This is a genomic window from Amnibacterium endophyticum (assembly GCF_042680685.1).
In the GTDB taxonomy this organism is placed as follows: Bacteria; Actinomycetota; Actinomycetes; order Actinomycetales; family Microbacteriaceae; genus Amnibacterium; species Amnibacterium endophyticum.
On the sequence record NZ_JBHUEA010000023.1, the window covers coordinates 1 to 51477 of the forward strand.

Annotated in this window: 55 protein-coding genes and 1 tRNA gene; 31 read left to right on the forward strand and 25 right to left on the reverse strand. The window is 75.3% G+C overall.

Annotated elements, in window-relative coordinates:
• Positions 1-301, forward strand: a 301-nt coding sequence (locus tag ACFSBI_RS13520) for a hypothetical protein (protein ID WP_377935787.1), incomplete at its 5' end; no start/stop codon positions are given.
• Between the two features lie 3 nt (positions 302-304).
• Here the strand turns inward: ACFSBI_RS13520 and ACFSBI_RS13525 are convergent.
• A complete protein-coding gene (locus ACFSBI_RS13525; protein WP_377935885.1) occupies positions 305-1237 on the reverse strand; it encodes an NYN domain-containing protein in 933 nt (310 codons plus the stop codon).
• 58 nt (positions 1238-1295) lie between these two features.
• Between ACFSBI_RS13525 and ACFSBI_RS13530 the strand changes: the two genes are divergently transcribed.
• Together ACFSBI_RS13530 and ACFSBI_RS13535 are read left to right on the forward strand one after the other, a co-directional pair.
• On the forward strand, positions 1296-2075 hold the full coding sequence (locus ACFSBI_RS13530) for a glycosyltransferase family 2 protein (protein WP_377935788.1): 780 nt from the start codon (positions 1296-1298) through the stop codon (positions 2073-2075).
• 58 nt (positions 2076-2133) lie between these two features.
• Positions 2134-2436, forward strand: coding sequence for a hypothetical protein (locus ACFSBI_RS13535; RefSeq protein ID WP_377935790.1), 303 nt, complete (start codon positions 2134-2136; stop codon positions 2434-2436).
• Between the two features lie 13 nt (positions 2437-2449).
• On the opposite strand, the gene ACFSBI_RS13540 is transcribed toward ACFSBI_RS13535, so the two are convergent.
• Genes ACFSBI_RS13540 through ACFSBI_RS13555 form a run of 4 tightly spaced genes read right to left on the reverse strand, consistent with a single transcriptional unit; the run spans position 2450 to position 6403 of the window.
• Entirely contained in the window at positions 2450-3814 is a 1365-nt protein-coding gene (locus tag ACFSBI_RS13540; RefSeq protein ID WP_377935792.1) for an amidohydrolase family protein, read from the reverse strand.
• 38 nt (positions 3815-3852) lie between these two features.
• Complete coding sequence (locus ACFSBI_RS13545) at positions 3853-4050, reverse strand: hypothetical protein (RefSeq protein ID WP_377935794.1); 198 nt, start codon at positions 4048-4050, stop codon at positions 3853-3855.
• Positions 4051-4084: 34 nt separating this feature from the next.
• Positions 4085-5137 (reverse strand): hypothetical protein, encoded by a 1053-nt coding sequence (locus tag ACFSBI_RS13550; RefSeq protein WP_377935795.1) that lies wholly within the window; start codon positions 5135-5137, stop codon positions 4085-4087.
• A gap of 15 nt (positions 5138-5152) precedes the next feature.
• Positions 5153-6403, reverse strand: coding sequence for a glycoside hydrolase family 25 domain-containing protein (locus tag ACFSBI_RS13555; protein ID WP_377935797.1), 1251 nt, complete (start codon positions 6401-6403; stop codon positions 5153-5155).
• Between the two features lie 99 nt (positions 6404-6502).
• On the opposite strand from ACFSBI_RS13555, the gene ACFSBI_RS13560 reads away from it, so the two are divergent.
• The 3 genes from ACFSBI_RS13560 to ACFSBI_RS13570 are packed head-to-tail and all read left to right on the forward strand — an operon-like array spanning position 6503 to position 8801.
• The gene (locus tag ACFSBI_RS13560) at positions 6503-7681 is read left to right on the forward strand and encodes an inorganic phosphate transporter (RefSeq protein ID WP_377935799.1); all 1179 of its coding nucleotides are present in this window, start codon (positions 6503-6505) and stop codon (positions 7679-7681) included.
• Complete coding sequence (locus ACFSBI_RS13565) at positions 7678-7941, forward strand: hypothetical protein (protein WP_377935801.1); 264 nt, start codon at positions 7678-7680, stop codon at positions 7939-7941. Before ACFSBI_RS13560 ends, ACFSBI_RS13565 begins: the two co-directional genes overlap by 4 nt.
• A gap of 35 nt (positions 7942-7976) precedes the next feature.
• Positions 7977-8801 carry an NAD(P)H-binding protein gene (locus ACFSBI_RS13570; protein ID WP_377935802.1) on the forward strand — a complete coding sequence of 275 codons (825 nt, stop codon included), beginning with the start codon at positions 7977-7979 and terminating at the stop codon, positions 8799-8801.
• An 18-nt stretch (positions 8802-8819) separates the two neighbouring features.
• Here the strand turns inward: ACFSBI_RS13570 and ACFSBI_RS13575 are convergent, their stop codons facing one another.
• The gene (locus ACFSBI_RS13575) at positions 8820-9938 is read right to left on the reverse strand and encodes an acetate/propionate family kinase (protein WP_377935887.1); all 1119 of its coding nucleotides are present in this window, start codon (positions 9936-9938) and stop codon (positions 8820-8822) included.
• A 23-nt stretch (positions 9939-9961) separates the two neighbouring features.
• Positions 9962-12058, reverse strand: a complete 2097-nt coding sequence (gene pta / locus ACFSBI_RS13580) for a phosphate acetyltransferase (protein WP_377935804.1) — start codon at positions 12056-12058, stop codon at positions 9962-9964.
• Positions 12059-12113: 55 nt separating this feature from the next.
• Here pta and ACFSBI_RS13585 point away from each other — a divergent pair, with 55 nt between their 5' ends.
• Together ACFSBI_RS13585 and ACFSBI_RS13590 are read left to right on the forward strand one after the other, a co-directional pair.
• Positions 12114-12590 carry a nucleoside deaminase gene (locus ACFSBI_RS13585; protein ID WP_377935806.1) on the forward strand — a complete coding sequence of 159 codons (477 nt, stop codon included), beginning with the start codon at positions 12114-12116 and terminating at the stop codon, positions 12588-12590.
• Between the two features lie 108 nt (positions 12591-12698).
• A complete protein-coding gene (locus ACFSBI_RS13590; protein ID WP_377935808.1) occupies positions 12699-13616 on the forward strand; it encodes a J domain-containing protein in 918 nt (305 codons plus the stop codon).
• Between the two features lie 5 nt (positions 13617-13621).
• Here ACFSBI_RS13590 and ACFSBI_RS13595 read toward each other — a convergent pair whose 3' ends face one another.
• Together ACFSBI_RS13595 and ACFSBI_RS13600 are read right to left on the reverse strand one after the other, a co-directional pair.
• On the reverse strand, positions 13622-15058 hold the full coding sequence (locus ACFSBI_RS13595) for an AAA family ATPase (RefSeq protein ID WP_377935810.1): 1437 nt from the start codon (positions 15056-15058) through the stop codon (positions 13622-13624).
• A gap of 63 nt (positions 15059-15121) precedes the next feature.
• Complete coding sequence (locus ACFSBI_RS13600) at positions 15122-15394, reverse strand: acylphosphatase (RefSeq protein WP_377935812.1); 273 nt, start codon at positions 15392-15394, stop codon at positions 15122-15124.
• A 39-nt stretch (positions 15395-15433) separates the two neighbouring features.
• On the opposite strand from ACFSBI_RS13600, the gene ACFSBI_RS13605 reads away from it, so the two are divergent.
• From ACFSBI_RS13605 to ACFSBI_RS13615, 3 genes are all read left to right on the forward strand, one after another.
• Positions 15434-15853 (forward strand): DUF1810 domain-containing protein, encoded by a 420-nt coding sequence (locus ACFSBI_RS13605; protein ID WP_377935814.1) that lies wholly within the window; start codon positions 15434-15436, stop codon positions 15851-15853.
• A 120-nt stretch (positions 15854-15973) separates the two neighbouring features.
• Positions 15974-17530, forward strand: coding sequence for an alpha/beta hydrolase (locus ACFSBI_RS13610; RefSeq protein WP_377935816.1), 1557 nt, complete (start codon positions 15974-15976; stop codon positions 17528-17530).
• A gap of 87 nt (positions 17531-17617) precedes the next feature.
• The gene (locus ACFSBI_RS13615) at positions 17618-18748 is read left to right on the forward strand and encodes a baeRF2 domain-containing protein (protein WP_377935818.1); all 1131 of its coding nucleotides are present in this window, start codon (positions 17618-17620) and stop codon (positions 18746-18748) included.
• Between the two features lie 49 nt (positions 18749-18797).
• On the opposite strand, the gene ACFSBI_RS13620 is transcribed toward ACFSBI_RS13615, so the two are convergent.
• Positions 18798-18882, reverse strand: a tRNA-Leu gene (locus ACFSBI_RS13620).
• Between the two features lie 94 nt (positions 18883-18976).
• On the opposite strand from ACFSBI_RS13620, the gene mgrA reads away from it, so the two are divergent.
• From mgrA to ACFSBI_RS13640, 4 genes are all read left to right on the forward strand, one after another.
• Positions 18977-20014, forward strand: a complete 1038-nt coding sequence (gene mgrA, locus ACFSBI_RS13625; protein WP_377935820.1) for an L-glyceraldehyde 3-phosphate reductase — start codon at positions 18977-18979, stop codon at positions 20012-20014.
• 58 nt (positions 20015-20072) lie between these two features.
• The gene (locus tag ACFSBI_RS13630; protein ID WP_377935822.1) at positions 20073-21365 is read left to right on the forward strand and encodes a M20/M25/M40 family metallo-hydrolase; all 1293 of its coding nucleotides are present in this window, start codon (positions 20073-20075) and stop codon (positions 21363-21365) included.
• A gap of 92 nt (positions 21366-21457) precedes the next feature.
• Positions 21458-22312: an undecaprenyl-diphosphate phosphatase gene (locus ACFSBI_RS13635; RefSeq protein WP_377935824.1), complete on the forward strand. Its 855-nt coding sequence runs from the start codon at positions 21458-21460 to the stop codon at positions 22310-22312.
• A gap of 195 nt (positions 22313-22507) precedes the next feature.
• Complete coding sequence (locus tag ACFSBI_RS13640) at positions 22508-23386, forward strand: endonuclease domain-containing protein (RefSeq protein ID WP_377935826.1); 879 nt, start codon at positions 22508-22510, stop codon at positions 23384-23386.
• Between the two features lie 105 nt (positions 23387-23491).
• Here ACFSBI_RS13640 and ACFSBI_RS13645 read toward each other — a convergent pair whose 3' ends face one another.
• Positions 23492-24418: a PAC2 family protein gene (locus ACFSBI_RS13645; protein ID WP_377935889.1), complete on the reverse strand. Its 927-nt coding sequence runs from the start codon at positions 24416-24418 to the stop codon at positions 23492-23494.
• A gap of 112 nt (positions 24419-24530) precedes the next feature.
• On the opposite strand from ACFSBI_RS13645, the gene ACFSBI_RS13650 reads away from it, so the two are divergent.
• The 10 genes from ACFSBI_RS13650 (at position 24531) to ACFSBI_RS13695 (ending at position 35210) form a co-directional block, all read left to right on the forward strand.
• A complete protein-coding gene (locus ACFSBI_RS13650) occupies positions 24531-25208 on the forward strand; it encodes an HAD family hydrolase (protein ID WP_377935827.1) in 678 nt (225 codons plus the stop codon).
• A complete protein-coding gene (locus tag ACFSBI_RS13655; RefSeq protein ID WP_377935829.1) occupies positions 25205-26179 on the forward strand; it encodes a tRNA (adenine-N1)-methyltransferase in 975 nt (324 codons plus the stop codon). Before ACFSBI_RS13650 ends, ACFSBI_RS13655 begins: the two co-directional genes overlap by 4 nt.
• Before the next feature lie 19 nt (positions 26180-26198).
• Positions 26199-27170, forward strand: coding sequence for an FKBP-type peptidyl-prolyl cis-trans isomerase (locus tag ACFSBI_RS13660; protein ID WP_377935831.1), 972 nt, complete (start codon positions 26199-26201; stop codon positions 27168-27170).
• Between the two features lie 8 nt (positions 27171-27178).
• Entirely contained in the window at positions 27179-28174 is a 996-nt protein-coding gene (locus ACFSBI_RS13665) for a helix-turn-helix transcriptional regulator (RefSeq protein ID WP_377935833.1), read from the forward strand.
• The gene (locus tag ACFSBI_RS13670) at positions 28167-29144 is read left to right on the forward strand and encodes a helix-turn-helix transcriptional regulator (RefSeq protein WP_377935835.1); all 978 of its coding nucleotides are present in this window, start codon (positions 28167-28169) and stop codon (positions 29142-29144) included. Before ACFSBI_RS13665 ends, ACFSBI_RS13670 begins: the two co-directional genes overlap by 8 nt.
• A 129-nt stretch (positions 29145-29273) precedes the next feature.
• On the forward strand, positions 29274-29543 hold the full coding sequence (locus tag ACFSBI_RS13675) for a Sec-independent protein translocase subunit TatA/TatB (RefSeq protein WP_377935837.1): 270 nt from the start codon (positions 29274-29276) through the stop codon (positions 29541-29543).
• Between the two features lie 53 nt (positions 29544-29596).
• Positions 29597-30349: a twin-arginine translocase subunit TatC gene (gene tatC / locus ACFSBI_RS13680; RefSeq protein WP_377935838.1), complete on the forward strand. Its 753-nt coding sequence runs from the start codon at positions 29597-29599 to the stop codon at positions 30347-30349.
• Positions 30350-30351: 2 nt separating this feature from the next.
• The gene (locus tag ACFSBI_RS13685; protein WP_377935840.1) at positions 30352-32829 is read left to right on the forward strand and encodes a DEAD/DEAH box helicase; all 2478 of its coding nucleotides are present in this window, start codon (positions 30352-30354) and stop codon (positions 32827-32829) included.
• Positions 32819-34438: an apolipoprotein N-acyltransferase gene (gene lnt, locus ACFSBI_RS13690; RefSeq protein ID WP_377935841.1), complete on the forward strand. Its 1620-nt coding sequence runs from the start codon at positions 32819-32821 to the stop codon at positions 34436-34438. Before ACFSBI_RS13685 ends, lnt begins: the two co-directional genes overlap by 11 nt.
• Positions 34431-35210 carry a DNA-formamidopyrimidine glycosylase family protein gene (locus ACFSBI_RS13695; RefSeq protein WP_377935843.1) on the forward strand — a complete coding sequence of 260 codons (780 nt, stop codon included), beginning with the start codon at positions 34431-34433 and terminating at the stop codon, positions 35208-35210. The genes lnt and ACFSBI_RS13695 overlap by 8 nt, the downstream gene beginning before the upstream one ends.
• An 81-nt stretch (positions 35211-35291) precedes the next feature.
• Here the strand turns inward: ACFSBI_RS13695 and ACFSBI_RS13700 are convergent, their stop codons facing one another.
• The 4 genes from ACFSBI_RS13700 to ACFSBI_RS13715 all read right to left on the reverse strand — a co-directional run bounded on the left by ACFSBI_RS13700 (position 35292) and on the right by ACFSBI_RS13715 (position 38000).
• Positions 35292-35663, reverse strand: a complete 372-nt coding sequence (locus tag ACFSBI_RS13700) for an RNA polymerase-binding protein RbpA (RefSeq protein ID WP_377935845.1) — start codon at positions 35661-35663, stop codon at positions 35292-35294.
• A 134-nt stretch (positions 35664-35797) separates the two neighbouring features.
• Positions 35798-36520, reverse strand: coding sequence for a glycerophosphodiester phosphodiesterase family protein (locus tag ACFSBI_RS13705; protein ID WP_377935847.1), 723 nt, complete (start codon positions 36518-36520; stop codon positions 35798-35800).
• Entirely contained in the window at positions 36517-37491 is a 975-nt protein-coding gene (locus ACFSBI_RS13710; RefSeq protein WP_377935849.1) for an SPFH domain-containing protein, read from the reverse strand. Before ACFSBI_RS13710 ends, ACFSBI_RS13705 begins: the two co-directional genes overlap by 4 nt.
• Positions 37488-38000, reverse strand: a complete 513-nt coding sequence (locus ACFSBI_RS13715) for an NfeD family protein (protein WP_377935851.1) — start codon at positions 37998-38000, stop codon at positions 37488-37490. The genes ACFSBI_RS13710 and ACFSBI_RS13715 overlap by 4 nt, the downstream gene beginning before the upstream one ends.
• A 64-nt stretch (positions 38001-38064) precedes the next feature.
• Here ACFSBI_RS13715 and ACFSBI_RS13720 point away from each other — a divergent pair, with 64 nt between their 5' ends.
• Genes ACFSBI_RS13720 through ACFSBI_RS13730 form a run of 3 tightly spaced genes read left to right on the forward strand, consistent with a single transcriptional unit; the run spans position 38065 to position 40068 of the window.
• Positions 38065-38835, forward strand: a complete 771-nt coding sequence (locus ACFSBI_RS13720) for an SDR family oxidoreductase (protein WP_377935853.1) — start codon at positions 38065-38067, stop codon at positions 38833-38835.
• Positions 38835-39281 (forward strand): NUDIX hydrolase, encoded by a 447-nt coding sequence (locus ACFSBI_RS13725; RefSeq protein ID WP_377935855.1) that lies wholly within the window; start codon positions 38835-38837, stop codon positions 39279-39281. Before ACFSBI_RS13720 ends, ACFSBI_RS13725 begins: the two co-directional genes overlap by 1 nt.
• 43 nt (positions 39282-39324) lie before the next feature.
• Positions 39325-40068 carry an EI24 domain-containing protein gene (locus tag ACFSBI_RS13730; RefSeq protein ID WP_377935857.1) on the forward strand — a complete coding sequence of 248 codons (744 nt, stop codon included), beginning with the start codon at positions 39325-39327 and terminating at the stop codon, positions 40066-40068.
• On the opposite strand, the gene ACFSBI_RS13735 is transcribed toward ACFSBI_RS13730, so the two are convergent.
• The 6 genes from ACFSBI_RS13735 to ACFSBI_RS13760 all read right to left on the reverse strand — a co-directional run bounded on the left by ACFSBI_RS13735 (position 40065) and on the right by ACFSBI_RS13760 (position 46355).
• Positions 40065-40823, reverse strand: a complete 759-nt coding sequence (locus ACFSBI_RS13735; protein WP_377935859.1) for an NUDIX domain-containing protein — start codon at positions 40821-40823, stop codon at positions 40065-40067. The genes ACFSBI_RS13730 and ACFSBI_RS13735 overlap by 4 nt on opposite strands.
• Positions 40824-40885: 62 nt before the next feature.
• Positions 40886-42133, reverse strand: a complete 1248-nt coding sequence (locus ACFSBI_RS13740) for an LCP family protein (RefSeq protein WP_377935861.1) — start codon at positions 42131-42133, stop codon at positions 40886-40888.
• Positions 42134-42228: 95 nt separating this feature from the next.
• A complete protein-coding gene (locus ACFSBI_RS13745; protein ID WP_377935863.1) occupies positions 42229-43119 on the reverse strand; it encodes a cytochrome c oxidase assembly protein in 891 nt (296 codons plus the stop codon).
• Between the two features lie 112 nt (positions 43120-43231).
• A complete protein-coding gene (locus ACFSBI_RS13750; RefSeq protein ID WP_377935865.1) occupies positions 43232-44191 on the reverse strand; it encodes an SMP-30/gluconolactonase/LRE family protein in 960 nt (319 codons plus the stop codon).
• Between the two features lie 2 nt (positions 44192-44193).
• The gene (locus ACFSBI_RS13755) at positions 44194-44997 is read right to left on the reverse strand and encodes an SDR family oxidoreductase (protein ID WP_465252518.1); all 804 of its coding nucleotides are present in this window, start codon (positions 44995-44997) and stop codon (positions 44194-44196) included.
• Positions 44998-45110: 113 nt separating this feature from the next.
• Positions 45111-46355 carry a kynureninase gene (locus tag ACFSBI_RS13760; protein ID WP_377935869.1) on the reverse strand — a complete coding sequence of 415 codons (1245 nt, stop codon included), beginning with the start codon at positions 46353-46355 and terminating at the stop codon, positions 45111-45113.
• A gap of 43 nt (positions 46356-46398) precedes the next feature.
• Between ACFSBI_RS13760 and ACFSBI_RS13765 the strand changes: the two genes are divergently transcribed.
• The gene (locus ACFSBI_RS13765) at positions 46399-46746 is read left to right on the forward strand and encodes a Fe-S oxidoreductase (RefSeq protein WP_377935871.1); all 348 of its coding nucleotides are present in this window, start codon (positions 46399-46401) and stop codon (positions 46744-46746) included.
• A gap of 4 nt (positions 46747-46750) precedes the next feature.
• Here ACFSBI_RS13765 and ACFSBI_RS13770 read toward each other — a convergent pair whose 3' ends face one another.
• On the reverse strand, positions 46751-47428 hold the full coding sequence (locus tag ACFSBI_RS13770; protein WP_377935873.1) for a hypothetical protein: 678 nt from the start codon (positions 47426-47428) through the stop codon (positions 46751-46753).
• 146 nt (positions 47429-47574) lie between these two features.
• On the opposite strand from ACFSBI_RS13770, the gene ACFSBI_RS13775 reads away from it, so the two are divergent.
• Both ACFSBI_RS13775 and ACFSBI_RS13780 read left to right on the forward strand, forming a co-directional pair.
• Positions 47575-48795, forward strand: a complete 1221-nt coding sequence (locus ACFSBI_RS13775) for a YihY/virulence factor BrkB family protein (RefSeq protein WP_377935875.1) — start codon at positions 47575-47577, stop codon at positions 48793-48795.
• Between the two features lie 126 nt (positions 48796-48921).
• A complete protein-coding gene (locus tag ACFSBI_RS13780) occupies positions 48922-50148 on the forward strand; it encodes a YihY/virulence factor BrkB family protein (protein ID WP_377935877.1) in 1227 nt (408 codons plus the stop codon).
• Between the two features lie 132 nt (positions 50149-50280).
• Here ACFSBI_RS13780 and ACFSBI_RS13785 read toward each other — a convergent pair whose 3' ends face one another.
• The 3 genes from ACFSBI_RS13785 to ACFSBI_RS13795 form a co-directional block, all read right to left on the reverse strand.
• Positions 50281-50469, reverse strand: a complete 189-nt coding sequence (locus ACFSBI_RS13785) for a hypothetical protein (protein WP_377935879.1) — start codon at positions 50467-50469, stop codon at positions 50281-50283.
• Positions 50470-50635: 166 nt separating this feature from the next.
• Positions 50636-51289, reverse strand: coding sequence for a dihydroxyacetone kinase phosphoryl donor subunit DhaM (gene dhaM / locus ACFSBI_RS13790; protein ID WP_377935881.1), 654 nt, complete (start codon positions 51287-51289; stop codon positions 50636-50638).
• Between the two features lie 2 nt (positions 51290-51291).
• On the reverse strand, positions 51292-51477 hold a 186-nt coding region (locus ACFSBI_RS13795; RefSeq protein ID WP_377935883.1), incomplete at its 5' end, for a DAK2 domain-containing protein.

Below are 51477 nucleotides of genomic sequence, written 5' to 3' on the forward strand. Positions count from 1 at the left end.
CGCGGTCCGGGCGCAGCCGCGCGCCGCGCGCGTGCTCCGCGCGGAGCAGCTGCGCCGGTACCTGCTCGCCCAGCCCGCCGTGCTCGCCGCCGACGAGGTCGCCGCGCTCGTCCGCGTCCTCGACGACGCGCGCACCTGGCAGCCGACGAGCGAGGCGGGCCCGCAGCTGCTGGTCGCCTTCGCGGGCCTCGCCGGCGACGTCCGGCGCGCGGCGCGCCGCCGCTCCGCCTGGGTGCTCGGCCTGCTCGCCCTCACGCTGACGGGCGTCGCCTCCCTCGTGCTGCCGCTGCTCGGCCTCTGAGGGTCACGCCGACAGGCGCACCAGCCGTGCGGTGCTGCTCTCGTCGAGGTCGACGAAGTCGGAGCGGCTGCGCAGGAAGTCGCTGAAGGAGCGGAACCCGAGGCGGCGCTCGCTGAACGACGGGTCCAGACGCTTCATCTGCTCCTTCACCTGGCTGTTGTGCAGCCAGTCGGCGTCGTCGCCGCGGCCGTGCCCGAGCTGCAGCGCGCGGACCAGCAGCTCCGTGGCGACGACCTGCGGGTCCTCGTCGTCGTCGGCCTCGACGACGTCGTCCGGGTCGTCCACCTCCTCGAACCGCGGGCCCTCGTCGGCGTCGCGGCGACCCCGCCGGCGGCCGCGCGGCGGCTCGTCCTGGCGGGGCGGCGCGGGCTTCACGCCCGGCAGGGCGTCGTAGGTGACGAGTTCGTCGCAGGCCGCCGCGAGGGCGCGGCTCGTCGAGCCGGCGACCCCGACCGCGACGACGACGCGGCCGAGCCGCCGGCAGCGCTGCGCGAGCGCGATGTAGTCGCTGTCGCCCGCGACGATCACGACGTGCGTGAGGTCCGGCAGCCGGAACATGTCCTCCACCGCGTCGACCGCGAGGCGGATGTCGCCGCCGTTCTTGCCGTAGGCGGCGGCGGGGAAGAGCTGGACCAGGTCGACCGCGCGGCCGACCAGCTGGCCCCGGTAGCGCGCGTTCACCGGCGCGGACCAGTCCGCGTAGGCCCGGGTGAGCACGAGGGTGCCGAAGGAGGAGGCGAAGTCGATGATCGCGCCGACGTCCACCGTCGCGGCCTCCAGCCGCTCGGTGAAGGTCTGCTCGGGCAGCGAACCGCTGTGCGCCTTCTGGCGGTCGCGGTGGAAGTCGCCGCGGCCGTGCACCTCGTCGTAGCGCGAGATGAGGACGTTGTCGAAGTCGATGTAGACCGCGACGCGGCCCGGCTGCTGGTCGGGGATGGGGTCCTCCAAGGTGTCGGCCACCCATTGTCCCGGTGGACGCGCTTCAATGGGAGCCGTGACGACCCCCCGGATCTCCGTCGTCGTGCCCGTGCGCGACGGCGCGCCGTACCTCGGGCTGTGCCTCGCCGCCCTGGCGCGGCAGGACGTGCAGCCCGACGAGGTCGTCGTCGTCGGGTCGGGGGAGTCCGAGCTCGTGGCGCAGGCCGCGGGTGCGCGCTTCCTGCCGCGGCAGGGGCCGGGCATCGCCGCGGCGGCCGCGGCGGGCTACGACGCGTGCTCCGGCGACCTGATCGCCCGCCTCGAGGCCGACTCCATGCCGCCGGTGAACTGGCTGCGCGAGATCCGCGGCGCGTTCGCGCTCGACCCCGCGCTGGCCGCGGTCACGGGTCGCGGCGTCTTCGCCGACCTCAGCCCGGCGCGGCGCCTCATCGCGAGCGCCGGGTACCACGGCGCCTACTTCGGCGTGCTCGGCATCGCGCTCGGCCAGGTGCCGCTGTACGGGTCGAACTTCGCGATGCGGCGGGCCGTGTGGCAGGACGTGCGCGGCGCGGTCCACTCCGCCGACCCCGCCGTGCACGACGACCTGGACCTCACGATGCGGCTCGGGCGCAGCCGGCGGGTGCGCTTCGAGCCGCGGCTCGCGGTCGCGATCTCGACCCGCGCCGTGACCTCCGTGCCGCGCCTCACCCGGTCCGGGGTGCGCACCTGGCACACGATCCACCGCAACGGCGACCGCCTCCGCGAGACCCGCATCGGCCGCCTCGTCTCGCCGGGCTTCGGCGTCGGCCCGCTCGGCGCCCTCGCGGCCGCCGTCACCGGCATCGGCCGCGGCTGACGGGCGGCTGCGAGGCCGCTCCCAGCCCGCTGCGGGGTGCGACCGCGACGATGGGGCGATGCCCAGCACGTCGAACCGCGCGGTGAGCACCGTCGTCTACGACCCGCAGGGGCCGCGGCCCAACGGGCTCGCCGTCGCGAGCCTCGTCCTCGGGATCGTCGGCCTGGTCGTCGGGATCATCCCCCTGTTCATCGGCCTGATCCTCAGCGCAGTGCCGACCGTGCTCGCGATCGTGTTCGGCCTGATCGGGCTCGTGCGCACCTCCACGCGCCGCTCCGGCTTCGTGCCCGCGCTGCTCGGCCTCGCGCTCGGCTGCCTCACCGCCTTCCTCTGGACGACGGGCTACGGCGTCATCTGGTGACCGAGGAGCGAGGTCAGACGGGGTAGCCGCCCCGCGCCGCGACCTCCGGCATGCGGCGGTGGACCTCCTCCACCGCCCGGGCCGCGAGCGGGTTCGTCGGGACGCCGTCCTGCGCCGCGAGCACCCCGCCGACGTACACGCGCTTGAGGTTGCGCTGCGACATCGCGAGCACGTAGCTGCGGACGGGGTGCCACAGCGGGCCGACGTCGGGGGAGCGGGGGTCGACGACGACGAGGTCGGCGAGCTTGCCGGGCTCGAGGCTGCCGACGCGGTCCGCGACGCCGAGCACCTCTGCGGAGCCGAGGGTCGCCATCCGCAGCACGTCCTCCGGCAGCATCGACGCCGGGTCGCCGGTGGCGGCGCGCACCGAGTACATCCCCATCCGCATGTTCTGCCACGGGTCGGCGACGTCCGTGCAGGCCTGGTCGTCGAGGCCGAGGCCGACCCGCATGCCGGCCGCGCGGATCGTCGGCAGGTCGGCGGTGCCGCTCGCGAGCCGGCCGTTGGAGGCGGGCTGCCACGACATGCCGGCGCCACCCGCCGCGGCCTCCGCGATGATCTCGGGCGTCGTCTGGATGAAGTGCCCGAACACCAGGTCGGGCCCGAGCGCGCCCGCGTCGCGGTAGCGCGCGAACTTCGAGCGCTGCAGCTCCACCTCCTCGCGCGTCTCGAGGAAGTGCGCCTCGTTGATCACGCCGTACCGACGCATCACCGCGACCTCGAGCTCGGCCGCGTTCGGCCGCGGCGACCACTGGACCGCGCCCATGATCGCGGCGCCGAGGCACAGGTCGGGGTCGACCGACGCGCAGTGGTCGACGACGAGGCCGAAGCGGTCGACCACCTCGTCGTCCGAGCCGATCGCGTCGTCGAGGCTCGCCGCGTTGACGAACCGCAGCCCCGCGTCGGCCTTCGCGTCGATCTGGGCGGCCTGGTGCGCGAACGGCCGCAGCTCGCCGGCGCCCGTCTTCGCCCCGTCGACCATCGGCTCCCACGGGATGCGCGGGTCGGTGAAGTCGAACGCGGTCGTCGTGCCGTTCGCGATGAAGTCGAGCGAGCCGTGGAGGGTGGCCCAGTAGTAGTCCTCCGGGCTCGCGTGCGCCATCAGGCCGAGCATGGAGTCGCACCAGCCGTACAGCGTCGAGTCGACGCCGAGGCCCCGCGCCCCCGAGGTGAACAGGTGGCTGTGCGCGCTGACGAACCCGGGGGCGACGAACGCGCCGGCCACGTCCACGACCTCGGCGTCCGCGATCGCGGGCGGCTCGCCCGAGCCGAGCGCGACGATGCGGCCGTCGGCCGCGTGCAGCCAGCCGTCCTCCGTGTAGCCGAGGTCGTCGCCGACCATGGTGATGAGGCGGGCGCGGACGACGAGCAGCGACATGGCCCCCAGTCAACCGGGGCGCATGTTTCGTCCGGAGGTCAGACCCCGGCGCCGCCCGCGGCCTCGTCCGCGTCGCGCGCGATCCGCTCGTCCAGGGGCGCGTCCTCGACCGGGATCCGCTCGCGCGAGCGCAGCGCGTCGTCCACGGGCTCGCCGCCGGCGGACTCCGCCTGCTCGATCACGTCGGCCGTGTCGGCCTCGACGCCGGGCACGTCCTCGAACTCGGGATCGCTCATGCGCTCAGCCTGCCGTGCCGAGCCGGGAGCGCCCTCAGCGGCGGATCGCGACCGACCGGCTCGTGCGCACCGCGCGGCTCGAGCCGTCGCGCGTGCCGGTGACCACGACCGCGACCCGGTGGCCCGCATCGGCCCTCACGACGCGGTGGGTGGGCGAGGTCGCTCCGGCGATCGGCCTCCCGTCCCGGGTCCAGCGGTAGTGCAGCCGGGTGCCCGCGGCCCAGGTGCCCGCCTTCGCCGTCAGGCGCGCGCCGACGAGGTGCCGGCCCGTCGCCGTCGGCCGCGGCGCGGGCGAGAGGACGCTGCAGGCGAGGTCGAGGTCGAACCGGTCCGTGCCGGCCGTCGTCGTCCACTGGGTCAGCAGCACCCGCCCGCGGGTCAGGGGCGCGGCGCTGCAGCGCCGCGCCGCGGCGGCGGCGGCGTCGGCCGCGCCCGCGAGCCAGGTCGGCAGCCGGGTCAGCGCGCTCGAGGTCGGCACGGGGCCGATCAGGTCGCGGAACTCGTGGTCGAGCGCGTACAGCCCGACCCGCTGCCCCGCGCGCACGAGGCTCCAGGTCATGCCCTCGAGCACGGCCCGGTGCTGCTTCCGGCTGCCGCGCCAGGTGTTCGCGGTCTCGACGTCGAGCCACCAGCGGGCGGCCGTGTTCCTCGGCACGCCCCGGATCTGCAGGTCGTCGAGGGCGAGGGAGGCGCCGTAGACCCAGGAGCACGCGGCGGTGGCGCCGCCGCGGCAGCGCCCGTAGGGGCTGCGGACGGCGACGCCGCGCTTCGTGCGGTCCCGCGTCGGCCACCAGGACGCCTCGTGCGGCGCCGGGTTCGCGGTGTTGACGTAGACGGAGGGGCGCCCGCCGCCCGGGGAGGCGACGGCGAGGGCGAGCTGCTCCGCGAGGCAGGGGTTCGTGCCGGTCGGCAGGCCGTCGTTCACCGCGACCACGGCGAACGCCTGCGCGCCCGCCCACGGGGCTCCGCACTGGTACTTCGACACGTCGGCGCCGATGCGCGGGGCCGCGGCGGCGGCGGGGAGCGCGGGCACGACCGCGACGACGACGGCGGCGGCGAGCGCGGCGGCGACCAGGCGGCGGATCACGGGTGCGTCTCCCGCTCAGGCCTCGTCGGACCCGGCCGCGGGTGACGAGCTCGGCGGCGCCGGGGTGGCCGGGGTCGAGGGCGCGTCGCTCGGCGGGGTGGTCGGCGCCGCGGTGTCCGTGGGCGTCGCGGTCGGGGTCGCGGGCGGTGCCGGGATCGGGGGCGTGCTCGTCGCCGCCGGGCTCGGCAGGGGCGCCGGTGCGACGACCACGGGTGCGCTCGTCAGGGCCAGGGCGGGTGCGTCGGCACGGGTGCCGCGCACCTGCAGGGTCAGCGCCGCGCCCGCGTCCTCCGCGGTCGGCGCGTAGGCGGGCGAGGTGGCGCCCGCGATCGGCACGCCGTCGCGCGACCAGCGGTAGGCGATGCCGACGCCGGCCGGCCCCCAGGCGCCGGGGTCGGCGGTCAGGCGGCCGCCGACGACCGGGTCGCCGTCGATCGAGGGGACGGTGCCGACCACGCCGGGCCGGCAGGCGATGTCGTGGTCCTGGCCGTCCTGGACCCACTGCGACATGACGGTCCGGCCGCCGGGCGTGAACGCCGGCTCGCGGCAGTTCTCGAGCGCGCCGGCCCGCGTGATCGCGCCGGCCGTCCAGGACGGCGCGCCCGCGAGTGCGCTCGACGGCGCCGCGTCGCCCACGATCAGGCCCCATTGGCGGGTCGTCGAGTAGATGCCGACGTCGCCGCCGACGGCGCGGATCGCCGCGGCCATGCCCTCGAGGACCGCGAGGTTCGCCTCCCGGTCCCAGCTCCAGGTGTTCATCGTCTCGACGTCGAGCCACCACGTCCGCTCGCCGGCCCGGGGCACCCCGCGGCGCAGCACGTCATCCGCGCCGATGGACCAGCCGTACACGTAGGCGCAGGCCGCGTCCTCGGCGCCGACGCAGGTGCCCTCGGGGTTCGTCACGGGGATCCCCGTGCGCGTCAGGTCGGCGTAGGGCCACCAGCCGCCCAGGTGGCCCGGGTTCGCGGTGTTGACGTAGACGTCCGCGAGGCGCGGCGTGCCGTCCGCGGCGGGGGCGTCGCCCCACGCGAGCTGCTCGGCGAGGCACGGGTTGGTGGTGACGCCGGTGCCGGCGTTGACCCCGACGACCGCGATGTCGCCGCGGGTCGGCAGCACGCGGCCGCACTGCGGGTAGGAGACGTCGTGCCCGGTCGCCGTGGACGTCCGCTGGAGCACCGGTGCGGCCTCGGCCGCGTCGGCGGGCGCCGCGGCACCCGCTGCGACGGCGATCGCGAGGGCGATCAGCGGAGCGGCGAGGCGGAGCATCGCGTCAGTATGTCCGCCGGGCGCGCCCGCGCCGGGGCGCTCCGCGGCGTGCCGCGTACGATCGCCGACCGTGCCGAAGCAGCCCCAGGCGGTCGCGGGATGACCGCGACGATCACGCTGGTCGTCGTCGTGATCGTGCTGGCCCTCGTCTTCGACTTCACGAACGGCTTCCACGACACCGCGAACGCGATGGCGACGCCGATCGCGACGGGCGCCATGAAGCCGAAGGTCGCGGTCGGCACGGCCGCCGTGCTGAACCTCGTCGGCGCCTTCCTCTCGACGGAGGTCGCCCGCACCGTGTCCGGCGGCCTGCTGACCGCGGAGGGGGAGGGCGGCGGCGGCATCGGGCCCGCCCTGATCCTCGCGGGCCTGATGGGCGCGATCCTCTGGAACCTGACGACCTGGTACTTCGGCCTGCCGTCCTCGTCGAGCCACGCGCTGTTCGGCGGCCTGGTCGGCGCGGCGGTCGCCGGGGCGGGGCTCGGCGCCGTCGACTGGTCGGTGCTCGTCGGCAAGGTCATCATCCCGGCCGTCCTCGCGCCGCTGACCGCCGGGCTCGTCGCCTTCACGGCGACCCGGCTCGCGTACGCGATCACGCGTCGCCGCGACGGGCGGCCCGACGGGCGGCGGGGCTTCCGCGTCGGCCAGGTCTTCTCCTCCTCCCTCGTCGCGCTCGCGCACGGGACGAACGACGCGCAGAAGACGATGGGGGTGATCACCCTCGTGCTGATCGCGGGCGGCCTGCAGCCCGCGGGCAGCGGCCCGGCGCTCTGGGTGATCGCCGCGTGCGCCCTGGCCATCGCGGCGGGCACCTACAGCGGCGGCTGGCGGATCATCCGCACGATGGGCACCGGGCTGACCGCGGTGAAGCCCGCGCAGGGCTTCTCGGCGGAGGTGAGCACGGCGGCGACCGTGCTGGCGTCGAGCCACGTCGGCTTCGCCCTCTCCACCACGCACGTCGCCTCGGGCTCCGTGATCGGCTCCGGGCTCGGCCGCCGCGGCGCCGTCGTGCGGTGGGGCACCGCCCGCCGGATCGTCGCCGGCTGGCTGCTCACCATGCCGGCCGCCGCGGTCGTCGGCGCGCTCGCCGCGCTGCTGGTCGGCCTGGGCACGGTCGGCGTCGTCGTCGTGGTGGCGCTCGGGGTCGCGTTCATGCTCGCCGTCTTCCTCAGGGCGCGGCCCGAGCGGGTCGACGCCTCGAGCCTCGAGGCCGAGGTCAACGCGGCGGGCACGGCCGTGTCCCGCCCGCGGCGCGGCCGGAAGGCGGCCCGCCGATGACCGTCCAGTGGCACCTCTTCGCGCTCGTCGTCCTGGTCGCGCTCGGTTCGGCCGTGGTCGTCACGACGCTGTTCGCGGGCGGCATCCGGCTGCTCGCGACGCCCCGCGACCCGGTGCCGGGCGCCCCCGCCCGCGACGAGGAGGAGGACGTGGTGCCGCGCGGCGCCCGGCCCGCCGGGGTGACGTTCGCCGGCGTGACCCTGTTCGTGCTCGCCGGCGCGGCGGCGCTCGGCGGCGTGCTGCTGATCCTCCTCGGCTGAGGAACAGTGCGGGCGGGCCCCGGCTTGCACCCGGCATGACCCTCGCGCTCACCGGCTCCACCGGTCGCCTCGGCGGCCGCGTCGCCCACCTGCTCGGCCCCGCGGTCGACGTGCTGATCGTCCGCGACCCCGCACGGGCGCCGCGGATCGACGGCGACCCCGAGATCCGGACCGGCACCTACGGCGGGGCGGACGCGGGCCTGTTCGCGGGCGTCGACGTGCTGCTGCTCGTGTCCGGCGCGGAGTCGGCGACCCGGCTCGAGGAGCACCGCACCGCGGTGCGGGCGGCGGCCGAAGCGGGGGTGCGGCACGTCGTCTACACGAGCTTCGACGGCGCCGCGCCGGACGCCGACTTCACGCTCGGCCGGGACCACTGGCACACCGAGCAGGCGGTGCGGGACAGCGGGACGGCCTTCACCTTCCTGCGCGACAGCTTCTACGCCGACGTGCTGCCGCTCTTCGCGGACGAGGCCGGCGTGATCCGCGGCCCGGCGGGCGCCGGCGCCGTCGCCCTGGTGGCGCGGGACGACGTGGCCGACGCCGCGGTCGAGGTGCTGCGCGATCCGGCCGCGCACGCCGGCGCGACCTACGTGCTCACCGGCCCGGAGGCCCTCACCCTCGCCGCCGCGACCGCGCGGATGACGGCGGCGCTCGGCCGACCGTACTCCTACCGCGAGGAGACGGTCGAGGAGGCCTACGCCTCCCGCCGGGCCCTGTCGGACGAGCGGTGGCAGCTGGACGCGTGGGTCAGCACCTACACCGCCATCGCGTCCGGCCGCATGGCCGCGGTGTCCGACGACGTGCCGCGGCTCACCGGGCGCCGGGCGCGGACCCTCGAGCAGGCGCTCGTCGGCGCCTGACCGGCCGCCGCCGCGCGCTCAGGCGAGGACGGCGGCGGTCTGCCGCGCAATCTCCAGCTCCTCGTTCGTCGGCACCACGAGCACGGCGACCGGCGCCCCGTCGGGGGAGATGCGGCGGGCGTCCCTTGATTCGGACGCGTTGCGCTCCGGGTCGACCTCGAGCCCGAGGTGCTTCAGCGGTGCGAGCGTCGTCGCGCGGAGGTCCGCATCGTGCTCGCCGATCCCCGCCGTGAACACCACCGCGTCGAGGCCGCCGAGCACCGCGAGGTAGGCGCCGAGGTACTCCCGCAGCCGGTGCCGCACGACCTCGAGGGCGAGCACCGCCGCGTCGTCCCCGCCCTGCGCGGCCGCGGCGACGTCGCGCATGTCCCCGCTGCCGGTCAGCCCCTTCAGCCCGCTCTCGCGGTTCAGCATCCGCTCCAGCTCGTCGAAGCCGAGCCCCGCGGTGCGGTGCAGGTGGAAGAGGACGGCGGGGTCGAGGTCGCCGGACCGCGTCCCCATCACGAGGCCCTCCAGCGGGGTCAGACCCATCGACGTGTCGACCGAGCGGCCGTCCCGCACCGCGCACGCCGAGGCGCCGTTGCCGAGGTGCAGCACGACGATCCGCGAGCGCTCGAGCGGGATCCCGAGCAGCTCCGCGGCCGCTCGCGAGACGTACTGGTGCGAGGTGCCGTGGAAGCCGTAGCGGCGCACCTGGTGCGCGCGGGCGACGTCCGCCGGGATCGCGTAGGTCGCGGCCGCCGCCGGGATCGTGCGGTGGAACGCGGTGTCGAAGACCGCCACCTGCGGCACGTCGAGCACCGCCCGCGCGGCGCGGATGCCCTGCAGGTTCGCCGGGTTGTGCAGCGGTGCCAGCGCGGACAGCGCGTCGATCGCCTCCTCGACCTCGTCGGTGACGACGGTCGCGGCGTCGAACCGCTCGCCGCCGTGGACCACCCGGTGCCCGCACGCGTCGGGGCGCGGCAGCCCCCGGATCTCCTCCAGCGCCCGCCGCACCGCCGCCTCGTGGTCCGGGACGCCGCCCGGCTCGCCGATCCGCTCGACGCCGCCTGCGGCGTGGACGGCACCGGTGCCCGGGTCGACGAGCTGGTACTTCAGCGAGGACGAGCCCGCGTTCAGGACGAAGACGGTGCCCACCGGCCCCGCCGGCGCGGCGTCCGTCATGCGGGCACGGGCGCGCCCTGCGCCTGGATCGCGGTGATCGCGATCGTGTTCACGATGTCGCGCACGAGCGCTCCTCTCGACAGGTCGTTGATCGGCTTGTTCAACCCCTGCAGCACCGGGCCGATCGCGAGCGCGTTGCTGCTGCGCTGCACCGCCTTGTAGGTGTTGTTGCCGGTGTTGAGGTCCGGGAACACGAACACCGTCGCGCGGCCCGCGACCGGGGAGCCGGGCATCTTCGTCGCCGCGACCGCCGGGTCGGCGGCGGCGTCGTACTGGATCGGGCCCTCGACCAGCAGGTCGGGCGCGCGCTCGGTCACGAGGGCCGTGGCCTCGCGCACCTTCTCGACGTCCGCGCCGCTGCCGGACGAGCCGGTGGAGTAGCTGAGCATCGCGACCCGGGGGTCGATGCCGAAGCGCTCCGCGGTGCCGGCGGCGCTGATCGCGATGTCGGCGAGCTGGGCGGCGGTCGGGTCGGGGATGACGGCGCAGTCGCCGTACACGAGCACGCGGTCGGCGAGCGCCATGAGGAAGACGCTCGAGACGACGGAGACGCCGGGCGCGGTCTTGATCAGCTCGAACGCGGGCCGGATCGTGTGCGCGGTCGTGTGGCTCGCGCCCGAGACCATCCCGTCCGCGAGCCCCTCGTGCACCATCAGCGTGCCGAAGTAGGAGACGTCGGTCACCGTGTCCCGCGCCATCTCGAGCGAGACGCCCTTGTGGGCGCGCTCCCGCGCGTAGGTGGCGGCGAACCGCTCGCGCAGCGGCGACGTCAGCGGGTTCACGACGCGGGCCCGGCCGAGGTCGAGCCCGAGGCCGAGCGCCCGGGAGCGCACCCGCACCTCGTTGCCGAGGATCGTCAGCTCGGCGACGTCGCGGGCGAGCACGATCCCCGCGGCCTCGAGCACGCGGTCGTCGTCGCCCTCCGGCAGCACGACGTGACGCCGCCGCTCGCGGGCCCGGGCGAGCAGCCCGTACTCGAACATCAGCGGCGTGACGACGCTGGAGGCGTGCATGCCGACGCGCGACAGCAGCGCGTCCGCGTCGACGTGCGCCTCGAACAGGCTGAGCGCCTCGGCCGCCTTCTGCGGCGACTCGGCGGCGAGCGTGCTGCGCACCGCCGACACGGCGGTCACCGTCTCGTAGGTGCCGAGCGCCGTGCGGGCGATCGGCAGGTCGACGGTGAGGCCCTCGATCAGGCGGGCGACGGCGGGGGAGGGGTCGATCCCGCCCGTCAGCAGGATCCCGGTCAGCGAGGGGAGCGTCTCGCTCGCGTGGGCGAGCAGCACCCCGACGAGGGTGTCCGTGCGGTCGCCCGGCATCACGACGAGCGCGCCCTCGACGAGGCGGGGCAGCAGGTTCTCGAGGGTCATCGCCGCGACCACGACGCCGGACACCGTCCGCTCGCCGAGGGCGGCGTCGCCGGACAGCCACTCGGCCTCGCCCGCGGCGTAGACCGTGCGGAGCGCGGGCGCGACGAGGGCCGCGTCCTCCGGGATCGTGAACACCGGGGTGCCGGCCGGCAGCAGGGGCGCGAGCGCCGCGCCGAGGGCGCCGAGCTCGGCCGGCTCGGCCCGGTTGACCGCGACGCCGACGAGCTCGGCGTGCTCCGCGCGGAACTCGCCGAGCGCGATCTCCGCGAACCCGGCGACCTCCGCCGCGCTCCTCGCCCCCCGGCCGCCGCTGCGCCGCCCGCCGAGCACGAGCAGCACCGGCGCGCCGAGGTTCGCGGCGACGCGGGCGTTGAAGCTGAGCTCCGTCGGGGTGCCGACGTCCGTGTAGTCGCTGCCGACGACGAGCACCGCGTCGCAGCGGGCCTCCATCGCCCGGAACCGCTCGACGATGGTGCCGAGCGCGGCCTCCGGGTCGTGGTGGACGACGTCGTAGGTGGTGCCGACCGCGTCGGCGGCGCTCACGTCGGCCGTCGCCCGGTCGAGCAGCAGGTCGAGCACGTAGTCGCCGTCGGCGGACCGCGAGACCGGCCGGAAGACGCCGACGCGCCCCACGCGCCGGGTCAGCGCCTCCATCAGTCCGAGCGCGACCGCCGACTTGCCGGTGTGCCCCTCCGCCGAGGCCACGTAGATGGTCTGGGACATGCCCGCGAGCGTAGGGAGGGCGCCTGGACGCCACCGCCGCCGGTACGGTGCGGGCATGGACCACGAGGCGCTGCTGCGGCGGGCGATCGGCATCGCGGATCGGGCGCGGGCCGCCGGCAACCACCCGTTCGGCGCGCTGCTGGTCACGGCCGACGGGCGGGTGGCCGCCGAGGCGGAGAACACCGTCGTCACGGGCCACGACGTGACCGGCCACGCGGAGACGAACCTCGTGTCGATCGCGTCGCAGCGCTTCGAGCCGGAGGAGCTCGCCGCGATGACGCTCGTCACCAGCTGCGAGCCGTGCGCGATGTGCTCGGGCGCGATCCACTGGGCCGGCATCGGCGCGGTCGTCTACGGGCTGAGCGAGGAGGGCCTGCTCGCCATGACCGGCGACGACCCCGCGAACCCGACGCTCGCGCTGCCGTGCCGCACGGTGCTCGCCGCCGGTCGACGGGGCGTCGAGGTGACCGGGCCGCTGCTCGAGGACGAGGCCCGCGCCTCGCACGAGGGCTTCTGGCACCCGCCCGCCTGACCGCCGGCCCGCCGGTCGAGCCCGTCGAGACCACCCCCACCACCCCGCTTGGCGGACTCATAGGGCGCGGTGGCAGGCTGTCCGGCCGTCGTGCAGGAGGGAGGCCATGTGAGCGACAGCCCGATGTCGGCGTCGCCGTACGAGGTGCTCGGCGTGCCGGCCTCCGCCAGCGACGACGACCTGCGGCGGGCGTACCGGCGGCTGCTCCGCGAGACGCACCCCGACACCGGCGGCGACACGCAGCGCTTCATCGCCGTGCAGACGGCCTGGGAGCGCATCGGCAGCCCCGATGCCCGGGCCCGCTACGACGGCGGCCGGACGCCGACGGGGACTCAGGAGGCCTGGGCGGCGCCGCCCGCGCGCGGCGAGCGCGTCCCGCACTCCCGCCCGACCGCCCGCACGTACGGGCACCCGGGCGGCTGGCGGCGGGAGCGCTACCTGGCCCTCGTGAAGGAGTGGGTCGGCATCGGCGAGCCGGTTCCGGACCCCTACGACCCCGTCCTCGTGCGCCGCGCGCCCCGCGAGATCAAGCGGCTGCTCGCCGACGCGCTCGCGGAGGAGGCGACCGCGCGGCGCCTCGCGACGCTCGGCATCGGCTACACGGTCTGGCACGACGTGGCCACCGGGGTCCCGGACGAGAAGATCGACCACCTCGTGCTCGGCCCCACCGGCCTGTTCGCGATCCAGTCGGAGGACTACGGCGCCCCCGTGCAGGTGCGCCGCGGCGAGCTGCACGGCGACGCGATCCTCGGCGAGCGGCCCGTCCACGACCTCGCGGTGCGCGCGAAGGCGGTCGCCCGCGCCGCTCGCGTCCGGTTTACCGGCCTGCTGCTGGTGCTGCCCGACGAGCACCTGGAGGACCCCGCCGAGGCGGTCGGCACCTCCCGCGGCGCCGAGCAGGTGGTGCTGCGCGCCTCGCTGCTGCTCACCGCGCTGCGCGACGGCCTGCCCGACGGCCGCGTCGTCGGCGGCAGCGAGATCTTCGACGTCCGCACCCGTCTGCAGGCCGCCGTCCGCTTCGCCTGACCGGCCTACTCGTCGAAGCGGGCGGAGCGGCCGGGCAGCGGCGCGTCGGCGCTCCAGCCGGCGCCCCGGACGGCGGGCTCGGACTCGGACTCCTCCCGCTCGACGCCGAGGAGGCTCCGGGTCAGCTCGGCCCCGGCCGCCAGCATCTCGTCGAGCGCGGTCGCCAGGTCGGCGTCCTCCGCGGGGCGGGCCTCGATCGCCGCGGCGAGCACCACTCGGCGCATCAGCTCCTTCGCGAAGGACGCGGTCGTGCCGGCAGCCCGGTCCGCGGCGCGCTCCACCGCGTGCGGCGAGAGCGGCAGCCGCGCCGCGTACAGCGCGAACAGCCGCCGCCGCGCCGCAGCGTCCGGACGCGGGATCTCGACGGCCAGGTCGACGCGGCCGGGTCGCTGCGCGAGCGCCTCCTCGAGCACGTCGACCCGGTTCGTCGTCATCAGGAAGGTGACGTCGGCGTCCCCGTCGATGCCGTCGAGGGCATCGAGCACGGCGAACAGCAGCGGCTGCGGCCCGAAGTGCCCGCGATCCATCGCGACGAGGTCGATGTCCTCCAGCACGACCATCGCGGGCTGCAGGCCGCGGGCGAGGTCGGTCGCCTCGCCGATGTAGCGGATCGCGGGACCGGTGAGCAGCACGACGGTCACCCCCTCCGCGGCACCGATGAGATGCCGCACGGTCAGCGTCTTGCCGGTACCGGGCGGCCCGTAGAGCAGGACGCCCCGCTTCAGGTGCTGCCCGGCCCCCAGCAGGGCGTCGCGGTGCTCCGCGATCCCGAGCACGTGCCGGCGCACCGTGGGGAGCACGCCCGGCGCGAGCACCACGTCGTCCTCGGCGACGGGCTCGCGCTCCACGAACACCGACTCGCCGTCCTCGCCGAACCCGCCCGAGGCGACGAGCGTCAGCACCTGCCCGCGGAGGACGCTGCGCTCGTGCATGAGGCGGCGGGCCGCGGCGAGCAGGCGCTCGCCGACGCCGTCGGCCGCCAGCACCTCGACGAGCGCCTGCTCGCGCCCGACCTGCCGGTTCGCGACACGCTGGAGCACGGCGACCGGTTCTCCCTCGAACACGAGGAGGCGCAGACCGAAGGCGACGACGCGACGGCGCTCGTGCGGCCCGGAGGGGACGAGCGCGTGGTCGACCGCACCCGGCTCGTACCGTGCCCAGCCGTTCGCGAGCATCGCGGCGAACTCCTCGTGCTGCCGGTTGCCGCCCCGCACGCCGAGCAGCGCGCCCCCGGCGCCGAGCTCGGTCAGCGCGAGGTCGAGGTCGACGATCCGGTGCTGCGGGACCGGCTCGGCGACGACGGGGAGGGTGATCGGATCCACCCCCAGGTGCGCCCGCACGCGCTCGCCGAGCGGCGTGAGCGGCCCCTGCTGCTCCTCGTACCGGTTCGCGACGTCGACGATCCGCTTCAGCGCGGCGAGCAGCTCCGGGTCCCCGTCCACCTGCTCATCCTGGTCCGCTCGCCGCGGCTCCGCGAGATCTCCGTGGACCGACGAACCCAGCGCTCAGCGGGTGATCTCGAAGGAGTCCGCGTCGATCGGGTCGACCGGCTCGGCGTCGACGTCCGCGACCCGGGCGGCGCGCGGGCCCTGCTCCAGCCAGTGCGCGAAGTCGTCCATGCGCGCCCGCTCGCCCTGGGCGACGATCTCGACCGCGCCGTCGGTGCGGTTCCGCACGCGGCCGACCAGCCCGAGCCGCTCCGCCTCGCCCTGCGCCGCCCAGCGGAAGCCGACCCCCTGCACCTCGCCCGTCACCGTGTAGCGCCTCGCGATCGTCATGCCCGCACGGTACCGAGGCGACCCGGTTACGGTGCCGGGATGGCGGAGGGGCTGGAGCGGTTCGAGGCGGCGCAGGACGAGGGCGGCACGTACGAGCGGGCGATGGCGGAGGTGGCGGCGGGCGCCAAGCGCGGCCACTGGATGTGGTTCGTCTACCCGCAGCTCGCCGGGCTCGGGCAGAGCCCGACGGCGCGCTTCTACGCGATCCGCGACGAGGCGGAGGCGCGCGCCCTCCTCGCGCACCCGGTGCTCGGCCCGCGCCTCAGGCGTGCGATGCGGACGGCGGCCGACGCCCCGGCGCGGAGCGCTGAGGCGCTGCTCGGCGGCATCGACGCCGTGAAGCTGCGGTCCTCCGCGACCCTCTTCGGCCGGGTCGCGCCCGAGGAGCCCGTCTTCGGCGAGGTGCTGGACCGCTGGTACGGCGGCGAGGAGGACCGGGCGACGCTCGCGCTGCTCTGACGCCGGCGCCGCTGTCGCGCCGACGTGTTCCCGGATCGTGACCGGGTCCGCACCCCGGCGTCCGGGGAGCCCCGTACGCTCCGGCACGCCGCCCGTCACGGGCCGGCGGGGGAGGAGCGCATGCGCAGGCCGGTCGTCGTCGTGGTCGCCGCCGTCACCGCGGTCGCCCTGGTCGCCGCGGCCGCGATCGCGTCCGGCGTGCTGCTCGCCGCCAGGGCGCCCGGGGCCGCGCCGTCCGCCTCGGTCGCCGCGCCGTCGGCCTGGCCGGCGCCGGCCGCGATCGACTGGGGCCGCTGCGACGACCAGGACCTCCGCGCCGCCGGGGCCGAGTGCGCCTCGGTGCGCGTGCCGCTCGACTGGTCGTCGCCGCGGGACGGCCGCACCATCCGGCTCGCCGTCTCCCGCGTCCGGCACACGCGCACGCCGTACGAGGGCGTGATGCTCGCGAACCCGGGCGGCCCCGGCGGCAGCGGGCTCGGGCTCGCGACGCGCGGTGCCGCCGTGCCGCGGGGCGTGGGCGACCGGTACGACTGGATCGGGTTCGACCCGCGCGGGGTCGGCGCGTCCGAGCCGCGCCTCAGCTGCGTCCCCGACTACGCCGACGGGCCGCGCCCCGCGTACGACCCCGACCTCGGCGACCGGGTGATCGCGCAGTGGCGGAAGCGGTCGGAGGACTACGCGTCGGCGTGCGGGCGCCGCGGCGGCGACCTGCTGCAGCACATGACGACCGAGGACTCCGCGAACGACATGGAGTACCTGCGGATCGCGCTCCGCGTCCCGGCCATCAGCTTCTACGGGTACTCGTACGGGACCTACCTCGGCCAGGTCTACGCGACGCTGTTCCCGGACCGGGTGAAGCGGATGGTGCTCGACTCGAACGTCGATCCGTCGGAGGTCTGGTACCGGGCGAACCTGTCGCAGGACCTCGCGTTCCAGACGGCCCTCGAGGCGTGGTTCGACTGGCTCGCGCGGTACGACTCCCGCTACGGGCTCGGCGGCACCCGCGCGGCGGTCGAGTCGAGCTACCGCGACCTGCAGCGGCGTCTGGCGGCCGATCCGGCCGACGGCGTCTTCGGCTCCGCGGAGCTCGCCGACACGCTGCTCTACGCCGGCTACTCGCAGAGCCTCTGGCCCGACCTCGGCACGGCGTTCGCGCAGGCCGCCCGGGGCGACACCGGGCTCGCGCAGCGCTACTGGCGGGCGCTGAACGAGACGACCGACGACAACGGCTACGCCGTCTACCTCGCCGTCGAGTGCACCGACGCGTCCTGGCCGGGCGACTGGTCGACCTGGGAGCGGGACACCCGGCGGGTCGACGAGAAGGCGCCGTTCGGCACCTGGCTGAACACCTGGTTCAACCTGCCGTGCCGCACCTGGCCGGTGAAGGCCGGGACCCCCGTGGAGGTCGACGGGAAGGACGTGCCCCCGATCCTGCTGATCGGCGAGACGCTCGACGCCGCGACGCCCTTCAGCGGCAGCCTCGCGGTGCGCGCCCGCTTCCCCGCCGCCCGGCTGCTCGCGGAGCCCGGCGGCACCTCGCACGCCGAGTCCCTGAACGGCAACGCCTGCGTCGACGGCGCCGTGGCCGACTACCTCGCCGACGGCTCGCTCCCGGACCGGGCCGCGGGCGACGGGCCCGACCTCACCTGCGCCCCGCTCCCGGTGCCGACGCCCTGATCCCGGCGACTCCCGGACAGCGTCAGGCTGCGGCTCCTACGGTGCCGGGAAGGGCGGGTGAGTGCCCGCCCGCGAGGGGAGTCGACGATGACGGACACGCTGCGCGCACGCCTCACCGATGCCGTGAGGCGGCAGGGCGGCTGGAGCACGCTGTACCTGGACCTGTCCGGGGACCGCGAGAACCCGGAGGGGCTGGCGGAGTCCCGCCGCCGCTCGGCCCTCGACCGGCTGAGAGCGGCGGGCGCCGACGAGGCGACGCTGCGGGCGCTCGACGGCGCGCTCGGGGAGCCGACCGGGCTGCCGAGCCCGTTCACGCGCTACCTGATCGCCCGCGAGGGCGCGGTCGTGGTCGACGAGCCGATCCCCGGGCCCGCCGCGGGTCCCGAGACCCTCGACGTCGGCGAGCTGCCGAGCGTCGCGCCGCTGATCCGGGCGGGCGTGGACGAGTTCGCGTACCTGGTGGTGCAGGTGACGCGCGACGGCGGCGACATCGCCGTGCACCGGACCGGCGCCTTCTTCCCCGAGCTGGAGACGACGCTGACCGGCCGCACCGACACGCTGCACAAGGCGGCGTCGGGCGGGTGGTCGCAGCAGAACCACCACGAGCACGTCGAGGAGCTCTGGAAGCAGACGCAGGGCGAGCTGTCCGCCGAGGTCGACCGGCTCGTGCAGGAGGTGCGGCCGCGCCTCGTCGTGGTGGCCGGCGACGTCCGGGCGCGCGGGCTGCTGCTCGACGCGCTGGGGGAGCGGAGCCGGGCCCTCGCGGTGGAGCTGAAGAAGGACACGCGCTCCGACGGCGCGGACGCCGCGGTGCTGTCGGCGTTCGTCGCCGAGCAGGTCGCGGCCGTCGAGCAGCGCGACCGGCACGACGCGGTCGACCTGCTGCGGACCCGTCTCGGCCGCGAGCGCCCCGCGGCGACCCGCGGCCTGGCCGCGGTCGTGGAGGCCCTCCGGCAGGCGCAGGCGGACACGGTCTTCGTCGACGTGGGCGCGCTGGCGGACGAGCGCCTGCTCGCCCTCGGCGACGTGCCGTGGCTGGCGGCCGAGCCGGGGGACGCGGGCACCGCGCCGGTGATCGGCGAGGTCGGCGCGCTCGACGCCGTGGTGCGCGCGGCGCTGCTGACGGACGCCCGCATCCTGCTCGCCCCCGCGGGCGAGCTCGGCGCACCCGCCGCGGCGCTGCTGCGCTGGCCGGCGGACCAGCCCGCGCCGGTCTGACGCCTTCGACGACGAAGGGGCCGCGCTGCTGCGCGGCCCCTTCGATCCGTGTCCGAGGGGGGACTTGAACCCCCACGCCCGATAAAGGGCACTAGCACCTCAAGCTAGCGCGTCTGCCATTCCGCCACCCGGACCGGTGCGACGCCGTGAGGCGCCGGACGGAGACGTTACCAGTCGCGCGGCCTCCTCGTCGGCCGACGCTCGGGCGCGACGCGGAAGACTCCTGCCGTGCCCCGCGAACAGACCCCCTACGCCGCCGACGCCGACCGCTACGGCCCGATGCCCTACCGCCGGACGGGCCGGTCCGGGCTGCTGCTGCCCGCGATCTCGCTGGGCCTCTGGCACAACTTCGGCGACGTGGACCCGCTGGAGCGGCAGCGCGCGGTGCTCCGCCGCGCCTTCGACTCCGGCGTCACCCACTTCGACCTCGCGAACAACTACGGGCCGCCCTACGGCAGCGCGGAGACCAACTTCGGCCGGATCTTCGCCGAGGACTTCCGGCCGTACCGGGACGAGCTCGTCATCTCGACGAAGGCCGGCTACGACATGTGGCCCGGCCCCTACGGCGACCACGGCAGCCGCAAGTACCTGCTGGCGAGCCTCGACCAGTCGCTGGAGCGGATGGGCCTCGACTACGTCGACGTCTTCTACTCCCACCGGGCGGACCCCGACACGCCGCTCGAGGAGACCATGGGCGCGCTCGCGACCGCCGTGCAGTCCGGCCGGGCGCTCTACGCCGGGATCTCGAGCTACTCGCCGGACCGCACGCGGCAGGCGAAGGCGATCCTCGCCGACCTCGGCGTCCCGCTGCTGATCCACCAGCCCTCCTACTCGATGCTGAACCGCTGGATCGAGGACGGGCTGCTCGACACGGCGGGCGAGCTCGGCGTGGGCGTGATCGCGTTCTCGCCGCTCGCGCAGGGGCTGCTCACGGACCGCTACCTGCGCGGCGTGCCCGATGAGTCGCGGGCGGCGCGCGACGCCGACATGGCCTCGACGGTGACCGAGGAGGCGCTCGTCCACGTCCGGGCGCTCAACGCCATCGCGGCGGACCGCGGGCAGTCGCTCGCCCAGATGGCGCTGTCGTGGGTGCTGCGCGACGAGCGGGTCACGAGCGCGCTGATCGGCGCCTCGAGCGTCCGGCAGCTGGACGACAACCTCGCGGCGGTGCGGAACCTCGCCTTCTCCGACGACGAGCTGCAGGCGATCGACGAGCACGCGATCGCGGACGGGATCGACCGCTGGCAGCGCTCGAGCGCGGTCTGAGCGCAGAGGCTCCGTCGCCACCCGTGCCGGGGTCGCAGCCGCGGGCTAGCGTGGGCGGGTGACGGAGCTCAGCCGCACGGCGGCGATCGCGCAGGACCTGATCCGCTTCCCCTCGGTGAACTGGGGCGAGGGGAGGAGCGACGGGGAGGCGGAGGCCGCCGGCTACGTCGAGGCGGTGCTGCAGCGCATGGGCCTCGAGCCGCGCCTGTTCGAGGCGGCGCCGGGGCGCGTCTCGGTCGTCGCCCGGGTCGAGGGGGAGTCCCGCGGGCCGGGCCTCGTCGTGCACGGCCACCTCGACGTCGTCCCGGCGGACGCGACGAGCTGGAGCGTCGACCCGTTCGCGGGCGAGGTCCGCGACGGGCTGCTCTGGGGCCGCGGCGCGGTCGACATGAAGGACATGGACGCGATGGTGCTCGCGTCGCTCGAGTCGATCCTCGGCGCGGGCCGCCGGCCCGCCCGGGACCTCGTCGTCGCGTTCTTCGCCGACGAGGAGGCCGGCGGCGACTTCGGCTCCCACCACGTGGTCGACCACCACCCGGAGCTGTTCGAGGGGGCGACGGAGGCGATCAGCGAGGTCGGCGGGTACTCCGTCAGCCTCGGCGGCCGGCGCGCCTACCTGCTGCAGACGGGGGAGAAGGCGCTGGTCTGGGTCCGGCTCACCGCCCGCGGGCCGGCCGCGCACGGCTCCCGGCTGATCCGCGACAACGCGGTCGTGCGGCTCGCGGAGGCGGTCGCCGCGCTCGGGCGCGAGGACTGGCCGGTCCGCATGACGACGACGACCGAGAGCCTGATCGGGCGGCTCGGCCGGATGCTCGGCGTCGACCCCCGGGCCGCGGGCCCCGACGCAGTCGCGCTCGCGACCGGCTCGGCCGCGGGGTTCCTGCTCGCGACGCTCCGCACGACGACGAACCCGACGGTGCTGCAGGCCGGCTACAAGCACAACGTGATCCCGGACACGGCGACCGCGCTCGTCGACATCCGGACCCTGCCCGGCGAGGAGGAGGCGGTGCTCGCCCGGGTGCGCGAGCTGATCGGCCCCGACATCGAGCTCGAGACCGTGCACGCCGACATCGGCCTCGAGAACCCGTTCGACGGCGCGCTCGTGGACAAGGTGGTCGCGCTGCTCGGGGAGCACGACCCCGGGGCCCCCGTGCTGCCGTACCTGCTGTCCGGCGGCACCGACAACAAGGCGCTGTCCAAGCTCGGGATCACGGGCTACGGCTTCGCCCCGCTGCAGCTGCCGCCCGAGCTGGACTTCCCCGCCATGTTCCACGGGGTGGACGAGCGCGTGCCGCTGTCCTCACTCGACTTCGGCACCCGGGTGCTGACCGACCTGCTGCGCACGTACTGAGGCGACCCGCGGCGCGGCCCCCGATCGGGGGACGGGTGCGCCGCTAGCCTTCCGCGGGCAGGTGACGACCCCCTGCCCGGCTGGAGCGGTGCATGGGGATGATCGAGGCGATCGTGCTGGGGCTGATCCAGGGGCTCACCGAGTTCCTCCCCGTCAGCTCGAGCGCGCACCTCCGGATCGCCGGCATCTTCCTCGAGGGCGGACGGGACCCGGGCGCGGCCTTCACCGCGATCATCCAGCTCGGCACCGAGACGGCGGTGCTCGTCTACTTCTGGAAGGACATCGTCCGCATCGTGCGGGCGTTCTTCCTGGGCCTGTCCAAGAAGGCGGGCCCGGACGGGCAGCCGCTCGTGCCGCGCATGGACCAGGACTACCGGATGGGCTGGCTGATCATCATCGGCTCGCTGCCGATCGTGATCCTCGGCCTGCTGCTCCAGAACCTGATCGAGACCTCGTTCCGCTCCCTCTGGATCGTCGCGACGACCCTGATCGTGTTCGGCATCCTGCTCGGCATCGCGGACCGCATCGGCGCGAAGCGGAAGACGATCGAGTCCCTGACCACGCGCGACGGCATCATCTTCGGCTTCGCGCAGGCCCTCGCGCTGATCCCGGGCGTCTCCCGGTCCGGCGGCACGATCGGGGCGGGGCTCGTGCTCGGCTACACGCGCGCCGCGGCCGCCCGCTACTCGTTCCTGCTCGCGGTGCCCGCCGTGTTCGGCTCGGGGCTGTTCGAGCTGGTGAAGGTGGTCCGCGAGCCGGGCCCGGAGGTGTTCACCGGCCTCGAGACCCTCGCGGCGACGGTGGTCGCGTTCGGCGTCGGCCTCGTCGTCATCGCGTTCTTCCTGCGCTACCTGAACCGCGGCTCGTTCCTGCCCTTCGTGGCCTACCGAATCCTCCTCGGCGTCCTGCTCTACGGCCTCCTGCTCTCGGGCCTCGTCCAGCCGTAGGCGCGTGGGATCCGGTGCCCGCCCGTCGGATCCGGTGATCTCAGGCCGCCGATGAGGGCACCGGACCCGACCGAGCGGCACCGAAGCCGACCCGAGCGGCGCATCCGCTCCTCCCCAGGGGCGGAGGACGGTGGTGCGACGCACAGGAGGCCGATGCGCCGGTCGCCCGGGCTGCCCCCGAGCCATGCTCGCGCCGTGCAGCGCTTCTGGACCACCGCTCAGCTCCTGGCGCTCGGACGGACCGAGCGCCAGCTGCGCGCCGCCGTGGAGGCCGGTGCGGTCAGACCGGTCCGCAAGGGCCTCGTCACCCTGCCCGACACCCCGGAGCAGGTCGTCCGCGCCGCGCGCGTCGGCGGCGTCCTCACCGGCCCGTCGGCGACCAGGGCCCTCGGGATCTGGACCCCGCCGGATGCTGCCGGCACCGAGCGTCTGCCGCGGGACGCTGATGCGAACGAGGCTGCCCGGCTGCACGTGGCGGCGGCACGACGGGACCACCGTCTCCGCGACCCCGACGACGCGACGCGCCTGCTCCGCGGGCGGACCGACGTCGTGGTGCACCGCGAGCCGGGAGAGTCCCTCGCAGCCGCGAGGCGCACGGGAATCGCGCCGATCCTGATGGTGCTGCGGCACGTCCTCCTCGCGCTCGAGCCGGCGTGGGCGGTGGCCGTCCTCGACTCGGCGCTGCAGCAGCGGCACCTGCGCGAGCGGGACCTCCCGGCGCTGATGGCCTCGCTGCCGCCGCGGCTGGGCGTGGTCGTCGCGGCAGTCGACGGCAGGGCCGAGTCCGGCCTCGAGAGCATCGTCCGGGTGCTGCTCCGCGCTGCGGGGCTGCGCGTGGACGTCCTCGTGCACCTGCCCGGCATCGGCGTCGTCGACCTGCTCGTGGAGGGACGGCTCGTCATCGAGCTCGACGGGCGGGCGTGGCACGACGATCCGCAGGCGTTCGCCCGCGACCGGAGGCGCGACCTCGTCGCGGCCGCCGAGCGCTACCGCGTCCTCCGCTTCACCTGGTCGCAGGTGCTCTTCCAGTGGCCCGAGGTCGAGCGGGCGGTGTTCGCCGCGCTCGCCGACTGATCCCGTCGGATTCGGCGCCGTCTCGTCGGATCCGGTGCATCAGAAGGTGCTTCGAGGTACACCGCACCCGACGCACGGAGGCCATATCCGACGTGCAGGCCGCGATCAGTCGCCGGGGCGCCAGGGCGGGGGCTGCTCGCCGCGGCCCGGGCCGTCGCCGCGGCGCAGGTAGCGCTCGAACTCGCGCGCGATCGACTCGCCGGAGGCCTCGGGGGAGTCGATCGTGTCCCGCGCCTTCTCGAGCTGCTCGATGTAGGCGGCCATGTCCTCGTCCTCGCCGGCCAGCTGGTCGATGCCGGTCTCCCAGGCCTCGGCCTCGGTCTCGAGGTCGCCGCGCGGCACGTCGACGCCGAGCACGGCCTCCAGGCGCTCGACGAGGGCGAGGGTCGCCTTCGGCGAGGGCGCGTTGTGCACGTAGTGGGGGACGGACGCCCAGATGGAGACCGTAGGGATGCCGACGCGGGCGGCCGCGTCCGAGATGACGGAGAGGATGCCGACCGGCCCCTCGTAGGAGCTGCGCTCGAGGTCGAGCTCGGACCGCACCTCCGCGTCCTCGCTCGAGGCGAAGGTGGAGATCGGCCGGGTGTGCGGCACGTCCGCGAGCATCGCGCCGAGCATCACGATGCCCTCGACGTCGGCGACCAGCGCGCTGTCGATGATCTCGCCGACGAAGGCCTTCCAGCTGCGGGACGGCTCGACGCCGAGCAGCACGTACAGGTCGTCGCGGTCGATCCGCGGCGAGGGCTCCTCGCCCTCCGGCACGATCCCGCGGCCGCGGCGGTGCGACACCGGGCCGTACATCGTCGCGCCCGGCCAGGTCAGCGACTTCTCGCCGTGCTCGTCGACCCCGACCGTCGGCCGGTTGAACTGGTAGTCCATGTACAGCTCGGGGTCGATCTCGAGCACGGGGGTCAGCGGCAGCGCGTCCCGCACCATCCGGACCGCGTTCGTCGCCGCCTCGCCGGCGTCGTTCCAGCCCTCGAAGGCCACGACCATGACGCGCCCGCGCTGGAACCGCTTCGACTCTGCCAACCGCACCGCTTCCGTCTCGTCAGGACCGGCGTCCGGCCGGTCCGATCCACCCTAGGCGGCGGCGGGTCGGGCCCGCGGGGGTGTTCGCTGTGCGCGTGGCTAGGCTCGGCCGGTGCCCGTTCCGAAGCTGCCCGCCGCCGTGCTCTGGGACATGGACGGCACCCTCGTCGACACCGAGCCCTTCTGGTTCGAGGCCGAGACCGAGCTGATGCGCCGGTTCGGCCGCACCTGGACGCACGACCAGGCGCGCGCGCTCGTCGGCATGGGGCTCGGCGACGGGGCGCGCGTGCTGCAGGAGCACGGCGTCGCGATGCCGGTCGACGAGATCGTGCAGTGGCAGACCGACCACGTCAGCGCGCACCTCGAGCACGAGATCCCGTGGCGGCCGGGTGCGCTCGCGCTGCTCGCCGCGGTCCGCGACGCCGGGGTGCCGACCGCGCTCGTCACGATGTCGGTGCGCCGGATGGCGCAGGCCGTCGTCGCCGCGGTCCCGTTCGGCGGGTTCGACGCGCTCGTCGCCGGCGACGACGTCGAGCGGCCGAAGCCGGCGCCCGACCCCTACCTGCGCGCGGCGGAGCTGCTGGGGGTGCGGATCGAGGAGTGCGTGGCGATCGAGGACAGTCCGCCCGGGCTCGCCTCCGCGGTCGCCGCGGGTGCGGCGGCGATCGGCGTGCCGCACATGGCGTCGCTGCCCGACGGCGACGCCTGGCGGCTCTGGCCGACGCTCGAGGGCCGCGGCGTCGAGGACCTCGCCGAGGTCGCCGCCCAGCTGCGAGGCGCGCCAGCGTGACCGGCGTCTTCGCGCCCGGCGACCGCGTCCAGCTGACCGGGCACAAGGGCCGCCGCAACACGATCACGCTCGCGCCCGACGGCGTCTTCCACACCCACCGCGGCACGCTGCCCCACGCCGCGCTGATCGGCCTGCCCGACGGCTCCGTGGTCGAGGGCTCGGACGGCACGCGCTACCTCGCGCTGAAGCCGCTGCTCACCGACTACGTCATGTCGATGCCGCGCGGCGCCGCGATCGTCTACCCGAAGGACGCGGGCCAGATCCTGCAGGCCGCGGACGTGAGCCTCGGCCAGCGCGTCGTCGAGGCGGGGGTCGGCAGCGGCGCCCTCACGCTCTGGCTGCTGCGCGCGGTCGGGCCCGCGGGCTCCGTGCACTCGGTCGAGCGGCGGCAGGAGTTCGCGGACGTCGCCGCGGACAACGTCGCCGGCTTCTTCGGCGCCCGTCCCGAGCGCTGGTCGCTCACCGTCGGCGACCTCGCCGAGGTGCTCGACGCGGGCCGGCCCGGCGCCTACGACCGCGTGGTGCTCGACATGCTCGCGCCCTGGGAGACGGTGCCCGCGGTGACGCGCGCCCTCGAGCCGGGCGGCGTCGTCGTCGCCTACATCGCGACCGTCCCGCAGGTCTCGCGCACCGTCGAGGCGCTGCGCGACGCGGACGTGTTCACCGAGCCGCTGACCACCGAGACGCTGATCCGCGGCTGGCACGTCGACGGCCTCGCGGTGCGACCGGACCACCGGATGGTCGCCCACACCGGCTTCCTCGTCACGGCGCGACGGCTGGCGGACGGCGTCGTCGCCCCGCGCACGTCCCGCCGCGCGCCGAAGGAGTTCAGCGACGAGGACGTCGAGCTGTGGACGCCGGGCGCGGTGGGGGACCGGGAGCAGAGCCCGAAGCGGCTGCGGAAGACCGCCCGGCGCGCGGCCGAGATCGCGGCCGCGCGCGGGGTCGGGCCGGACGGCACGGGGGCCTGATCTGGCAGGATCGTCAGCCGTGCGCCCGACCCCGTCCCGCCTCGTCGCGTCCGCCGCGGCGGTCCTCATGACCGCGGTCGCGCTGACGGGCTGCTCCGCGGGCTCCGACGACGGCTGCCGCCCGCTCGCGGCCTCCGGGCCCGCGTCGGACTCCGTGACGGTGCAGGGCGCGTTCGGCGCGAAGCCGACGGTCTCCTTCCCGAGCCCGATGCACGTGGACCGCACGCAGGTCACCACGAACATCGCCGGCCGGGGAGAGCCGATCGACCCGCAGCAGCAGGTCGTCGCCGACGTCACGTTCCTCGACGGGACGACCGGGCAGGCGGTGACCGCGACCGAGTACACGGGCGACGCCGCGGCGGCCCGCTTCGTGGTCGGCTCCGTCGGCGTCCCCGGCCTCCGGAAGGCGCTCGTCTGCGCCCGCGAGGGCGAGCGCCTCACCGCCGTCATGCCGCCCGGGCAGGGCATCCCCGCCGCGTCGCGCCCGGAGGGGCTCACCGCCTCCGACTCGCTCGTCGCGGTGGTCGACGTGCGCCGCGCCTACCTCGCGCGGGCGGACGGGACGCCGCAGGTCATGGCCGGCGGCCTGCCCGCCGTCGTGCTGGCCGCCGACGGGCGCCCCGGCGTGACGCTCCCGCAGGGGGCGCCGCCGAAGTCGCTGCAGGTCGCGCTGCTGCGCGCGGGCGACGGCCCGGTGGTCCGCCGCGGCGAGGACGCGGTCGTGCAGTACACGGGCGTGGTCTGGAAGCCGGGCGACCCGGCCGACGGGGAGGTGTTCGACTCCAGCTGGGCGAACGGCGCCCCCGTCACGCTGCCGGTCTCGGACGGGCAGATCATCCCGGGCCTCGCGAAGGCGCTCGCGGGCCAGCGGGTGGGCAGCCAGGTGCTCGCCGTCATCCCGCCGGCGCAGGGGTACGGGGACCAGGCGACCGGGAAGATCCCCGCGGGCGCCACCCTCGTCTTCGTCGTCGACCTGCTGGGGAAGGCCTGACCCCGCCCGTGGCCCAGCCCGTCTCGAACGAGGAGCGCCTCTTCAGCCTGGTGCTCGCCCTGCTCACCACCGAGCAGGGGCTGACGAAGGCGGAGATCCTGGAGTCGGTGCAGGGCTACCGCCAGCGCTACCGGCGAGGCGGTGACAACGCGAGCCTCGAGCGGCAGTTCGAGCGCGACAAGGAGGACGTGCGCGACCTCGGCGTGCCGCTCGAGTCGATCGAGCTGCCGCAGGAGAAGGGCGCCGTCCAGTTCACCCGGTACCGGATCCCGAAGGGCGAGTACGACCTGCCGGCGGACGTCGCGTTCACGCCGAAGGAGCTCGCGCTGCTGCAGCTCGCCGCGCTCGCGTGGCGGGAGGGCTCGCTGTCGGGGGAGTCGCGCCGGGCGCTGCTGAAGCTCCGGTCGCTCGGGATCGACACGGAGGCGCCGCTGATCGGCTTCGCGCCGCGCCTCCGCGCCCGCGACGCCGCCTTCGACCCGCTGCGCTCCGCGATCGAGCGGCGGCGCGAGGTGCGGTTCGGCTACCTGAAGCCGGGGGAGCAGCGGGTACGGGAGCGACGGCTGCGGCCCGCCGCCCTCGTGCAGTTCGGCGGCCGGTGGCACGTCCACGGCGAGGACGTCGGCGCGGGCGCCCGGCGCACCTTCCTGCTCAGCCGCGTCGTCGGCGCGGTGGCGGAGACCGGGGAGGGCTTCGACCCGTTCCCCGGCGACCCGGCCGAGGAGGCGCGGCAGGCCCTGCGCGACGTGCTCGCGGCGAACCGGGCGGTGCTCGAGGTCGAGGACGGCACGGACGCCGCCGCCCGGCTCGGCAGCCGCGGCGAGCAGGACGGGGACGGGCGCACCGTCCTGCACTACACGGACGAGGCGCTGTTCGCCGACGAGCTCGCGGCCTTCGGGCCGGAGGTGCGGGTGCTCGAGCCCGCGACGCTCCGCGACGCGGTGCGCGAGCGGCTGCGACGCACGGCGGCCGACCACGGCGGGGCGGAGGACGGCGATGGCTGACGCGCAGCCGATGCGGGTGCAGGACCGCCTCACCTTCCTGCTGGCGCTCGTGCCCTACCTGCTCGACAACGACGGCGTGCCGGTCGCGCAGGCCGCGGCGCACTTCGGCGTGGGAGAGCAGCGGATCCGCGACGCGGTCGCCCTGATCGCCGTGTCCGGGGTGCCCGGCGAGACGAAGACGTACCAGCCGAACGACCTGTTCGACATCGACTGGGACCGCTTCCTGCAGGACGACGAGATCGCGATCACGCAGCAGATCGCGATCGACGACTCGCCGCGGTTCTCCGCCCGCGAGGCCGCCGCGCTGATCGCGGGCCTGCAGTACGTCTCGGCGCTGCCGGAGAACGCCGACCGGGAGGCCGTCGCGACGCTCACCGCCAAGCTGCAGCGCGCGGCGAGCGGGGCCCCGGCGCCGGTCGCCGTCGAGGGCGAGGCGGACCGGCGGCTCGGCACCGTGCGCGACGCCACCGCCGCGGGCGCGGTGCTCGTGTTCGACTACGTGAGCGGCCGCGGCGCCCGCGAGGAGCGCTCCGTCGAGCCGCTGCGCGTCGAGTCCGTCGACGAGTCCTGGTACCTGCGCGGCTGGGACCGCTCGCGGCGCGCGCTCCGCACCTTCCGGCTCGACCGCATGGGCGACGTGCGGGTCGACGCGGACGCGACGACCGAGCGCCCGGACGACCTGACGCTGCCCGACCGCATCTTCCAGCCCTCCAAGCAGGACCTGCAGGTCCTCATCGAGGTCGCCGACGGCGCCCTGCCGCTGCTCGCCGACTACCTGGGGGACCGGCCGCAGACGGAGCCGGGCTCGCGCCGCGGCCGCGTGCGCACCCGGCTCCGCATCGCCCACCTCGAGGGGCTGCAGCGACTCGTCGCCCAGCGCGCCGGCCTCGTGGAGGTCGTCGGCCCACCCGAGGCGCGCCGCGCCGTGCGGGACTGGGCGCGGGCCGGGCTGGACCGCTACGGGGCCTGACCCGCATCACGAGCAGGCCACGAAGTGCGGCGCGGGACCCACGCAGCGCCCGATCCCTGCCTACACTGCCTGCACAGGATGATCGGATCCTCCGATCTGAACGGCGATGTCGCCGGAACGGAGTAGCTCATGGGTGGTCTCTTCCAGGGTCTGACCGGCTTTCACCTCATCATCGTGGTCGCCGTCGTGCTCGTCCTCTTCGGTGCGTCCAAGCTGCCGATCTTCGCCAAGGGCCTCGGCCAGTCGATCAAGATCTTCCGCAAGGAGATCAACGACGTGAAGGACGACATGAAGGACGAGCGCCGTGACGCCGGCAAGGCGGAGACCGAGCGCGAGGTCGTCTACACGAACGAGCCGCCGGCGGGGACGCAGACGCGTCGTTCGCCCGACGAGCGCTGACCGCCACCGCGCCCCGCTCAGCGCGGGGCAAGGACCGCAACGACGAACGGCGGATGCCGCTGATCGAGCACCTGCTCGAGCTGCGGCGCCGGCTGATGTGGGCGGCGCTCGCCGTGCTGGTGGGTGCGGTCGCGGGCTGGTTCGTGTCCGAGTGGGTCCTGAACCTGCTCGCGCTCCCGCTGCGGAGCGTGGGCGACGGCGAGGGCCGGCTCGCGTCGCTGAACTTCCCGAGCATCACGAGCGCCTTCGACGTGCGGCTCGAGATCGCGATCGTCACCGGGATCGTGCTGACGAGCCCGGTGTGGCTCTACCAGATCTTCGCCTTCCTGACGCCCGCGTTCACGCGCCAAGAGAAGAAGTACGTCTTCGGCTTCTTCTTCAGCGCCGTCCCGCTGTTCCTCGCGGGCTGCGCCGCGGGCTTCCTCGTGATCCCGCACATCGTGTCGCTGATGGTCAGCCTCGCCGTCGGAGGCGCCTCGCTGATCGACGCGAAGAGCTACCTCGACTTCGCGCTGCGGCTGATGCTCGCGATCGGCGTCGCGTTCGTGCTGCCGGTGTTCCTCGTGCTGCTCAACTTCGCGGGGGTGCTGACGGGCAAGGCGATCCTGAAGGCGTGGCGGGTCGCGGTGCTCGTGATCACGCTCTTCACCGCGATCGCGACGCCGTCCGCCGACGTCGTCTCGATGATCCTGCTCGCGATCCCGATGATCGCGCTCTACTTCGCGGCGGTGGGCGTGACGCTCACGCACGACCGTCGACTGGCGAAGCGGAACGCAGCGACCCTCGAGGACGCGGGTAGCCTGTAGGGGTGGTGCCCGGGCCGGTGGATCCGTCGGCCGGGGCGGCGGTGCTGTCGCCCGCGGAGCGGTACGCCGCGTCCCGGCGGCGCACCGCCCATCCCGCGGTCGAGGCCTTCCGACGGACCCTCGCCTTCGAGCTCGACCCGTTTCAGGTCGAGGGCTGCATCGCGCTGGAGGACGGCGACAGCGTCCTGGTGGCGGCGCCGACCGGCGCGGGCAAGACGATCGTCGCGGAGTTCGCCGTCTGGCTCGCGATGGCGAGCCCGCGGGACAAGGTCTTCTACACGGCGCCGATGAAGGCGCTGTCGAACCAGAAGTACGGCGAGCTGGTCGAGCTGTACGGCTCGGAGCAGGTGGGCCTGCTCACGGGCGACACCGCGGTCAACCCCCGCGCCCGCGTGGTCGTGATGACGACCGAGGTGCTGCGGAACATGCTCTACGCGGGCAGCGACCTGCTCGACGACCTGGCGTACGTCGTGATGGACGAGGTGCACTACCTCGCCGACCGCTTCCGCGGCGCGGTCTGGGAGGAGGTGATCATCCACCTGTCCCAGCAGGTGCGACTGGTCAGCCTGTCCGCGACCGTGTCCAACGCGGAGGAGTTCGGCGCCTGGCTGCAGGCGGTCCGCGGCGAGACGCGGGTCGTCGTCTCCGAGGAGCGCCCGGTGCCGCTCGAGCAGCACGTGCTGATGCGCTCGAAGCTCGTGGACCTGTTCGACGCGACGCAGGCCGCCAGCGGCGGCGCCGCCCGGGTGAACCCCGAGCTGGCGCAGATGGCGCGCTCGGGCGGCCGCACCCTGTCGACGCGCCAGCTGCAGGACGTGGGCCGTCGCCACTCGCGGGGCGGGAACCCCCGGGGCTACGGCATGCCGCGCAGCGAGATCGTGGGGATGCTCGACGAGCACCACCTGCTGCCGGCGATCTTCTTCGTGTTCAGCCGCGCCGGGTGCGACGCCGCCGTGCGGCAGGCGATGCGGGACGGCGTCCGGCTGACGGAGTCGTGGGAGCGCGAGGAGATCCGGGCCGTCGTGGACGACCGCTGCCGCACGCTGCTCGACGAGGACCTCGGGGTGCTCGGCTACTGGGACTGGCTCGAGGGCCTGGAGCGGGGCGTCGCCGCGCACCACGCGGGGCTGCTGCCCGCGTTCAAGGAGGTCGTGGAGGAGCTGTTCCAGCGCAAGCTGGTGAAGGTCGTCTTCGCGACCGAGACGCTGGCGCTCGGCATCAACATGCCCGCGCGCACGGTCGTGCTCGAGAAGCTCGAGAAGTTCAACGGCGAGGCCCGGGTGCCGATCACACCGGGGGAGTACACGCAGCTGACCGGCCGGGCGGGCCGTCGCGGCATCGACGTCGAGGGCCACAGCGTCATCTGCTGGCAGGAGGGCCTCGATCCGCAGGCGATCGCCTCCCTCGCCTCCCGCCGCTCCTACCCCCTGAACTCCTCGTTCCGGCCGACCTACAACATGGCGGTCAACCTGATCGAGCGGTTCGGCCGCGACCGGACGCGCTCGATCCTCGAGTCGTCGTTCGCGCAGTTCCAGGCCGACCGCGCCGTCGTCGATCTGACGCGGAAGGTGCGGCAGCAGGAGGAGTCGCTCGCCGGCTACGAGCGGGCGATGCGCGACGACACGGGCCGCTCTGGCGACGTCGTCGAGTACGCGACGATCCGGCGCGAGATCAGCGACCTCGAGAAGGCGGGCAAGCGCCCGGGCGACCGGTCGGCGAAGGCGCGCGAGCGGCAGCAGCAGGACCTCGCCGACCTGCGCCGCCGCATGCGCGCGCACCCCGCGCACACCTCGCCGCGGCGCGAGGAGCTGTCGCGCTGGGCGGAGCGCTGGTGGCGGCTGAAGCGACAGACCGAGTCGGTGCAGCACCAGATCGCGACCCGCACCGGCGCTGTCGCGCGCGTCTTCGACCGCGTGGTCGAGGTGCTGCTCGCGGAGGACTACCTGCGCGTCGGGGAGGACGGCACGCCCGCGCTGACCGTGCACGGGCGGGCGCTCGCCCGCATCTACGGCGAGCGCGACCTGCTGCTCGCCGAGAGCCTGCGACGGCGGGTGTGGGACGGCCTCGACGTGCCGGCCTTCGCCGCGCTGGCGACCGTGTTCGTGTTCGAGGCGCGGCGGGAGGAGGGACCGGCGGACGAGCGGTTCCTCCCGCGCGGCCCGTTCCGCGACGCCTGGCACCGGCTCGAGGGGCTGTGGGAGCGCCTCGACGACCTGGAGCGGCGCCACCGCCTGCCGGGCTCCACGCCGCCGTCGACCGGTCTCGTCGGCGGGATGCACCGGTGGGCGCGCGGCGGCGGCCTCGACGCGGTGCTCCGCGAGGCCGACCTGCAGGCCGGCGACTTCGTGCGCTGGACGAAGCAGGTGATCGACCTGCTCGACCAGATCGTGCAGGTGTCCGAGGGCCGCACGGCCCGCACCGCCCAGCAGGCGATCGACGCGATCCGCCGCGGCATCGTGAGCTACTCCAGTGTCGGCTGACCTGCTGGTGCGGCCCGCGCCCACCGGCCGGCGCCCGCGCCGCTCCGCCCGGCCGCACCTCGCGCTGCCGCTGCCGGTCGCGCTGCTCGTCGCGGCCGCCGCCGGGCTCGTCTACCGCTGGGCGTTCCCCGCGCCGAACGTCTGGGTCCTCGCCTTCGTCGGCGTGGGCGGCGTGCTGGTCGCGCTGCGGGGGAGGGGGTTCTGGAGCGGGGCGCTGACCGGCTTCGTCTTCGGCCTCGCCTTCTGGCTGACGCTGATCGACTGGCTCACCCTCTTCCTCGGGCCGATCCCGCTCCTCGCCCTCGGCGTCCTCCAGGCGCTGCTCGTGGCCGCCGGCGCGGGCCTCATCGCGCTCGCGTACCGGGCGGTCCCGCTGCTCTGGCCGGACCGCTGGGGCCGGCTCGTGCTCGTCCCGCTCGTCGTCGCGGCGGCGTGGACGTCGCGCGAGGTCGTCGCCGGCACCTGGCCCTACGGCGGCTTCGCGTGGGGCCGCTTCTCCCTCAGCCAGTCGACGAGCCCCTTCGCGCCGCTCGCCGCCTGGTTCGGGCTGTCCGGGCTGTCCTTCCTGCTCGTGTGGCTCACCGCGGTCGGCGTCGCCCTGATCACCGAGCCGCGGCGCGACTTCGCGGCGCTCAAGCCGGACCGCGCCGCCTCGGTGCTGCCGCGCCTGCTGGTCGCCGCGCTGCTGCCCGCGGTGGTGCTGCTCGGCATCCCGTCGTTCCCGATCAGCGTCACGGGCTTCATGCGGATCGCCGCGGTGCAGCCGGACACGCACGCCGGCTACTTCGATCCGAAGAACGATCCGCAGCAGAACCTGGAGGCGACGGTCCGCGCGACCGGCGCCGCGGTCGGGCAGGGCGTCGACCTCGTGGTGTGGCCGGAGGGCGCGGCGATGTTCGACCCGTTCCGCGACCCCGGGGTGCAGCAGCAGCTCGAGGTCGTGGCGCGCGGGGTCGGCGCCCCGCTGCTGACCGGTGCGATCACCGAGCGGGACGGCGTCGACTACAACACCAGCCTGCTCTGGGTCGCCGGCGCCGGCATCGTCGAGTGGTACGACAAGGTGCACCCGGTCCCGTTCGCGGAGTACGTGCCCGATCGCGCGTTCTGGACGCCGTTCGCGCCGTCGCTGCTCGCGATGATCGGCCGCGACTACGCGATCGGGCAGCGCTCGCCGGTGATCGACGTCGGGCGGGCGAAGGTCGGGGTGGACATCTGCTTCGACATCGTGGACGACGGGCTGATCCTCGGCTCCGTGCAGGACGGGGCGCAGCTGCTCGTCGGCCAGACGAACAACGCGGACTTCGGCGAGACCGACGAGCACGACCAGCAGCTCGCGATCGCGCGGCTGCGGGCGATCGAGACGGGCCGGGCGATGGTGACCGCCTCCACGGTCGCCTCGACGACGGCGATCGCTCCGGACGGGTCGACCATCGCCGCCTCGAAGCCCTTCACCCCGCAGACGGTGATCGCCGAGGTGCCGCTCGCGAACGGGATCACGCCGGCGGTCGCGTTCGGCGTCGCCCTCGGCGCGACGATCGCCCTGCTCGGCGCGCTGCTGCCGCTCATCGCGTCGCTGCTCGCCCGGCCGCTCGCCCGCCGCGGTGCCTGAGGGCGACTCCGTCTTCCGGCTCGCCGCCCGGCTCCGCGCCGCGCTCGACGGCGGGGTGCTCGCCGCGGGGGAGCTGCGGGTGCCGCAGCACGCCCGCGCCGACCTCTCGGGCCGCACGCTCACCGCCCACGAGACGCACGGCAAGCACCTGCTGCAGCGCTTCTCGGGCGGCCTGACGCTCCACACCCACCTGCGGCTCGACGGGTCGTGGACCGTGACGCGTCCGGGCCGCGCGGTGCCGGCGCGGGTGCGGCCGGACGTCCGGGTGCGGCTCGCGCTCGTCGACGGGCCGACCGCGTGGGGGATCTCGCTGCCGATCGTGCAGCTGCTCGCGACCCGCGACGAGGCCGAGGCGGTGGGCTTCCTCGGGCCGGATCCGCTCCGCGACGACTGGGACGAGGCGGAGGCGGTGCGGCGGGTCGGCAGCGACCCGCGACGCCCCGTGCTCGAGGCCATCCGCGACCAGCGGAACCTCGCCGGGCTCGGCAACCTCTGGGTCAACGAGGTCTGCTTCCTCCGCGGCGTGCATCCGGACGCCCCGGTCGCCGACGTCGACGTCGAGCCGCTGGTGCGGCTCGCGGCCCGCGCGCTGCGGCACAGCGCGACGACCCCCGAGGCCTACCAGGTCACGACCGGCGACCGGCGGCGCGGCGAGCAGCACTGGGTGGTGGGCCGCGCGAGCCGCCCCTGCAAGCGCTGCGGCACGCTCGTCGTCGGCCGCGGCCGGCACCCCGGCCGCACCTACTGGTGCCCCCGCTGCCAGCCCCGCTGACCGGGACCGGCCGCAGACGCCGCTGCGCCGCACGCGATCGATCGCGTGCGGCGCAGCGGGATGCTGGATCCGGCGCGGAGGCTACGACGCCTTCTGGTCGTTCGCCTTGCCGCGGCGGGCGCGGAGGTACTGCAGCCGCTCCTCGAGCAGCTCCTCCAGCTCGGCGCGCGTGCGCCGCTCGAGCAGCATGTCCCAGTGGGTGCGCGCCGGCTTCTCCGCCTTCGCGGTCGACTTCGCGAGCGTCCCGTCCTCCTCGAGCAGCTGGCCCTCGAGCCCGGTGCGCGGGCTCGTCCAGCGCTCCGGGATCTCGGCCTCCGCCGCGAACGTCACGGAGAACGTCGTCCCGTCCGCGGCCCGGTACTCGCGCACCGTCCGCTCCGAGAACACGACGCCCTCCTCGCTCTGCAGGCTCTGCCCGCCCAGCCGCATTCCGCGCAGACTGCGATCTGCCATGTGAAAACCCCTCTCCCCGACGTCACCGGTATAACGGTGATCCGGCGCGGACGATTCCGGAAACGGGTCCTTTCAGGCCCTTCCCAGTGCCTCTGAATGCCACGCGAACAATCGCGGACCCGATGCGACGGCGATCAGCGGAGCGCGTCCCGGGCCAGATCGGCGCGGTCGGTGACGATCCCGTCGACGCCGCGGGCCACCAGCTGGCGCATCCGGACCGGGTCGTTCACCACCCAGACGTGCAGCTCCGCGCCGCTGCGGCGCAGCTCCGCGATCGTCCACGGCGTCATCAGGTCGGTGCGGAGCGCCTGCTCGGGCACCTGCACCGCCTGCACGCCGCGGACGGCGAGGGCGAGCAGGGCCGGCAGGCGCAGGCGCACGCCGAGCACGATCAGCGCGACCGACGCCGCGGACACCGAGGTCGGCGCGCCGGGCAGCGCCCGCAGGGCCGCGAGGCGGCGGCGGCGCGAGAACGACGCGATCAGCACCCGGGAGGTCGCGTGCGCGGCGAGCACGGCCCGTGCCGCGGGCCCCGCGGCCGCGGGGTGCTTCACGTCCACGTTGAACGGGGCGTCCGGGCAGGCCGCCAGCGCCTCGCCGAGGGTGCAGAGCGCGGGATGCGCGGCCCGCAGATCGGCGAGCGAGGTCGAAGCGACCTCGCGGCCGGCGAGGCGCGGGTCGTGCGCCAGCACGGCGTGCCCGTCGGCGGTCGCGCGGACGTCCGTCTCGAGGTGGGTGGCCCCGGCGGCCAGCGCGGCCCGGAACGCCTCCACGGAGTTCTCGGGCGCCTCGAGCGCGAGCCCGCGGTGCGCGATGATCCGGGGCAGCGGGCCGACGAACCATCCCGCTCCGCTCACGCGTCGGATGCCGGGGGAGCGGGCGGGCGCACGGAGGAGCCGGCGTCGGAGGCGGGCGCGCCGCCCGCCTCCGCGAGGCCCCGCCCGAAGGCGCCGCCGATGCCCTTCAGCGCCTCCGTCAGCTCGGACGGGACGATCCAGAGCTTGTTCGAGTCCTTCTCGGCGATCTTCGGCAGCGTCTGCAGGTACTGGTAGGCGAGCAGCGGCGAGTCCGGCTTCCCGTCGTGGATCGCCTGGAAGACCGTGGTGATGGCCTTCGCCTCGCCCTCGGCCCGCAGGACGCGGGCCTTCGCCTCGCCCTCGGCGGAGAGGATCGCGGACTGCCGCTCGCCCTCGGCCTGCAGGATCGCCGACTGCTTCGTGCCCTCCGCGGTGAGGATCTGCGCCCGGCGGCTCCGCTCGGCGCGCATCTGCTGCTCCATCGAGTCCTGGATGGAGGCGGGCGGCTCGATCGACTTCAGCTCCACGCGGTTGACGCGGATGCCCCACTTGCCGGTGGCCTCGTCCAGCACGACGCGCAGCTGCCCGTTGATGTTGTCGCGGCTGGTGAGCGCCTCCTCGAGGTTCAGCCCGCCCACCACGTTGCGCAGGGTGGTGGTGGTGAGCTGCTCGACCGCGACGAGGTAGTTCGCGATCTCGTAGGTGGCCGCACGCGCGTCGGTGACCTGGAAGTAGACGACGGTGTCGATGGAGACGACGAGGTTGTCCTCGGTGATCACCGGCTGGGGCGGGAACGAGACCACCTGCTCGCGCAGGTCGAGCAGCGGCACCAGCCGGTCGATGAAGGGGATCAGCAGGTTCAGCCCGGGCGAGAGGGTCTTGTGGTACCGGCCGAGCCGCTCCACGACGCCGGCGCGGGCCTGCGGGATCACCCGGACCGCGCGCGTGAGCACGACGATCACGAAGATGACGACGACGATCGCGAGGACGATCAGGAACAGCTGGCCGATGAAGGCTCCGGCATCGATCATGTGGCGGGGTCTCCTTCGCCGGTCGGGGCGGTGGTGGCGGATCGTGGGGCGGCGGGGGCGACGACGGCGGTCGCGCCCTCGATGGCGACGACCGTGAGCCGTGCGCCCGCGCCGACCTCCGCGTGCTCGTGCGCGTCGTCGAGCCGCGCCGTCCACGTCTCGCCGTTGGCGAGCCGGGCGTAGCCCGTGCCCTCCGCGAACACCGTGGTCGCGCGCGCGGACATGCCGGACAGGGCGTCGACGTTGGTGCGGTGCGGCTCGCGGCCGTGCACGAGCAGCCGGTAGAGCAGCGGCCGGACCGCGAACACCAGCAGGCCCGAGAGGACGGCGGCGGCGACGACCTGCAGGGGCCACGACCAGCCGAGCAGCCAGGTGCCGAGCCCGCCGACCAGGCTGCCGATCGCGATCATCAGGAACACGAGGTTCAGCGTCAGCAGCTCGAGGACGACGGCGCCGACCGCGATCACCAGCCAGAGCAGCCACGTGTACGCGAACAGGTCGGGGAACACGGCTCCTCCGTGAGTCGGGTACTCGACGGTAGCACCGGGAGGGCGCGCGATAGGTTCTTCGGTCGTGACCGACGCCGATGCGACGCCCGCCCCTCGTGACCGCGCCCTCATCACCGGCTCCGGCCGGGGCATCGGGGCGGACACCGCCGTGCTGCTGGCGCGGCACGGCTTCGACGTCGTCGTCAACTACCGCGACGAGAAGAAGGCACGCCGTGCCGAGGCGGTCGCGCAGAAGGTCCGCGACGCCGGCGGGCAGGCGCTCGTCGTCCGCGCCGACCTCACCGACGACGCGAGCGTCGAGGCGATGTTCCGCGAGGTCTCGTCCGCCTGGGGCGGGCTCGACCTGCTCGTGCTGAACGCCTCCGGCGGGATGGAGGCGGGTGCCGCCGAGGACTACGCGCTGCAGCTGAACCGCGACGCGCAGGTGCGGGTGCTCGAGGCCGCCGTGCCGCTCATGGACTCCGGCTCCCGCGTCGTCTTCGTCACGAGCCACCAGGCGCACTTCATCCGCTCGACGCCGACGATGCCCGAGTACGAGCCGGTCGCCCGCAGCAAGCGTGCCGGCGAGGACGCGCTGCGCGAGCGCGTCCCCGCGCTGACCGAGCGGGGGATCGGCTTCGTCGTGGTGTCCGGCGACATGATCGAGGGCACGGTGACCGCGCAGCTGCTGAACCGGGCGAACCCGGGTGCGCTCGACGCCCGGCGCGAGGCGGCCGGGCGCCTCTACTCCGTCCAGGAGTTCGCGCAGGAGATCACGGCCGCGGCGCTCGAGGACATCCCGGTCGGCCACCTGCGGCTGGTCGGCGACGTGTCGAGCTTCGGCCCGATCGACTGATGGCGGAGCGCTCCACCGCCCGGCTGGTCGTCGCCGACGCGGACGACCGCGTGCTGCTGTTCCTCACCTACGGCAAGGACCACGCGGTGCCGCCGCGCTGGATCACCCCCGGCGGGGGAGTGGACCCGGGGGAGGGCTTCGGCGAGGCGGGCGTGCGCGAGCTGCGGGAGGAGACCGGCCTCGTGGTCGACTCGGTCGGCGAGGAGTTCCACCGCTACGACGGCCCGGTCGACACTCGCTGGCACCCGTACGAGACGGGGCACTGGGCGTGGTTCGCGCTCCGCACCGAGCGGTTCGACCCGAGCGACGCGGAGCGGATGCCGGACGAGCTGGTCGACATCGTCGGCACCCGCTGGTGGTCCGCGGACGAGCTCGAGGCCTCGGGCGAGGCGTACGAGCCGGCGGACCTGCCGGACCTGATCCGGGCGGGGCTCGCCCGCCTCTGACCCGGTCCGGCGGACCGGGCGTCCCGTGCGGGAGCATGGGGCGGTGCGCTCCTTCCTGGCCGGGATCGGCGACCTCGGCGGCGGCTTCCGCTTCTGGCTGACGCACCCGCGGCTGATGCTGCTCGGCGCGGTGCCCGCGCTGATCGTCGGGGCGGTGTGGGCGGGCCTGCTGATCTGGCTGCTCGTCGCGCTCGACGGGCTGGCCGCCGCGGTCACGCCGTTCGCGGCGGAGTGGGTCGACCCGTGGCGGACCGTCGTGCGCGGGCTCGCCGCGCTGGCGCTGCTCGTCGTCGCGCTCGTGGTCGCCGCGCTCACCTTCACGGCGGTCGTGCTGACGGTCGCCGACCCGTTCTACGAGCGGATCAGCCGCGGGATGGAGGAGCACCTCGGCGACCCGCCCGAGGCGCGCGACGTGCCGCTGCTGCCCGGGCTCGCCCGCGCCGCGCGGGACGGCGCGCGGCTCACCCTCGCCTCCGTCGGCGTCGGCGTGCTCGTGCTGCTGCCCGGGCTGGCGCCCGTGGCGGGCGCCGCGATCGCGACCGTGGTCGGCGCGGTCCTCGGCGGCCGCCTGCTCGCCCTCGAGCTGACGGGCACCCCCTTCGACGCCCGGGGCATCGGGCTCGCGGGGCGCCGGGCCGCGCTGCGGGGGTGCCGGGCCCGGGCGCTCGGCTTCGGGGTCGCCGTCTACCTGCTGTTCCTCATCCCGCTCGGGGCGGTCGTCGCGACGCCCGCCGCGGTCGGGGGAGCGGTGCGTCTCACCCGCGCGGCGCTCGCGGCGGCGCGCTAGCGGCGGACCGCGTCCCGCTGGACCAGGTGCTCGACGCGGACGCCGTCGACCAGCTCGCCGATGCGCTCGAGGAACCGCGCGGTCTGCGGCCGCGCCTCGTGGTCGGCGTGCCCCGTCGCCGTGTACGTCTCGAAGAACAGCCGGGCGAGCGGTGCGTCCGCCACCTCGTGCACCGCGTAGGTGAGCGTGCCGGGCTCCTCCGCCCGGATCCCGGGCAGCAGCTCGGCGACCTGCGCGTCGAAGACCGCGAGCGCGTCGGCGTCGGGCAGGTCGAAGCGCACGGCGATCCCGGCGGCGGGGTGCAGCGCCGCGTCGGCGGCGAGCGCGTCCCTCAGGATCCCGGCGTGGTCGAAGGCGAGCGCGTCGTCGGCCAGCACCTGCGCGACGGGCACCCAGTGCGCGTCGGCCGCGTCGTCGCCACCGGAGACCGCGGGCAGCGCGGCGGCGGCGTCGACCGTCGTCAGGCGCGCCCACCAGGCGACGCTGACCACGCGGCCCCGCGGGTCGCGGCCGGGCGCGCCGTAGGCCCCGAGCTGCGCGAGCGGAACGTCGAGGTGGAGGCCGGTCTCCTCCTCGAGCTCGCGCCGCGCGCCGTCCTCGAGGATCTCGTCGGGCTCGACGAACCCGCCGGGGAACGCCCAGCGCCCGGCGAACGGCTCGCCGCCGCGCCGGACGAGCAGGACGTGGTCGGTGCCGCCCGCCGAGGCGAGCAGCACGGTGTCGGCGGTCAGCGCGGCGTTGTCGTGGACGGGCACCCCGGCAGCGTGCCACCCGGCGCCCGGGCGTTCCCGGAAGGGCCCCGCGGAACGGGGCCGGGTCAGCCGGACGCGGCGACCGAGCAGGTGCTCTCGCTCGCGGTCTGACCGCTCAGCCCGCTGATCGGCGCGTCGTGCTTCGTCGGCGCGGTGGTCGCGCCGCCGCTCGGCGAGCCCGAGGCCGAGGCCGAGGGCGAGGGCGACGCCGTGCTGCGCGTCGTCGATCCGGTCGAGGTGACGTCGGTCGCGTAGCCGTGGGTGCCGCGGGCGAGCACGACCGGGGTGTCGTGCTGCAGGTGCTTCAGCAGGACCGCGGTCAGCGCCGGGTCCGGCATCACCTTGTTCGGGTTCGCCGGGTAGGGCACCGTCGGCAGCTGCACGAGCGACAGGTCGTGCAGCGGGACCTGCAGCAGCGCCGCCATCATCCCGACGAGCACGTCCGGCTTCGCCATGGACGTGGACAGCGAGACGTTCTTCGCCGTCTGCTCGGCGAGGGCGAAGAGCTTCGCCGGGTCCGTCAGGGTGCCCTCGCTCGTCGCCTGCCGCAGCAGCGACGACATGTACGCCTGCTGCGACGAGATCCGGGCCAGGTCGCTGCCGTCGCCGACGCCGTGCCGGTCGCGCAGGTAGGCGAGCGCGGTGCGGCCGGTGACGACCGACCGGCCGGCGGGCAGGCGGAGCCCCGAGTCCGGGTCGTCGATCGCGCGGCTGACGCAGACGGGCACCCCGCCTACGGCGTCGGCCATCGCGATCGTGCCCTGGAAGCTGAACTCGGCCGCGTAGGGGATCGTCAGCCCGGTCAGGTGCTGCACCGTGGTCACCACGCAGCCGAGGCCGCCGCGCATCAGGTCGATGTTCAGCGGCTGCGCGGCCTCCGCCGGGACCTGCGAGCCGTCGTCCGCGACGCAGGCCGGGTGGTCGACGATCGTGTCCCGCGGCATGCTCAGCACGACGCCGCTGCGGTGGTCGGCCGCGACGTGCAGCAGGATGTCGACGTCGTTCTGGGTCGACTGCCGCGACGCCCCGAAGCCGTGCTGGCCGCTCGCGTTGTCGGCGCCGACGAGCAGCACGTTGAACGCGCCGCTGAGCGGCTGCGCCCGCTGCTGCTCCGGCGACTGGTGCAGGGCGACCGCGTGGGACGCCACCTCGGCGTCGAGCGTGTGCAGCCAGACCGCCGCGACGCCCGCGCCGCTGACGAGCAGGACCGTGACGGCGATCGCCGTCACCCGGACGGCGGAGCGCAGCGCCCGGCGCAGGGGAGGGACGCGCCGCGCGTGCTGCGGGGCGACCCGGGGTCGGCGTGCTGCCACGTCCGCACTGTGGCGCCGTGCTCGGGCGGGCGCGAACGACGCGCCGTCCGCGGGCCGTCCTCAGGCCCCGCGCAGCGGATCTTCATCGACGCGTCTCAGGGTCGGCGATCGCCCAGGTGCGCCCGGGTGAGCGCGTCGTAGTCCTCGTCGCTCAGGTCGTCGATGCGCTTCGCCTCCTTGCGGTCCGTGCGCACCCAGCGCCGCAGCAGCAGGATCAGCGCCGGCAGGTCGGCGGCCTCCGCCAGGCACCAGAGCAGGTCGCCCGCCAGCTGCTGGTCGCGCAGCGGAGACGGCACCCAGAGCGGCGCGCCGGCGGCGCGGTGCACGACGCCGTCGAGCACCGTCGCGGCGAGCCGCATGAGGATGCCGGGCAGGGCGTCCGCGACGAGCTCCACGAAGGCGACGGTGAACTCGCCCGTGATCCGCAGGCTCGACGCCTCGACCAGCGGCTCCGCGAGCGGGGCCGCGACCGCGAGCCCCAGCAGCGGGACGGCGACGTCGACCGCGCCGCCGCCGCCCGCGGTGGTGCGCAGCCAGCCCGCGACGGGCGTGATCAGCAGCGCGAAGACCGCGAGCGGCACGAGCGGCGCCACGACCGGGCTGCCGAGCGCGCGGACGAGCCGCGACCCGCGCAGGGCGTGCACGCGCGCCGACGACGTCGCGGCCTCGAGCAGCGACAGGGGGCGGCCGAGCACGACGAGCGCGGGGACGGCGACGACGAGCAGCGCCACCCGGGTGACGAACACCCAGCGCGAGTCGGCGCTGTACACGCCGAGGAACCCGAGCGAGACGAGGAGGTAGGCCCCGAGGCCGCCCGCCACGAAGCCGACCGTGCGCCGAGAAGGCCACGCACCGCCGCGCGCCCGCACGCGCCGCACCCCGGCCAGGTAGGCGATCAGCGCGACGGCGGCGAGCCCGAGCGCCCAGGGATCCAGGCGGAGCGAGAGCAGGGCGCCGATCGGCGGGACGACGCCGGGCGGGATCATCGAGCCGCCGCAGCGGGGGAGCGGTCAGCGGTCCGCGTCGTCATCCGCACCGGTCCCGGTCGTGCACCGCAGGATCGTAGGCGCGTCCAGCTCGGTCCCGGCCGCGCTCCGCTCAGCCGCCCGGGCAGCCCTGCGTCTCGACGAAGACCGAGTAGATCGACCGGGACGCCGCGATGAACAGCCGGTTCCGCTTGGGCCCGCCGAAGCAGAGGTTCGCGACCGTCTCGGGCAGCAGGATCATCCCGAGCAGCGCGCCGTCCGGGGCGAAGCAGTGCACGCCGTCGTACCCGTCGCCGCCGCGCCCGGCTGCGGCCCAGATCCTGCCGTCGACGTCGACCCGCATGCCGTCGGACGTGCCGCGGCCCATGTCGATCACCCACCGGCCGTCCCGCGGTCTGCCGTCGACCATGTCGTAGGCGCGGATGTGGGTGTCGACGACGTACAGCACGGACTCGTCGGGGGAGAAGGCGATCCCGTTCGGCCTCGCCATGTCCGTGATCACCGCCTCGATCGCGCCCGTGCCCGGGTCGACGCGGTAGACGGCGCAGGGCAGCTCCTCCGGCACGCGCTCGCCCTCGTACATGCTCATCAGTCCCCAGGCGGGGTCCGTGAACCAGACGGCGCCGTCCCGGCTCACGACGACGTCGTTCGGCGCGCTGAGCCGGCTGCCCTCGAACCGGTCGGCGAGCACGGTGATCGAGCCGTCGTGCTCGGTGCGGGTGACGCGGTGGGTGAGGTGCTCGCACGTGACGAGCCGCCCCTGCCAGTCGCGCGTGCTCCCGTTCGCGTTGTTCGAAGGGGAGCGATAGTCCCGCACCTGCCCGTCCGCCTCGGACCAGCGCAGGATGCGGTCGTTCGGGATGTCCGAGACGAGCAGCTCGCCGCGGTCGCCGAACCACACGGGCCCCTCGAGCCACCGGGCGCCCGTCCAGAGCCGCTCGACGACCTCCTGGTACGGCACGAGGTCGCGGAAGCGCTCGTCGACGACGACGACCGCGGGGTCGGGGAAGCGCACGATCGTGCGGTCGCGGTCCCAGGCGGCGGCGGTCGCGCCGGGGGAGGGCTGCGCCACGGTCAGCCCCGCCCGATGAACGGCATGCCGGCCGCCGCGACGGTGAGCCACTGCACGTTCGCGCCGGGTGGCAGCGAGGCCATGTGGACCAGCGAGGCGCCGACATCGGCGACGGAGAAGGTCGGCTCGGGGCGCCGCTCGAAGTCCGCCTGCAGCACGCCCGCGGACATGCCCTCGGTCATGTCCGTCGCCGCGTTGCCGATGTCGATCTGCCCGCAGGTGATGCCGAAGCGGCGTCCGTCGAGCGACGTCGACCTCGTCATCCCGGTGACGGCGTGCTTGGTCGCGGTGTACGCGATGGACAGCGGCCGCGGCACCTGCGCCGAGATCGAGCCGTTGTTCACGATGCGGCCGCCCTGCGGGTCCTGCGCGCGCATCACGCGGAAGGCCGCGCGGGTGCAGAGGAACGTCCCGGTGACGTTGAGGTCCACGACCTGCCGCCACTCGTCCACGTCGACCTCGTCGATCTCGACGGTGCTGCCGCCCCGGCCCGCGTTGTTGAACAGCAGGTCCAGGCGGCCGAAGCGGGCGACGACGTCGTCGAACAGGCGGTCGACCTGCGCCTCGTCGGTGACGTCCGCCGGGAAGGCGTGGACCCCGGCGGCCTCCGCCGCGACCGCCTCGAGCGGCTCCCGCCGTCGCCCGACCACGGCGACGGTCCAGCCGGCGGCCGCGAGCGCCCGCGCGCACGCGGCGCCGATCCCGCTGCCGCCGCCGGTCACGATCGCGATGCGCTCCGCTGCCACGGGGTCATGGCTACCAGAGGCCGACTGGAGGTGCGGCTGCGCGCCACCCCTCGGCAGCATCTGACATAAGGGACATTATCGGCGGGCCGCGCGGGCCCTCCTGAGCCCCGATCCCTTCGAGCCGATAATGCACATTATGTCAGGTTGAGCAGCGATCGAGCCGGTCGGACCCTCTACCTCGTCAGCTCCTCGCGGATCGCCTCGAGCCCCGTCAGCAGCTCGGTGAACGACGTGCTGAGCGGCGACAGCCCGATGCGCAGGCCGTCCGGGCCGCGGAAGTCGGGGATCACGCCGCGACGCTGCAGCGCGGGCACGACGTCGCGGAACCGCTCGTGGTCGATCGTCACGTGGCTGCCGCGTCGTGCCGGGTCGCGGGGCGACGCGAGCCGCACGCCGAGCGGCGCGAGCTCGGCGTCGAACCACTCGATCGCGAACGACGTGAGCGCGCTCGACTTCGCGCGGACCGCATCGATGCCCGCCTCGTCGATCAGCGCGAGCATGTCGGCGATCGGCCGCATCGCGAGGATCGGCGGCGTGCCCGAGAGGAAGCGCCGGATCCCGGCGTCCGGCTCGTACCGCTCCCCCATGGCGAAGACCTCCGCGGCGCCCATCCAGCCCTGCACCGGCTGCCGCAGCGCGGGCAGCAGGTCGCGGCGGGCGTAGAGGAACGCGGGGGCGCCCGGTCCGCCGTTCAGGTACTTGTACGAGCAGCCGACCGCGAGGTCGACCCGCCAGTCGTCGAGGTGCAGCGGCAGCGCGCCGACGGAGTGGCTGAGGTCCCACACCGTCAGCGCCCCGGCGGCGTGCGCGGCCGCGGTCACCGCCGCGGCGTCGACGACGGCCGCGGACCGGTAGGCGACGTGGCTGAGCACCACGGCAGCGGTCCGCTCCCCCACCGCCTCGGCCACCTGGTCGACCTCGACCCCGCCGTCGTGCGGGGCGTCGAGCGCCACGAGGCGTGCACCGGTCTCGTCCGCGATCCCCTGCAGCAGGAAGCGGTCGGTGGGGAAGTCGGCGGCGGCGAGCACGACCTCGTCGCGGCCGGGCCGGGCGGCGAGCGCCGCCCTGATCGCCTTGTAGAGCAGCACGGAGGTCGAGTCGCCGACGACGGTCTGCCCGGGCGCGGCCCCGAGGACCACGCGGCCGAGCTCGTCGCCGAGCCGCTCCGGCTCCGCCATCCACCCCTCGTCCCAGCCGCGGATGAGCCGGGCGCCCCAGCGCTGCCGGGCGAACCGCTCGAGCCGCTCCCCCGTGTCCTGCAGGGGCCGGCCGAGGGAGTTGCCGTCGAGGTAGGCGACGACCTCGTCGGTCAGCAGGAAGCGGTCCCGCAGGGGGCGCAGCGGATCGGCCTCGTCGAGCGCGGCCGCACGCGCGCCGGCCCCTGCTGCGACGTCCGGCTCCCGCACCCGTTCCTCCACGCCGACATCCTCCCGGACCGCCGCGCTGCAGCAGCATGGAGCCGTGCACCGATGGATCACGAGGGCCGGCTACCTCGTCGCGACCGCGTTCGCGCTCGCGTGGGCCCTGCCGCTCAGCCGGGGCCGCGTCCGGCGCGAGGCGGGGCTCGTGGTGCTGACCGGGCTGCCCCGCTGGGCGTTCGGCCGCGGGGGCACCACCGTCGGGGGCGTGTACCTGACCGCCTCGAACGACTCCCCCGCCGTGCTGCGGCACGAGGCCGTGCACCGGCAGCAGTGGCTGCGGCACGGGCTCACGATGCCGATCCGGTACGCGCTCGCGGGCCGCGATCCCGCACGCAACCGCTACGAGGTCGAGGCGGGGCTCGAGGACGGCGGCTACGCCGCGGGCTGACCCCTCAGGGGCCCCGGACGTCGATCGTCGCCGTGCCGAGCCGCGTGCCCGCCGGGACGGCGTCGGCCCCGAAGGCCGTGGCGAGGACGGCGGCGAGCGGCGTCGCGACCTGGACGGTCGAGCCGTCCAGCACCGACGAGGACGACACGTCCGCACCGATCGGCGAGGTCGTGCCGCCGTCGAGCGTGAAGAGGCGCATGCCGGTGGCCACGGAGCGGCCGTCGACCTCGACGTCGCCGGTCAGCACGCCGCCGTCGCGGAGGTCGTCGAGCGCGAGGTCCGAGATCCGGACGGTCGTCCCGTCCGCCCGCAGCACGAGGCCGGAGCCCAGGTGCTCGAGGTTCCCCTCCACGGTGACGCGCGCGCCGATCGACCGGTTCACCGTGAGGGAGCCGCCCGTGACGGGCAGCGCGAGCACGTCGCCCCGCAGGGTGGCGTCGCCCACCGCGAGCGGCAGCACGTCGGCCTCGTCGAGCGCGGAGGTGAAGGCGGGGTCGAGCGAGATCCGCGTCGTCCCGGTCAGGCCCGAGTAGCGGACGGGGGCTGCCGCGCCCTCCACCTGGTCGCTGCCGGCACCGGGCAGCGTGGTGTTCCCGCTCGCGGCCTGCGCGCAGCCGGTGAGGCCGGCGGCGAGCACGACGGCGGCGGCCGGGACGACGAGGGTTCGGGCGAGGCGGGGCATTCGACACTCCTTCCGGTCGGGCCCTCCACGGTCGCAGCCGGAGGGGTGCCGCCGCTGGACGCCCGCGGTGAACCCGGTGGACGAGCGCCGACTGAGCGACCGTGGAGCGGGGCCGGGGATCCTGGAGCGGCGCGGGAGGAGGCCGGATGCGCGGGAGCAGCAGGACGACCGGTGCCGAGGTCGCGACGGCGGCCCGGCTGACCGCGGCGATCGCCGGAGCCGTCGGGATCGCCGCGGCCGCCGGCCGGATCGTGGACCGGCGGCAGGAGCGCAGGGAGGCGCGCCGGGATCCCGGGCAGAGCCGCACCGATCTCGACTCGCGGGCGACGCTGCGGCTCGCCGAGTCGGCCCCGCCGCCGGACTGGGCCGGCAAGCCGCGGAGCCCGACGGATCTGCACGGGCCGACCCTCCGGTTCGCGCTCCGCCAGAGCGTCCTCGCCTTCCGGGCCGACCGGTGCAGCGATCTCGCGGGGTCCCTCGTCTACCACGCCGTGCTGGCCGTCGGGCCCGCCGTGCTGGTGGTGCTCGCGATCTTCGGCTTCTTCAGCCCGGACGCCGTCGACGCACTGGTGCAGCGGCTGCAGCCCGTGCAGGCCACCGCTCCGAGCACCTACGACGTCGTCACGAGTGTGATCCGCGCGGCGTCGCAGACCCCTGCGCCGGGCGTCGGACTCGCGCTCGGCATCGCGGGGGCCCTCTGGTCCGCGTCCGGCTACGTGCGCTCGATGGGGCGCGCGCTGAACCGCGTCTACGAGGTCGCGGAGGGCCGCCCGGTGTGGCGGCGCTGGCCCGAGCAGATCGCGCTGACGATCGCGATCGTGCTGCTGGCCGCGGCGGGCGCGCTGCTGCTCGCGTCCGGCGGCGACGTCGTGACCCGGATCGCGAGCGCCCTGGGCCTCGCCGGACCCGCCTTCGTCGTGTTCCAGGTCGTGCGGTGGCCGCTGCTCGTCCTCATCGCCGCGACGGCGCTCGCCCTCCTGTACTCCTTCGCGTCGAACGTCCGGCAGCCCGGCTTCCGCTGGACCAGCCCGGGCGCCGTCCTCGCCCTGATCGCCTGGGCGCTCGCGACCGCCGGGTTCGCGCTCTACCTCTCGGTGGCCGGCGGCTTCGGCAGCACCTACGGCCCGGTCGCCGGCGTCGTCGTCTTCGTGCTCTGGCTCTACCTCACGAACCTCGCCCTGCTGCTCGGGGCGGAGCTCGACGCGGAGCTCGAGCGCGCCCGCGAGCTGCAGGCCGGGATGCGGGCCGAGCACCGCATCCAGCTGCCCCCGAGGGACGCGGACGACGTCACGAGCCGCACGGAGCGGCGGGACGCGACCATCCGCTCCGCGGTCCGCCTCCGCGAGACCCGGGGTCGCGTCGGCTGACGGGTGCGGGACGCGACGCAGCCTCCGCCGGCTCTGAACACGGGCCGAACGCTCGATGTGCACCAGCCCACAGCGCGCCGTCAGCCCGGGCCTGCACGATTGCCCGGTCGAGGGAAGGGGTCCGGCATGCCGGAGAGCACACCGAGGTCGACCGCCCAGGAGGTGACGACCGCTGCGGGCATCTCGGCGGGGGCCGCCGCCGCCATCGGAGCGGTCGCCCTCATCGGACGCGCCCGCGGCGGACGGTCGCAGGGCGGGCGGCGACCGGCGCGCTCCGGCGTCGGCACCCCGGACGACGTCGCGGCGTCGACCCGGCACCAGGCGGCCGAGGCCCCCGACCCGGATGCCCCGTCCAAGCCGGAGGGCCCCGAGGACCTCCACAAGCCGACCCTCGGCTACTCGCTGAAGTCCACCCTCCGCGAGTTCTCCAACGACAAGTGCACCGATCTCGCCGCGAGCCTCGTCTACTACGCCGTGCTCGCCCTCGGCCCCGGCATCATCGCGATCGTCTCGATCCTCGGCCTGCTGAACCCGAACGCGATCGGGACCCTGCAGGACGAGGTCCTGCAGCCCGCACTGCCCCCGCAGGCCTACGACCAGATCAGCGGGCTCGTCCAGAACGCAGCCGCCTCCCCCGCACCCGGCATCGGGCTCGCGATCGGCATCCTCGGCGCGCTCTGGTCCGCGTCCGGCTACGTCGGGGCCTTCGGCCGGGCGATGAACCGGATCTACTCGATCCCGGAGGGGCGGCCGATCTGGAAGCTGCGGCCGACGCAGCTGTTCGTGACGGTCGTCGTCGTGGTCCTCGTCGTGCTGGGCGGCCTGCTGCTCGTCTCCGGCGGACCGATCCTCGAGCAGGCGGCGGGCCTGATCGGCATCGGCCCCGTCGGCCTCGTGGTCTTCCAGATCGTGAAGTGGCCGGTCCTCGTGCTCATCGCCATCGCGGCGGTCGCGATCCTCTACTACTTCTCGCCGAACATCCGGCAGCCGAAGTTCAAGTGGACCAGCACGGGCTCGGTGGTGGCGCTCTTCGTGCTCGCCCTCGCCACGACCGGCCTCGGGCTCTACCTGTCGTTCACCGGCGGCGGCAGCTACGGCCGGTCGTACGGGCCGATCGCGGGCGTCGTGATCTTCCTGCTGTGGCTCTGGATCACGAACCTGGCGCTGCTGTTCGGCGCCGAGTTCGACGCGGAGCTCGAGCGCAGCCGCGAGCTGCAGGCCGGCATCGCGGCGGAGGAGCAGATCCAGCTGCCGCCGCGCGACACCCGGCAGTCGGACAAGAAGGCGCAGCAGCACGAGAAGGCCGTCGCGAGCGCGCGGCGCCTGCGCGAGTCCCGGGGCACCGAGGACTGAGCAGCACCGAGAGCTGAACGGGCGGGCGCACCGCGTCGTGCGCCCGCCCGTCGACGGGTGAGGTCGCCCGGGATGCGCCCCACCGTCCGGACCGCCCCGGACGACCCTCGTCGGTCGCCGGGGCGGAAGGTCTCAGCCGGCGAGCGGCAGCGTGATCGCGCCCGTCGCCGGCCGCGGCTCGAACGAGGCGGCCGGACGCAGGCTCTGCACCTGCTTGCGGTCCCCCTTCCGCACGAGCGGCCCGACGACGAGGGCGAGGGCGAGGGCGGCGACGCACCAGGCGGTGATGCCGGCGAGGATCAGGACGACGGAGGTGAGCACGCGGTCAGGCTGGCACCGCGGCACCCCCCGGACGGGGAGGCGTCCGGCGCGTCGCAGCGCGCTCCGCCACCCCCCGAACGGGGGTCGCGCAGCGGGGCGGGAGCGCCCGGCGTGGCGTGCCCGTCCGCCCGTCCTGGGCGGGTATCCGGGCCGCGCGGCGCCGCGGTCAGCGGCGCTCGAGGAGCGCCGCGACCGCCTGGAGCGCGGCGTCCGCGTCAGGGCCGGTCGCGGCGACGCGGACGCGCGCGCCCTGCCGCAGCCCGAGCGCGAGGACCGCGAGCAGGCTCCGCGCGTCGGTCCCCTGCACGGTCACCGCCGCGTCGAACCCGGACACGGTGCGCACCAGGTCCGCGGCGGGCCGCGCGTGCAGGCCGTCGGGGTCCTCGAGCACCACCTCGCGCTCGAGGGGTGACAGCCCGTCGGCGGCCGGCGCGGGCTCGTCGGCCCGCTCCCCCGCCGCGGCCCGGCAGACCGCGTCGAGGCCGTCGCCCGCCTGCGCCGCGAGCGCGGCGGCGACGCCGCCCTCGGCGAGCGGACGGTCGAGCACGCGGACGCCGGCCGCGGGCGGGTCGTCGAGCAGCTCGACGACCGTCTCGGCGGTGAGGATCGCGCTGCCGAGGTCGCCGAGCACGGCGACGCCGTCGCCGCCGTCGGCCGCGCGGATCGCCTCCTCCACCCGCGTGGCGCTCGTGCCGATCCCGCCGTCGTCGTCCCCGCCGGCTGCGAGCAGGCGCACGTCCGGCGCCATCTGCGCCGCCAGCTGCACGAGGCCCTCGGCGATCAGGGCGCTGTGCGACACGAACACGAGCCCGACGCCCACGATCAGCCCCTCGCCGCGTCCGCCGCCGCCCGCAGCTGGTAGGCGGACGACTGCGCGCCGGGGTCGCGGTGCCCGGCGGCGCGCTCGCCCAGGTAGCTCGCCCGCCCCTTGCGCGCCACGAGCGGGTCGGTCGCCGCCGCGCCGCGCTCCGCCGCATCCGCCGCCGCCGCGAGCACGGCGGCGGGGTC

Coding starts and splice junctions, on each gene's coding strand:
- ACFSBI_RS13710 (WP_377935849.1), bottom strand. CDS start 37,491: ATGATCGATGCCGGAGCCTTCATCGGCCAGCTGTTCCTGATCGTCCTC.
- ACFSBI_RS13560 (WP_377935799.1), top strand. CDS start 6,503: ATGACCGCGACGATCACGCTGGTCGTCGTCGTGATCGTGCTGGCCCTC.
- ACFSBI_RS13725 (WP_377935855.1), top strand. CDS start 38,835: ATGGCGGAGCGCTCCACCGCCCGGCTGGTCGTCGCCGACGCGGACGAC.
- tatC (WP_377935838.1), top strand. CDS start 29,597: ATGCCGCTGATCGAGCACCTGCTCGAGCTGCGGCGCCGGCTGATGTGG.
- ACFSBI_RS13670 (WP_377935835.1), top strand. CDS start 28,167: ATGGCTGACGCGCAGCCGATGCGGGTGCAGGACCGCCTCACCTTCCTG.
- ACFSBI_RS13675 (WP_377935837.1), top strand. CDS start 29,274: ATGGGTGGTCTCTTCCAGGGTCTGACCGGCTTTCACCTCATCATCGTG.
- ACFSBI_RS13745 (WP_377935863.1), bottom strand. CDS start 43,119: ATGATCCCGCCCGGCGTCGTCCCGCCGATCGGCGCCCTGCTCTCGCTC.
- ACFSBI_RS13775 (WP_377935875.1), top strand. CDS start 47,575: ATGCGCGGGAGCAGCAGGACGACCGGTGCCGAGGTCGCGACGGCGGCC.
- ACFSBI_RS13565 (WP_377935801.1), top strand. CDS start 7,678: ATGACCGTCCAGTGGCACCTCTTCGCGCTCGTCGTCCTGGTCGCGCTC.
- ACFSBI_RS13585 (WP_377935806.1), top strand. CDS start 12,114: ATGGACCACGAGGCGCTGCTGCGGCGGGCGATCGGCATCGCGGATCGG.
- ACFSBI_RS13755 (WP_465252518.1), bottom strand. CDS start 44,997: ATGCTGCCGAGGGGTGGCGCGCAGCCGCACCTCCAGTCGGCCTCTGGT.
- ACFSBI_RS13540 (WP_377935792.1), bottom strand. CDS start 3,814: ATGTCGCTGCTCGTCGTCCGCGCCCGCCTCATCACCATGGTCGGCGAC.
- ACFSBI_RS13615 (WP_377935818.1), top strand. CDS start 17,618: ATGACGGACACGCTGCGCGCACGCCTCACCGATGCCGTGAGGCGGCAG.
- ACFSBI_RS13605 (WP_377935814.1), top strand. CDS start 15,434: ATGGCGGAGGGGCTGGAGCGGTTCGAGGCGGCGCAGGACGAGGGCGGC.
- ACFSBI_RS13570 (WP_377935802.1), top strand. CDS start 7,977: ATGACCCTCGCGCTCACCGGCTCCACCGGTCGCCTCGGCGGCCGCGTC.
- ACFSBI_RS13635 (WP_377935824.1), top strand. CDS start 21,458: ATGGGGATGATCGAGGCGATCGTGCTGGGGCTGATCCAGGGGCTCACC.
- ACFSBI_RS13555 (WP_377935797.1), bottom strand. CDS start 6,403: ATGCTCCGCCTCGCCGCTCCGCTGATCGCCCTCGCGATCGCCGTCGCA.
- ACFSBI_RS13545 (WP_377935794.1), bottom strand. CDS start 4,050: ATGAGCGATCCCGAGTTCGAGGACGTGCCCGGCGTCGAGGCCGACACG.
- ACFSBI_RS13780 (WP_377935877.1), top strand. CDS start 48,922: ATGCCGGAGAGCACACCGAGGTCGACCGCCCAGGAGGTGACGACCGCT.
- ACFSBI_RS13610 (WP_377935816.1), top strand. CDS start 15,974: ATGCGCAGGCCGGTCGTCGTCGTGGTCGCCGCCGTCACCGCGGTCGCC.
- pta (WP_377935804.1), bottom strand. CDS start 12,058: ATGTCCCAGACCATCTACGTGGCCTCGGCGGAGGGGCACACCGGCAAG.
- ACFSBI_RS13600 (WP_377935812.1), bottom strand. CDS start 15,394: ATGACGATCGCGAGGCGCTACACGGTGACGGGCGAGGTGCAGGGGGTC.
- ACFSBI_RS13700 (WP_377935845.1), bottom strand. CDS start 35,663: ATGGCAGATCGCAGTCTGCGCGGAATGCGGCTGGGCGGGCAGAGCCTG.
- ACFSBI_RS13535 (WP_377935790.1), top strand. CDS start 2,134: ATGCCCAGCACGTCGAACCGCGCGGTGAGCACCGTCGTCTACGACCCG.
- ACFSBI_RS13770 (WP_377935873.1), bottom strand. CDS start 47,428: ATGCCCCGCCTCGCCCGAACCCTCGTCGTCCCGGCCGCCGCCGTCGTG.